This window comes from Asaia sp. As-1742 (genome assembly GCF_011753235.1).
Classification (GTDB): domain Bacteria; phylum Pseudomonadota; class Alphaproteobacteria; order Acetobacterales; family Acetobacteraceae; genus Asaia; species Asaia bogorensis_B.
Map to the genome: position 1 here is coordinate 342,037 of NZ_VWWA01000002.1, position 57,671 is coordinate 399,707.

Sequence of the window (57,671 nt, forward strand, 5' to 3'; positions counted from 1 at the left end):
CCCAGCCCCTTTATGGATGTAAGGAGATTTTTCATAAATAACTGTCGTCAGACGCGATCGGTTTTTTCTGGTTTATTCATGGTCGGCGTCCAATCTCCCGTGTGTTTCCTGAGGTATATTTTTGTATAATGCATCAAATATTTTAGCGTATTGTAAGGCGTCAATTTTTCCAGCCCGAATGCTCCCCGTCCGCGTGGAAGCATGCTCATCATGGGATGTAGGCATTCGTTGGCGGTGTTTCCTTGAGCGGCAGATTGAGGCGGTCCGCGTTCTGATCCTGCGTTAGGCCCGTGGGGCCCTGCGCCACCTGACGAGCGACATTTGGCATGAGGTCAGGTCTGCTCCAGCAGTCCACGCCGTTCCAGCTTTGGGTGCAATATGGCTGCGGCGCAGGTGGTCGCTCGGCTGGAGCGCACCAGTCTTCACCCTGCTGTATGTAACCGGCGTTGCATTCACGACCGGTAAGATGACGTGCGATGTCATCAGCCGCGCACGCAGAAAGCTGAAGACCAGTTATCCCGAGTATGCAGCAACGAAGCATGGGCCTGTAAGAGAAACCGCAGAACCGGAAGCTCATTGCGATCCTTGATCGAGAGGGGAGCATTTCAATCACCGATGGGGAGAGGCCGGCATGCGGAATCGCTTCGTCAGCGTCAACTGCTAGGCTCGGCTGCAATCTTGTCGATAGCATTCATGCCTCGCGTCGTCTCCGTTTGGATGAGCTGAAAAGTGAGATCGTAATCGCGCTGGATCTGCACCAGACGGGTCGTTTCGGCTACCGCATTGACATTGCTTCCCTCTAGCATTGCCTGATGCAACTCGGGAGTGGGCATCTGCCGCGTTGGCGTTGTAGGTTTGAAGAGGAAGCTGCCCTCTGCCATGAGTGTCTGGGGGTTATCGACCGTGACAACGCCTATCGTCCCCAGTGGACCATCTTCGGTCGATATGGTTCCGTCCTTGGCGATCGAGAAATCTCCGCTCTCTTGCCGCAGAACAAGATTGCGACCGTTATTGTCGAGCACAGGATTGCCCGCGCTATCAATGATCGTGCCATCGAGGCGGCGTGTAAATTGTCCGTTGCGGGTCAGTCGTACCCCTTGCGTTGTGCGGACGGTGAAATAGCCGTCACCATTGATCGCAACGTCGGTCGCGTTACCTGTGCTTCTCAAGGGGCCTTGGACCAGATCCCTGAACGTTGCCTTATCCTGGGCATACGCCTGCTCCCGATCCCCTGGAGTCACCCCGGACCCTTTCTGATGGACAAGATATTGCGAAAAGAGCTCCCGGGATCCCTTGAAGCCGTCGGTATTCTCGTTCGCCAGATTATTGGCGGCAACGTCGAGTTCACGCTTGAGCACGTCGATGCGCGACAAGGCAATATAAGCAGTGCTATCCATGGCGCTCGACCAGCCTTTTCATTTTGAATGTTAAATAAATCACGCGCGTAGACTTGCGCGTGACCATGGAAATCCATTCCATTACTTCATCAGGTTGATCGTGCGCGTGAGCATCGAACGCGTCACCTGCAAGGCGTTCAAATTGGCCTCATAGGAGTGTTGTGCTTCGTGGGTATCCATAATTTCGGTCATCGCATCGACATTGGGAAGCTTGACGAGTCCATTTTTGTCTGCGGCCGGTTGGGATGGGTCGTAATGGGTCTCGAAGGCTGTCCGGTCTTCACCTATCTCCTTCACTGAGACAGATGAAACGCCGGTATCGCGATTAAGAATTTCCTTAAATGTAATGGTTTTTCGGCGGTAGGGATCGGAACCCGGTGTAGAGCCAGTCGTTTCAGAGTTTGCCAAGTTCTCGGCTGCGACCTGTAGGCGCTTCGCCTGAGCCTGCATGCCGGACGCGGAAATTCCGATAGTATCTGTGAAGTTCATTTCGACCTCGAAAGACCAGGCTCAGGATGAACCCAGAGCGAGAGAAAACATGGACATATAGGTGCTGTAAGCGCTCGTAGCCATGCGCTGCTGGTCGTCGGTCTGCGCAATCTTGACGAGTTCGCTTTCAAGGTCGACCTTGTTGCCATCGATCGACGTGCTGCTATCGGCTTTGACCGAACCTTTCTGGCTCGTGTTGCTGGCAATATGCCCTGGCTCAGTCTGGGCAAGCTGGACAGACATCTGGTTCTGCAGGGCGCCTTTGAAATCAGGAAGATCACGGGCCACATAATTAGGCGTATTTGCATTTGCGATATTGCCTGCGATGAGCGTCTCGCGCGACTGCAACCACTGCATGCGGCGGTTGGCGAGGTCGAGAATATCTGTCCCTTTATCAGCGCTGACTGAAAGCGGTGACGTTGCTTGGAGCATTAAATTTCGCCCTTCATTCTTCGCCGACAGAAGCGATAAATAGCATTATCAGGATAGTTCCCATTCTAGTATGAAAAAGCGGCCCGGAGAAGCAGAACCGCGATGCGTAACAAAAAATTTCTGCGTCGCCTCTCTGCGGTATGTCATGGATTGCCGGCCGACAGGGTGGGCGGCGGGGCGTGCTGGGTTAAAAGCGAAAATATGCTTGCCCTGGAAGGGCTCATCGCTCTTCCGTCGATGCGCCCTGCAAGCCATTTGAGCGTTGTGTCATCTCCGGCACGTGCGGCGTCGGATGCGAGTCTGAGAGCAAGGTCCTGCGCCACATCCGAGAGAGTACCTTTGGCGGGAAGATTTTCCTGTGCGACAATTTTGAGCTCATGGGTCGCAGCGGCCCAGTCCCCCTGATTTTCAAAGGTGGCCGCTGATACCAGTCTGGCAGACTGGCCCTGTGCGTCCTTGAGGATGTTGAGACCTTTGGCCGTGTTTCCGTCCAGAAGGGCAATTTCGGCTCTTGCGACATTGCGCTGCGCGCGAAGTTCGGGGGATACCGTCTCAGACTCGGTCATGTCGAGCGTTTGAAGCGCGCGGGCCGCGTCTCGTTGCTGTATGGCGAGTTTGGCGAGAGCAAGACCCGCGCTGGCTTTGTCTTCCGGACTCTCCAGAGCCGGCACGGCTGTTTCGAGTGCTTTGGACCCGTCATCGATCAGACCGATAGAAAGAAGAAGCTTTCCATAGGCAGCTTGTAGGCTGGCCTGCTCGGGACCGTTCGGAAGTCCTGCAATATGGGCCCTGAGTAGCGCTGCATTGCGTAGCACCTGTTGGTTGTCCAGACCGGTGGCGGGAATTTCAGCCAGCCCCTTCAGGGCTTTCAGAAGTATCGTGTTACGTTTGCTCATCAAGGCAGAGGGGCGCCCTGGGGGGACGCCCTGATCGATCATCAGAGCAGCGTTTTGCCAATCGCCCAGCTGCAGAAATGCCTCCGCCTGAGTGAGACGAACCGCCATCTCGCGCCCGGCCAGTCGCGCATCGAGGATGATGGCATCAAGGGCACGGATCATCTGCTGGGGAGATAACTTGCCCTGCATATGGTCAAGCACGATCTCGCTTTCCGCCGCCTTTTCGGCGATTACAGGATCGCGATCGGTCCTGAGGTGTTCAAGGCTTCTCCGTGCTGCGTCGGTCCGACCGAGCCGCATATTGGCGAGCGCGCGACTCAACTGAAAGCCAGATGACTGCGGCAGCTTGTTCAAGGCGGGCAGATCAGTGGGCGTAGCGTTGCGCGCAATCGTTTCGGCAGCGAGGGGAAGCAAAATATCCCGCACGTTCGCGGGGTAACTCCTGATCCGATCGAGATCAAGCACGAGGCGATGGGTGCCGCGCGCATCGATCTGATCAGCCTGAGCAAGATAGAGTGCCCGCCATAACTGCGCCGCTCGTTGCTGTTTCTCGGGCCATGGGCCATCCAATCCCGAGGCGTCCTCAAGATCGCCACTCATCAGCGCGGTTGCTTCAGTCAGGAACCTTATTTCCGGACGGCCGATTTCCTCTGGATCGTCTCTGAGCGCAACAGCCAGTATACCTCTCGCCTCGGTAAATGCTCCCATGCTGAAGGCTGCCTGCGCTTCTTTCACGCGAGCCTCGAAGCGCTTGGAGGGGCTGGAGTCTGCTGCTGCGAGAAAAGCGTCATGAAATCTCTGGCGCAGAGCGGTATCGCCAAGATCTTTCAGGGCAAGCCACTCGAGATCGATGTCGTTGGCATAGACCGCCTGTCCATCATCCACCATGCTGTGTCCGTCTCGATTGAGCAGAAGGCCAGAAGGGACGGCGGATAGAGTGATTTCGGCGTCACGTGCAGAGACGACGACGCCCTCATTGGTCGGCCACACATCGTATCCCGGTGTACGTCGCATGGATGTAACGCCCCCATCATCGAGAAGGGAGGTGCCAATCAAAAGGCGTGCGCCCGAGGCCGGGTCAGATACAGATAGAACGCGTCCGCTGCGGCGCATCGGATACAGGACACCCGTTGCGACGACGTGAGGGTTTATAGTGCGTCGATCCTGCTGGGGAATATCGAGCGGCGGTTTGAGCCCCAGCACCCAACCATCGCTCTGTTGTGACAGGAAGAGCGGTCGGCTGTCTGATCTGCGCAGCTGGATGATGGTGGCGTCTGGCAATACATCGACGCTCAGGGACGAAAAAACACCGTCTCCATGTATCGCGGACGTGTCTATCGGAATGGCGTTATCAACGATGATGATAAAGCGATCCCCGCTCTCGAATGCCGCAATGCCAGCCTTGGGCGGGATAGGCAGCAGGATCCGATCCTGGGATGCCTGTGACGTTGCCACGGGCAGATCGGCCCCTGACGGCGCGGTTGCCGTTGTGACAGCGGGCAGGGGTGCAGGGGCGGGTTTGGGCCTGCTGTCTGTCTTTTCCGTAGGTGAGGCTGCAGGAGCATTCAGAAGCGTTGCACGCCACGAAGGGGGGAGGCCTTGCACAAGGTCACTCCCGGAAATCCGATCAGGCAGATGCTCTTTCTGGTCTGGTATTTCTCGCGGCTGGGCAGGCCGCGTATGCGGGTGCAGCTCTTTGTGTCCTGGAAGCGTATGCCGATGATCGGCCCTTGCGGACGCCACAAAGACAAGGCCTGGCAGCAACGCGGCGGGTGCGAGGCGCAGGGCTTTCCCGATTGCCTTGAAATTCAGATGCGACACAGCCGGTCCGCCCAATGAGCGTGGCCGATATCTCCAGTGCAGACGCCCGCGGTAACGGGCGTTCTTTCTATCTGGCAGGACATGGGCGCTATCAGGTCAGGCCAGAAAATCGAGAATCTGGGTGATGGTCGAGCCGCTTCGTGCAGAGGTTGCGGACAAGCCCCCGTCAGCAGAGAATTGTACTGCCCCGGATTTGGCTGTTTCGGCAACAGCTTGAGATGACAGGGTACCGTGGCGGCTTGCAGCATAGGATGCGTGTGCGCTCGTGCTTGTCGCCTGGCGCAGCGCGGCGGAGAGCGAGGAGGCAGCTGAAATATCTGACATTGTTGTTTCCGGTTATAAATCGTCAAACGGGGCACAAAGACCCCGTGAAAATGGCTTGTGGCTTATGCTGCCAAACATTTTGTCACAATTTATGCGCCTTCTTTATTACAATAACGTTAAGGTTTTTGCTTGTTACATGTGAGAACGCCTCACGCCCCATAACTCAGTGTTAGCACGAATTCCGATGGCAGGGCCATGCTTTTGTCGAAACGTTCCGGGTATCCCGAAACTGCGTACCGGAGGGGGTATTGATGGAATTTGACGATGTCGCGGTGACTTTGGGCAACAGGGGAAAAAAATTGTCGCGGTTCAGCCATATTTCGTCACCCACTGGTAGTCTCGTTAATGTCTGCCCTGTATGGTCAGCCTGTGCCCTTTGAGGGATCTCGACCAGTAATGTCGGTCTGTGAACGCAGGTAGGGTAGTCAAGGAAGATTTCCATAATTGACCAACTAAATAACCAGACAAAATTATATAATCATAAGTAAAACTATTGGTGGATCATAAATGCGCGTATTGTGTGTTGCTGAAAGCTCCGGGGCAGGAAGGCCGAGCGACGAGCTCGCGAAAGCGGCGATAGCAGGGTCCCTGTCGATCACGGCCAGCGGCCCTGCCGGGATTGTGGAGACCTTGCGGCGCACGCATTATGATATCGTGGTTCTGCAGCAGGCCGCTTCGGATACCCGCATCATCCGGCAATTACGCAAAGGGAAGATTGCAGTACCTGTCATCGTTGTTCGTAAAATCGGTTCGGCGGAAGGAGAGGTCGAGCTGCTTTCTGCGGGCGCAGATGACTGCGTTGGCGAGGAGACCGATCACAGGGTTCTTCTCGCGCGTTTGCGCGCCGTGGCCAGGCGCGCGGGCGGTCATGACAGCCCAACATTGCAAGTTGGCAGAATGTCGGTCGGTATCGACCGCCGCGAGGTGCACATCGACGGGGCCGTGGTTCCCTTGACCCGAAAGGAATATGATCTTCTCGTCCTTCTCGTCATGCGCAAAAACCAGGTCCTGAGTAAGGAAGTGCTGCTGGATAGCCTTTATAGTGGTGAAGACGAGCCCTTCGGAAAGGTTATCGACGTAATGATTTGCAAGATCAGAAAGAAGATAAGGGCTTTCGGAATAAACGAGCCATTCACAACCCAATGGGGGATAGGTTATCGACTGAATGAGCCTGCGTTTTCACCAGTGACAATTGTTCTGCCTCAGGAAGAATTGCACGTTCGTACCCCGGCAAGAGAAAATTGCCTCCCTGTGACGGGCGGTATCCATATGCTTGGTTCCATGGCATCGCCTGGACGGGCTCAGAGCTGAGCCAAATCAGGGTATCCAAGGCATTGCTTGACTTGTCATGCCTTGGGAAGGTGGCCTGCGAGGTATTGCGTATCGCGCTACCTCGTGGTCCTGTTTAGGCCTCAACGTTATCTGAGCTGTCAGAACTCTGGGTCGTGCTCGAGGCTGTCTTGCCACTGAAGTTGGTGATGTTCGACAATGGGATCGTGGCACCTCCCATCTGAATCTCAAGATCGGAGCTTCCTTTCGTCACACCTGTCACAATACCCGTTACGGTAAAGGGCACGTCGGATGTGGTGCCGGTAGAGTCGATCGTTTTTACCGCGACACTGTAAGCGCCGTCCGCCAGTTTGTTACCCGAATTGTCAGTCCCATCCCATGTCCATTTGTTGGTGCCCGAAACAGCGGACCCTGTATCGGTCTTGACAATTTTTCCAGATGAATCGCTAACGGCGATGGCCACGTTCTGGCCCTGAGTTGCACTGAAACTGAGCGATGCTGCACCGCTCTGAAGGGGCAACGTGGTCGATTTCGCCGTAGCTGTCTGTCCCACCCACTGGCTGCCCGAACCGAGCTGGCTGCTCTCGTTGAGCGAGATAAGGGATGACAGATTGGTGTTGGTTTGCACCTGCTGCTCCACACCGGCGAACTGAACGAGTTCAGAGGTGAACGAGTCAGAACTCATGGGGCTGCTGGGATCCTGATGCTGCAACTGGGTCGTTAGCAACGTCAGAAATGTTGTATAGTTATTCGCAAGGGACGAGAGACCCAAGGCAGCGCTCGAACTCGATGAGGTGCTCGATGACGAAGAGTTGGCCGAAGCTTTTGCGGTGGCCTCAGCGGCCTGAAGCAATGCACTTTCGTTGCTGATCGACGAGGTTGCCAATGTTGTTGCCCTTGTGAAAAAAGTCGAAGCGTTGAATGTCTGTCATCAAGCCGTGATGTTGACGCGGCCATTGGTTGCTAGGGCGGATTCTGAAGCCCGCAATGTAACGCCAGTATCACCTATGTTATCGGGTTCGGACGTCCCGAGTCTACTCTCTTGCTGTCTGTATCCGGGGTTGGAATTCTGACCACCGCCAGCAAAGTTTTGCCCTTGCATCAACAGGTTCATGCCATTCTGAGCATGATGGTCGTGGGTCTGCGCATTGGACCCGCCAGACATGGATGAGACGATGTCGATTCTGATCGAAGTCGTATCAATTCCAGCAGAATGCAGGGAGGCAATAAGATCGTGTCTGGTTTTGCTCAGGCTTTCCGCAGTGGAATCGTCATCGCTCTGAAGGATGATGCGTGTCGCTATCCCATTTTGCCCCTCGAGGCTTAGTTGAATCGGACTCGTATCAGTTGTCTGCAACGTCATAGTCAGTGTCGTCGTCGAGCTGGACGCAGTCTGTGTCTGGTCACCTTGATTCGTCGTGGTGTCCCATGTCGCTCTTTCCACAGGACTTGAGGTTTTTTGCTGCCCGTCCTCTCTTTGGCCGCTGAGCACCATCGATCCAAAATCGTTGTGTAAGCCCCCGATGGCATCAGCAAGTTGCGCGACCAGCAAAGGCGTCGCTGCCTTTGCCTCAGAGTGATCCTCGGGCGGGTTATCTCCTTTCGACGATGCTCTCTCGCCTTCTGTTCTGCCTGTCGCACCGCCTAACGCTACGACGCCGGACCAGTCACTTTCATAGTCCGGTTCATCTGCTGCGCCAGATTGCGGGGGCGTGACGCTTGCGGCAGGTTTGCCTGCGCTGTCGGAAAGAGATCCGAAATGCGCCTGTCTTTCGCTTTGCTGTACGGTCGCTTGATTGATGATCGGAGAAGTGGGCGTGTTGCTTTGGCTATTGTCTGGCAAGGTCGTGACTACCCAGCCTTGAGCGAGGGTACCATCCGTCAGATGTGACGAACCTCCGCCAGTACCAGAGATAACAGCAGCGGACTGTATCGCTGTATGGACATTTATGGAGGATGGCAGGGGCGTATCGGATCGCGCTGGCGAGGTTGTCACGGTCACCTCTGCGAGGTGGCCTTCAGCTGGGGCAATTCCTGCGCCTGACGTGATCTGCCCTGTTTGCATACCCCCCATGGAGGTGCCTGATATCACATTGCTGATCGCAAGACTGGCTTGTCCAGGCAGGTTACCTGGACTTGGCTTGCCACTCTGAGCCACTTCGGAGGCATTATAGGACAGAGTCTCGGCGCGCCTGACCGGGCTGCTCGCTTTGGTTCCGGGCAAGGAGACGATCTCGTCAGCTGTTACGCCACGAGAAAGGAATCCGGGTGCCTGAAACTGCCCAAGGGTTGTCTGATCGCTCGTGATGGAGGTTGGACTAGCGAGGCCAAAGGCAGCCTCAAAGAGAGGTGCTGAACCCTGTGTGGTCGCCGCCGACGTGATCCCACTTGTCTGGGTCATTACTGCTGCCGGATTGAATACGGCGGACGTGTTGATGGTTGGCTGTAATGACAATCTCCCGTCGTCCCGCCCGGTGCTGACAGAAGCGCCTGACGAGGAGGCAGGCGCGACATAGGCCTCAATCGCTGGAGTTGATAATCCTTGCAGGCTAGTCAGGGCGCTGCGGCCAAATGTTGTGTCAGGCGTCATCGGCAGCTGCGTTGCGTCGCCAACGAACGGATTTGGGAGCGGGGGGGCGCCGGCGGAGACTGGTTGAGCAAGGGCCGAGGCAGTATCCGATTGTCCCGACAACGCCGAGCTGTGCCGCTGGAGGGAGATATCGGCATTTTGCAGGATTGCTGACCCACTTGGTGCCTGTACCGAAGAGAAGGGCGCTGCGTGTGAGAGAATATCGAATCCATACGACGACGAGCCGTTGGCGAATGTGCGTATGTCGCTCCGCCCGGACGTTGATGCAGAACCCAGATCAGAGGGGGCGAGGACCTGGCTTGAGGCTAAAAAATAGCCCCCTTGCATCACTGCGACCGATGATTGGCTGCTCACGGCTTCATTGCTGATCGAGCCTTCATCCTCTCTCCCGGAGCTGGTGCGTTGCCCTCTGCTCGAGAGTGTCGGGAGTATGTCGGGTGGGGCATTGGCCAGAGACGTTGAACCGCTCGACCCCGCCTCCACGGCCAGTGAGGCACCGCTGACGACATCTGACCATTTGTCAGTTGGAGGCGTCAGGTCACCCGAAACAGCTTTCTGTGGTTGAGTTGCCGACGAAAGTTGACTGCGAAATGACTGGGGGGACGGCAGGGGGGCACCCGACACTGCGGCGCCCGAAGTGAGTTGTGGGGCGTTGCCGGGCAGGTTTGACCGCGATACCTCATCACTCGCCACAGATCGGCCCTGTCTCTCTCTCACTCTCATATTGACCACTCCGTCATCTCGCAGGTCAGGAGTGTCATGAAGCAACTCCCTGAGACTCGGTCAGAGCGACATCGAGTTCGAAAAAGCTCGGCATGGCAGCCGGTGGAATTTCTTTTCGTCCGATTTCGGCGCTAACCTGCGGGGGATTGCCCTGGAGATGGGCAACCAGGACCGTCTTGATGATGCCTTGATAACGGCCATCCTGCACAATCACCGCCTTGATTCTTGAGGCGAGAGGGGCCACCACCCCGTAGGACAGCAGAACGCCCAGAAATGTCCCGACGAGTGCCCCGGAAATCATCTCGCCCAGAATGGCAGGAGGTTTGCTGATTGAGGCCATGGTTTTAATCACGCCAAGCACAGCGGCGACGATACCCAGCGCAGGCAGGGCATCTGCAATACTCGTCAGACACTCTGAAATATGCAGTTTCTCGGCCTGATTTTTGCGAAGCTCGCGGGCCATGACGTCGTCAAGCTGGTAGGCGTCCTCGAGATTGAGACTCACCAGGCGTAGATAATCGCAAATAAGATCGCGGGTTTCCGTATCGTCACGGACCTTTGGAGAGAGCGCGAAGATACCACTATCTTGCGGATTTTCTACGTGCTCCTCGAGTGCCATTGCCCCTTTGGCTTGAGCGAGACGGGTCAGGCGAAAAAGAACAACGAGAAGATCCACATAGGCGGCCTTGTCATATTGCGGCCCTTTGAGCGCAAGCTTGAAGTTGTGCGGCAGTTCTTTCAGGGCACCTATGGAATTCGACATGACAAAAATGCCAAGCGCCGAACCAAGAATTGTAATCAGTTCAAAGGGCATGGATGCGAGCAGTGGCCCCATCACACCGCCTGAAGCAGCGAACGAGCCGAAAACACACAGAAGGGAAAAGACAAGCCCCCCGATAAAAAGCATTTTTGAATTCCGTTTCTTATTCGAGGCTGAATGTTGAAAGGTATCTGATGTGATGTCGGAGGATGCTAAGGGTTTGGAGAAGAGGCACTGTGCCCAGCCTGTGGCATGATCTTAGGCGAACCGGGACTATTATCCACGGGTTTTTCGTGCTCGCCTGTCAGAGTGCCTGATCCGGCCTCCACCTGATTTATATCGGGATGCAAGCGATGCATGATGATAACGACCCGGCGGTTCGCTGCGGCTGACGGTACTGCCGGGTCGGCAAGTTCCCGATCTGCGCCACCTGATACGTCCAGGATCTTGGGGTCGGGATATCCCGACTTGACGAGAATTTCGCGTGACTGATCGGCTCTCAAGGCGGACAAGGTCCAGTTGGACATTCCTCCTGCAACCTTGCCCTTGAAAGGGGCTGCATCCGTATACCCGACGATTGAGATACGCTCCGGCATCGGCGCGAGCCATTTTGCTATCTCGCCTAGCATGGCGCGTGCGGCTTTGTTTGGTGCAGAGGCTCCAAGCTCGAACATTGGCACATTTTCGGTGTCGTGAAGCTCAATCCTGATTTCATCCCGACCATATGAGATCGCCACATTGTCGAGATGATCGCTGGTATCTTTGCCTGCTTTGAGCGCCTGTTCCAGATTGCGTGTCATATCATGCAGGTTGGCCTGCTCGGCTCTCGATGCCTCGGACCCGACAGGGCCCGGTTTGTCATGACGCGAGCCTGCTTCCGGGCCCCCTATGGGAACGATTGCCGCCTGGGCCGGCAGCGATTCATGCTCGGATTGATGATGGGAGGCCGGAACTGCCTCGATAGGGGACGAAGCGCCATGCCCTTCATAGGGAACGGGCACCGGCCCCGCCGTATCCATATTCTCATTGTCTTCGAGACGATCAAAACTGCTCCCGCCCATCATAGGAGCGGGGGGAGTATCAACGATTTTTTCTGGCGGAATTGCCGATTTTTCATCAGCCAGCGGGTTGAAGTACTGGGCAATCCCCCGGCGCTGCTCGTCGGTCGTTGCATTCAGGAGCCACATGACGAGAAAAAACGCCATCATGGCCGTCATGAAATCCGCGTAGGCGATTTTCCATGCACCACCATGATGGGGCTCGTGTCCATCCTCATCTTGGCGACGGATGATGACGGAGGGGCGATTTTTTCTGGCCATCTGCGCTCAGGGGTCCCGTTATCGTCCTTTCAGATGTAACATGCCCAGGCGGGACGCGGGTGTACCTTCAAACGAGGCGCGTCCAGCATGGTTGAGAGCGATCGACGTATCCAGCCAGACCTCGCCACCCAGATCGCGCCAACGCTTGCAGAATGTGAAATCTTCGCTGAGATAGGTGCCGGTCTCCTGATCGATGCTGCCATCGAACAGGGCGTGACACATGCTTCCGTCTCCTGAACCCGCCGCATCTATGCGCCGGTAGGCGGTCTCCGGATAGTGTTTGATCATCGCTGTAATCACCTTGCGGCTGATCATCATGAATCCGGTGCCCGCGTAATGGGTCCGGAATAACGGCCCCTTGTCCCACGAGGAATGCATCGCATCCGTCTCACCGACGTAGCGTAGCGAGGCTGTTTCAAGCTTTTCACCGCGGTTCAGATTTTCCTGGGTTCCCTTGTCCCAGAAGCGCTCCTTGATAGGGTACATCCCGGCAACGATATCCTTGTCGGCAGCAAGCAGTCGGGCGGGCGCCTCTGCGGGAAACCCGATATCTGCATCTACAAAAAGAAGATGCGTTGCATCCGAGCGTGTATAGAACTGATGAACGAGCGTGTTGCGCGCGCGGCTCACCATGGCATCGTCGCCCAGGAGGGACAAGGTCATGGGAATACGAATGATGCTTGTGCAGGCGATAATCGATTCCATATATTCCTGCGTGACAAGCCCGCCAAAGCAGGGCGTCGCAATGAATATCTTGGCGTTCTGTATCTCTTCCATAACATTCCTGATCGCTATTGGAATATGAGGTCTCCACCTGACTGGCGGAGTGAAATGACGAGGTTTACGAATGTTAAAAAACGCAAACTCCCGGGCGTTCAAAGCGACGTATCAAAGACATTCGCCTATGAATTAGCGCTTACGCAACGATAACTCGTCGAGTACGGCTTGCTCACGGCGTGTGTGAGAATCATTACGCTCTTTTTCCAAACGCCGAAAGACCGTTTCTGTAGCCTTATGTCTGACTGCCGTCTCCAGAGCGAAAAGTCGCGCAGTGTCTGTCGCGGCAGAAGCGTTATGATATTCTTCTCTGGCGTACGCGATTTTTTCAAGGCCAGACGGAAACCAGACGCGAAACGTCTCCATGGTCACGTTTCCCGCCGTTGCAATGCGACGTTCCTCGGCAAGTACGTCTGTCGCATAAGTCAGGCTCGCGGATTTCCCATCCTGCAGCTGCTGCGCAGCAATCAGTTGCGTTTGCGCATCAAGTCTCTCGCGTTCCCGTATTTTGGCCAAAGTGGCGAGGCAGCGCAGGCGATGGGTCATTGTGGTCCGCCATAGGCAGCAACCAGATTATTGAGGGCAAGAAAACTGTCGGACAGGGCTCTGACTTCCATGCGTTCCTGCTGGAGTAGAGAATCGATCTCCGGTGCGAGCCTGATGGCCCGGTCCGACTTGGCATCACTGCCCTCACGATAGGCACCAAGCTGAACGATATCCCTGATATCCTCCCACACTGCCAGTGTCGCGCGTGCCTCACGCGTCAGGGCATTCTCTTCACGGGTGTTGCATCCTGACGCCGTGCGGGAAAGGGAGCGCAGCACGTTTATAGCCGGATAACGTCCGGCCTCCGCTATGCGTCGATCCATTATCACATGCCCGTCCAGAATGCCGCGAACCGCATCTGCAACCGGCTCATTATGGTCGTCTCCTTCGACAAGGACCGAATAGATGGCGGTTATTTGTCCCGCACGCCCATCTGGCGTTGAAAGCCCCGGACCTGCCCGCTCAAGGAGTCTGGGCAATTCGGCGAAAACGCTTGGAGGATAGCCTCGTGTTGCGGGGGGCTCACCGCCAGAGAGGCCAATTTCCCGCAAGGCGTGGCAAAAACGTGTGACGCTGTCCATCAGAAGCAGCACTGATTTTCCCTGATCGCGGAAATACTCGGCGATCGTCGTGGCGGTATAAGCGGCTTCCCGTCTCATTAATGGGGGAGAATCGGACGTGGCAACGACGACTACGGCCTTCGACAACCCTTCTTCGCCCAGATCATCCTCAAGGAATTCTCTTACCTCTCGCCCTCGCTCCCCAACGAGAGCGATTACGGCAATATCGCAAGCGCTGTTGCGCGTAAGCATTCCCATAAGCGTGGACTTGCCTACGCCGGAACCCGCAAAAAGTCCGAGCCGCTGTCCCTGGCGACATGTAGCAAACAGGTCCAATGCTGAAACACCCAGGCTCATCCGGGGGCCGAGGCGTGCGCGAGATGCTGCATCTGGCGGCGACGCCCGCAGGTTGCACGATAGGCCAGTTGGGGAAAGGGGCGCTTTCCCATCGATGGGCTTGCCCATGGGGTCGATCACGCGACCAACAAAATGATCATTGACCACGAGATTTGCGCCGGAACGTTTCTGACGTTCACCCGATGGCAGAAGCGGAAAAAGGGCGCGACAACCGGCCCCAATGCCATCAAGGGCACCGAATGGCATCGCAATGGCCGTCTCGTCACGAAAGCCGACAATCTCGGCATCGATTTCACGTCCATCCAGGGCTGCGAGCGTGACCCGATCACCTACGCCAGTAAAGCCCGTCATACCGGTTAATGCGACGGAAAGGCCCGTAACTGCAGTGACCTTTCCTTCTAGGCATGCAACAGGAAGGTCGTGCAAAGGCGTTCTGACGGCCTGTGCAAGGGCACCAAGCTCTTGTGTGAGCCGGGAAAGTGTCAAGTCTTCATCAAGGCGCATCTGATCGGTCAAAACAGACCAGAATAAATGCTGGATGAAGAAGAACTGTCATCATCGCCGAACAAGGCGAGTATGCCTGATTTCGAGTCGTCACCACCAAACAGATCGAGCATGTCTGCAGGCTTGTCCGCTGGCTGCGGAGTGATCTGGAGAAGGGTCAGATATTGCTCGGCGTATTTCTGGATCTGATCGGGAGTCTTGAGTTTCGAGAAGTCTACCTTTTTCGTAAGCATGCGCACTTGCTGATCGTAGCTCAGCGCACCAAACGTCGAGGGATCGTAGCCTGATACGGTCTCGACCACCTGAAGCAACTTGGTATCGGACATGATCTGGCTGAGCGAGGTGACGCTGGCCATCTTGCGCGTAAAATACAGAGCGTTGCCTACGCCGTTATCCGTGTTGGCGTCGTTCGATTCATATTGCTGTTTCTGATAGTTCGAAACGATCTGATCGATCGACACACCGTCAACCGTACTGGAGACCTTACTGTCGCTCTTGAGCACCGATTGGCTGGCCTCGGAACTCTGTGACAGATTGGGTGGTTGGAGAGCGACGCTGTACTGCACTCCGTTGACCGTTGCCTGCAGCGAGGGGATGTCATGGGTGTACTGCCCATTGACCTGAAGCACGTTGCCGGAGCCATCGAAGCCCACTGACACCACGGTGCTATTGACGGTAGAACCATAAGGATCGACGACGTAGGCACTCCAGGTGCTCGGATCGCTGCTGCTTTGCGCCCATTTGACCGACAGATACGTCCGACCGAGCGTGACATTGTTCGTATCGTCAGACGCCTGGTTCGGATTGAAAGGGGCCGTGATATAGGTCTGTCCGGTGCCGGAAAGCGACCCGATTGTCGCGGAGGGCATTGAGAGCGAGGTGCTGGAAGAGTCGACGTTCTGCAACAGCACCGACTGGGTTGGGCTGGTAGCCTGGTAGCTGTTGCCAGCCATGATCACGCCTGAACTGCCCCCGAGCGTGCCCAGCGAGATTGATATTGCCTGACCCTTTTCATTCGCGTCGTTAAGCGTGATGGGCAGCTCGACCGCCTGTCCGGCTGCACCCGAGGCAATAGTCGCTCCGGTAGTCGTATTGGTCGCGGAAGCAAGCGTACCATCACTGTTAAATGTCACCTGAAACGCATTGCTCGCGACCGATGCATTGCCCTCGGCATCAAAGGCAGAGACACTCCAGCTCAAAGGGTTCGTCTTGCTTTGTGTCCACTGAAGCGCGATCTTGTGAGCCCCGGAAACATCGTCATACGCATCGACGGCGGGCGAAACATATGTCTGGCCAGAGGCCCCTGCAGAGGGGAGGGTTGCGCTCATCGTTATAGAACTGGTCGGCGTATAGGTTGTGCTGAGCGCCGTTGAACCGCTACCAGCGATGAACGCTGTGTCGCTAGAGCTACCCTTGTTCTGCCCCCAGACCTTGAACGCGTCGGCGAAGGCAAGCCATGTCGCGTTTTGAGACGTCTTGGCGAGAGATTTACTGGAGCTGGGGTCCTGGGTCAGCAGGTCCTTAATGAGTGCTGTCGCATTGGCGTAGCTCCCCATCCCAAACGCCCCGAGTACGACCTGAAGAGAGGAATAATCTTTCAGGAGGGCATCAGCAGAGGTTATCGCAGGCGCTTTTTTTTCAAAGGCAGCGACTGCCTGCTTCGTTGCAATATCGCTCTTGGCGTAATTCGATGCGGCCAGGTCCTCGTCCTTGAGGGCTGAAAGGTAGCTGGCAACCGGTGATATGTTTGTTATGGCCATACACGTCTCCCGGGGTTCCTCCGCTCTTGCGCGATCCTAACGGGAGAAAATTACGAAGAGGTTTCCAGATGAGCCTTTCCCGCGATCATTCTCCCCGGGCGCCCTGCCCCTCCCGCCGGGGGAGGGGACGTTCCTTCTGATGCCGAATTGCGCTCGATATCACTGAAGGCAAAGTGTGATACGAGTTCTGCAAGAGAGTCTGCTGTTGACACGAGGCTCTTCACTGCCTCTGCGCTTTCCTCGGCCGCGCCTGCATTCTGCATGGTCGTCTGCTCAAGGTCGCTCATTGCCACATTGAGTTCGCCGATGCTTTGGGACTGTCTCTGCGCAGATGACGCGATGACTGTGACGGCGCTGCTGATTTCCCGAACCTGATCCATCACCTTTTGTAGCGCCAGTCCGGCCTCTCGCACTTTCGTAACGCCGAGACGCACATGGGCATCCGATTGAGCGATCAGCCGTCCTATAGCCTCTGCTGCCTCCCGAGAGCGCTGTGAGAGAGCCCGGACCTCTTCGGCCACCACGGCAAAGCCGCGACCGACATCACCGGCGCGCGCGGCTTCCACGCTCGCATTCAAGGCAAGGAGGTTGGTCTGGAATGCAATCTCGTTCATGATGGTGATGATGCCACCGATCTCCTGTGAGGAAGACTCAATGGCAGTCATCGCGGCAATCGTATCGGTCCTGATGATGTCGGCATGTTCTGCCTCACGCTGGGCCACGAGAACCATCTCTTCGGTTTTGCGCGTCTCGATAGCGGTCTGCTTCACACTGCCGGCTATCTGGCCAAGCGCTGCGGACATCTCCTCCCCAGCCGCGGCCTGTTGTTCGGTACGGCTGGAAAGCTGATCGGCGCCGTGACCGATATCGGTGGCATTTGTTCCAATATGCACGGCCTCGTTGCTGATATGGTGTATCGTCTTCTGGAGCGTGACCGCAGCCTGATTGAAGTGCAGACGAAGAGCGTCCAATCGCTCCGGGACTGCCCCATCTTCAATCCTGAGGGTCAGATCACCATTCGCCAGGGCGCTCAGGGCCTGACCGAGAATCTCAACCGTTGCCTGATCTTCTTGCGCACGCTGCGTCTGCTCCTCCTGTAGGCGGAGACGGGCCTGGTCCATGCCATCGAGGTAAGCCGATATTGTAAGATCGATCTCAATGAGGACAGCCTTGGTCAGACTTTCGATGCGTCCAGCCATGTCATTCACATTGTGTGAAGACAGCTTTTTCAGAATGCCCCGGGGCTGATCATCGCAGATGATTTCGTGCATCAGAGCAACAAGGATCCGGCCATATGCACCGATGTAAAAGCTGGGTTCCAGCCCGATACGGGCATGAGTTGTCCCTATCTTTGTGACATGTGCAACGTAATCCTCGTCAAACCGCGCCTTGGCTATACGTTGCCAGTGGGCGAGTTGCGCCTCTTTAGCACGCTCCATATGGGCGTTATCAGTAAAGAATGCACGTGAGCGCGGTGTTTCACGGATCTTCCGGTAGAGGCCGTCAAGTACTCCCGGAAGTTCCCGTTCTATGAGACTGGCCATCGAGCGCAACGAGGCAAGATCACTCTGTCCCATACCAATGAAATCCTGCCTGCGTGCCAGATCAGAGAGTAGGGTTTCAGTCATGTTGCAGCTTCTCGCTTGTTCGTTGGTACCCGACGGTGCGGTGCGCCCTCTATTGAGCGAACCTTCAAGAGAGCGTGAAGAGAGGATTGTTTGTTGTCATTGTCAATGATCTGGTCGTGCGGGGCCTTTCGGGCTGGCTTATGGGGCGCGAGGCGAGGTCTAGGTAATCGTCTCGATGGTTTTGATACGTGCCCGGGGATAGATCTCTGCCTGGGATAGCACCGGGACCGCAGGGCGTACGCGCTCAACGATTGATCGCATTGAATCGCGTACAGTCGAGGAGACGACGATGACCGGCACCTCGCCACTTGCTGAAACGGCGTTGAAGGCGTCGCGCAGTTTGATCACGAAGCGATTGAGCATGGATGGCGGCATGGCAAGTCGCCGGTCATCGCCTTGTCCGGCTATATGAGCGGCGAAGTCGTTTTCCCATTCCGGAGAGAGGGTAATCATCGGGATATAACCTGCGGGCCCCTCCAGGCCGCTGCAGATTTGTCGGGAGAGGCGGACGCGCACATGAGCGGTGAGGGCCTGGATGCCTCGCAAGCCCAGACCATTACCCTCCTGGATGCTCTCTAGAATTGTGGGCAGGTCGCGTATGGAGACCCGTTCGGCGAGAAGCGACTGCAACACACGCTGCACCGTGCTCAGGGTAACCTGTGACGGAATGAGGTCTCCCACCAGCTTCTGCTGATCCCGGGGCAGTTCATCGAGCAGATTCTGGGTCGCTACGTAAGTCAGCAAATCTGGCAGATTTTGCCTCACAAGTTCGCTGAGATGTGTGACCAGAACACTCGCAGGATCGACGACCGTGCATTTGAGGGCCATGGCTCGCGGCTTGAGGGCCGGTGCAATCCACACGGCGGGAAGACCGAAAGCGGGTTCTGACGTCCTCTCACCCTCAAGATCGGGAGCGCCCCCCGATGGCGTCATGGCCATAAGGCGGCCAGGCCGGACTTCACCACTACCGATGGTGATTTCCTTCAGTTTGATAACGTAGCGATCAGACGGCAGAATGATATTGTCCTGTATGCGGATGGGCGGTGTAATGAAGCCCATCTCGGCTGCGATTGTTCTTCTCAGTGCCTTGATCTGCTCGGTCAGTTGCGCGTTCTCACCATTGGTCATTGGAAGAAGCCCGAACCCGAGCTCAAGACGAAGCAGATCCAGTTTGAGCACATCAGAGATGGGTGACGCAGAAGGGGCCGGGGGCGCTTCGCTGACGTCACTGTCATTTTCATCTGGTGTCGGCACTTTCCAGCGCCACCATGCAGCGGTGCCGGCAAGGGCACCAATGATGAGGAACGGAAACGCAGGCAGCCCAGGCATCAATGCGAAGCAGCCGGAGAGAATCGCGGCCATCGCCATGGGCTTCGGGTTTCCGCCGAGCTGGCGGACAAGCGTGACGTCTGCCGACCCCGCAGTTCCCCCTTTGGTAACCACGATACCGGAGGCTGTCGAAACGAGCAGGGCAGGAATCTGGGAAACAAGTCCGTCACCGACAGTCAGCGTTGTGAACGTACTTGCCGCATCGCCGATAGGCATGCCGTAGCGGAGGACACCGATAGCCAACCCCCCGACAATGTTGATCCCTGTAATGATCAGCGCTGCGATGGCATCACCGCGGACAAATTTTGCAGCACCGTCCATGGCGCCGTAAAACGAGCTTTCGTCTTCGAGCTCCCTGCGCTTGAGGCGTGCTACCCTGTCGTTAATGGCTCCTGACGACAGCTCGGCATCGATGGCCATTTGTTTGCCAGGCATGGAGTCGAGAAAGAAGCGTGCTGCAACCTCTGCGATGCGTCCCGAGCCCTTCGTGATGACCATGAAGTTCACGACGAGAAGAATGCTGAAGACGATTCCCCCGATCACGACATCACCGCCCATCAGGAACCCTCCGAATGCGGCGACAACATGCCCTGCAGCAAAGGTGCCTTCGTTGCCGTGGCTCAGGATAAGGCGTGTTGTCGCGATTTCGAGCGAGAGGCGGAGCAGTGTCGTGAGGAGAAGCAGGGTAGGGAATGAGGTGAATTCAATGGGTCTCTCCAAAAACAGGGAAACCATCAGAACAAGCACGCTCGATGTGATCGACAATGAGAGACCGAGATCGAGAATGAACGTCGGCAGAGGGATGATCAGAATCGACAGCAGCAGCAACACGCCGAGCGCAAGGCCGACATCGGTGCCGGGGATCGCCCGTCGCCAGGAGGTCTTGTAACTGCCATCTCTGACGGATTGAGATGCCTTCGTTACTTGCCCGGTCAAGGAAGAAAAAAGTTTTGAGGCAGCGTTGCCACCCGTGCGCGACTTGCTGGAGGAAGGGGCACGGACCGGAGAGACGTTTGCGCTTTCCAAAATGTCAGCTTTCCTAGCCTGGGTCATGATGCCGACGGCATTGCTGCGCAACGGGCCCCGACCTGTCGTCCTGAAATGAATGATACGCCAATCGTTGCGGCAGGCGCTTGAATCTCGCGCCAAGAGGTATCCCGTCTCGCGTAGATGAGGCAAGATATTAAGCGTTACGCGTTCATGGATCGCTAACCTGCTTTCGAAATGACCTGAACTTGATCGGTGATGGCATGACACAAGACACGGCTAGTCCGGAACCGCGAGATCTGACACATGCTTCATCGCCTGCTGAGCAGTGGTGGAAAATCCCGGGTGCACCGCCGGATGTCGAGAAGTTTGTTGAGGCATGCGAGGCCCTGCTGGGCTCAGGTGACGGGATCAGCGGATTAAAACTTGTACTCGAAACGATGGCAGTCCATCAGGACGAGTGGAAGCTCTCTATGGCGGGAGCGTCGCTCATCCTGCGTTTCACAACGCGTTACGACATCGTTGGGGTCCTGCTGCGCAATGTCATACGCCTGCAACCTGACAATGTGCCCGCCCAGGCTTTCTCCGCCCATTTGCAGATCGTGCGCGGGGACGTAAGCGGCGGCTGCGCAAGCTTTGCACAGATGATGGCAACCTATCCCGGGCAGAAAGCGGAGATCGGGGAATTCATCAGCATGTCCCTGCTTGAGGTCGGGTATCCTGCTGAGGCGCTTGCGGTGCTGAAATCTCTGTTCAACGACGGAGATGAAACAGCGTCACTGCTCAATAATGCCGGTTGTGCGCTCGAGCGGCTCAATCGCTCCGTTGAAGCCCTGCCGTGGTATGAAAAGGCCCTCAGAATCAGCCCTGAACGCAAAGCTATCGCGTTTGGTTATGCCTGCACCCTGATCAAGGCGGGTCTTTTTGAGAGAGGCTGGCCACTCTATTTCGAGCGCGAATTGCAGATAACCCCACAGCAGGGCTGGGTACGCAGCATTCCCCGGCTCCGTCCTGATACCGGCCTCTCAGGGAAGCGTATCCTTGTCTTTCAGGAGCAGGGGTTGGGCGATACGATCCAGTTTATACGTCACCTATCCGCCCTTGCAGCGCGTGGTGCCGAAATCCACGTCTGTGTGCCCGCCTCTCTGGTGCGCCTTGTGCGTCAGTCCTACCCGGCTTTGACGGTGCTGGACCCTGTGAGTGCTGCTACGAACCACGCATATGATTACGCGTGCCCCGTGCCGGATCTGCCCTTTATCAGCGGGGTGCGGACGGTGCACGATATTCCAACCTGCATTCCATACATTACCGATATCCCCGCTGACCGAGAAAAAATGGCGGCCCTGCTGCCTGCGGGTAGACCGCGGATCGGTCTTGTATGGGCAGGCGAGCGTCGTCTCCGCTCAGAATACGCATTGGCTGATATGCGGCGCTCGATTTCCTTCAGCGATCTCGCCGAGGCGCTCCTCCCGGCTGAGGCGACCTTCGTCAATCTGCAATTCGGGACACCAAGGGAAGAGCTGAAGAGCTGGACCGGTCAGACAATTCATGATCCCATGAGCGAGGTACAAGACATGGCGGATACGGCGGCCATCATGCGTAATCTTGATCTGATCATCTCGGTCGATACGTCACCCGCGCATCTCGCCGGAGCGCTTGGTTGTCCCGTATGGTTGATAAGCCGTTGGGATGCGTGCTGGCGCTGGGGGGATTCCGGAACAGGGAGCCCGTGGTACCCTACGATGAGAATTTTCCGTTCGAATGAGCGCTCTTTCCTTCCTGTCCTTCAAGAAGTCGGAAAAGCGCTGCGACTCTGGATCGATATGCGAGGCGTCTGATGCTTTCAGCCTGTTGGGCGTGCCAATTGCGTAGGGCTGCTTCGGTATGATGCGAGGCTGCGTCCTCTCATGCCGCTCATGCCTGAATGATGAGGGGCAGGCTGGGTGAAATGGCTGAAACCCTGGAAAGGATGAAATGCCCTCACAGCAGGCTGTGCTCCCTCACGCGCATCAGCAACGATTGTATCGCCGTAGGGAGACTGGCTTCGTGGCGCCGCCAAATCAATCGCGCCCTTACGCTGAGGCGGGTGTTTAACGTCCCCTGACGGGCCTATCCGTTCGTCATCAGGTATGGCCCAGGTTTCGAGCACCTTCCATTGATACGGGGCTCCGAGCCCTGGGGTCTGGGAATGATAGGCCGCCGCCGCACGCGGCCAACTTCCCATCTTGTCGTGCATCTGGTTAAGAAAGCGCCCGGCATAGAGAGCATTCGAGGTTGGATCGAACGCCTCATCAAGTGAATGGAAAGCATCCGGGTGCTGTTGCAGGTTGACCTGCAAGCACCCGACGTCGATCGACATAATACCCGCATTGCGAAATTCGGTTGCCGCCGCGACGGCGTCCTGTTTGGAATCGTAATAATGGCCAACCCCATTGGCCATTATTGTCCACGGCCAGGATGACAGTCGCCCCTGCGCGTCGGTCTTGCCGCTCTCGACCCGACTGATGGCATATAAGAAACCTTCGGGAATGCGGAGGACTTTTTCAGCCTGGCTGGAGGCTATACGGCAGCGCTCGGCTTCCATCGTCTGAGACAGGGCCGGCACGGGAGCGAGAACAACGCTGAAACCCAACATTGCGAGAGACGCGCTGGCTGATTTCGATAGGCGTGATTTCATGAAAATCATGGGTCCGTTGCGCCTCTCAGCGAAATCCATGGCAGTCTTTCATCGGCGTCTATGTGACAGCGGGATTACGGTTCGCCGTGGTGCGGCATAGATCAATATCAAAGGTCTTCCCGTTACAGGATAAGCAGGCGTTATGACAATCATTATCGCTTTTGCAACAATGCCGGTGTGAAACTGTCTCTCTGTCGGAGGGCGTTAACCTTGTTGTGGTTGTAAGTGACAGGCCTGTGTCGTAGGGTGTCATTGCTGGCGCCTGTCGTACAAGATCGCTATCGATGGTGCAGGCTTATCCATTTGACAAAGACATTTCGATACGCACTCCGCGTCACACCGGGAACTGGGCTGGACGATCATACGATGCATTGTCGTAACAGGAAAAAGACGTTTGGCTGCCTGATAAAGACGCTCCTTTTTTGTATGAGCCTGGGAATCGTGGGTTATGCGCCGGCGTCAAACGCCACCGCAGTACGCGTCAAAGATATTGTCGATTATGAGGGTGTGCGTGACAACCAGTTGGTCGGGTACGGATTGGTTGTCGGTCTGCGAGGAACGGGCGACCGGCTGACAAATACGATCTTCACTCGCGAGACCCTCATCAGCATGCTCAATCGTCTTGGAGTGAATATCCGCGATCGAGAAGTCCAGTTACAGACTCATGATGTTGCTGCAGTCATGGTAACCGCGACTCTGCCTCCTTTCTCTCACGGGGGTGGGCATATCGATGTTACGGTATCGGCAGTGGGCGACGCCCGTGACCTGGCAGGAGGCACGTTGCTGGTGACGCCGCTCCAGGCAGCAGACGGTGAGGTCTACGCTGTGGCGCAGGGCTCCCTCGTCACAAATGCTTTCTCAGTCGGAGGGACGGCGGCCTCGGCTACCCGCAATATTCCAACGACAGGGCATATCGCCAATGGCGCAGTTGTCGAGCGCGAGGTGCCGGTTTCCCTGGGCAGAAGCGGGCTGATCCATCTCTCCTTGCGAAACCCGAATTTCACGACGGCAAACAGAATCGTCAATGCCATTAACCGTTCTCTCGGATATGGCACGGCCAAAATGGATGACCCGCGCACGGTTTCAGTTAACATGGCCGGGCGCGACGCGCCCTCGCTTCTTTATCGGATCGGCGATCTTATGATCGAACCGGATACGATGGCCAAAGTCATTGTGGATGAGGCAAGTGGGACCATCGTGATGGGCGATAATGTGCGCATCAGCACGGTTGCCATTGCGCAAGGCAACCTGACGATCCAGGTGACGGAGACTCCGTTGATCGCCCAGCCTGCCCCTTTTTCCAATGGGACGACGGCGATCGTGCCTCGAACGCAGATCGATGCCAGTACAGACAGTTCTCACCGATTGGGTATTCTTCGTGAAGGTCCCACGCTCGCGAGCCTTGTTGCCGGGCTGAACGCCTTGGGAATGGGGCCGCGCGATATGATCAGTATCTTGCAGGCTATCAAGGCCGATGGCGCTCTCCAAGCAGATCTGGAGGTTCGATGACATGACGGCTTTGACGCCTGCAACACTCTCTTCTCTCTCTGCTGCGCAGAATGAGACATTGGCTAAAGCGCAGGAGGCTGCCCGAACCGCAAAAGCTGACAAGGCACGCGAAACAGCGAGATCTTTTGAGGGCCTTACGCTGGGTGAGTTGCTTCAGCCCATGTTTGACACCGCTGACATCTCAGACAACGAATTTGGTGGAGGCGCGGCTGAAAAGCAGTTCCGTTCCCTGCAAGTGCTGGAGATGGGAAAGCAGATAGCCAATAATGGCGGGATCGGTATTGCCGACAGTGTGTATCGACAAATACTCGCGATGCAGGAACAGGAAGAGACATGATCGGTATGCGCTCAGACCAGACCTCGCCGGTCATAAAAGCGGCATCGCGGCTTATGGCCCTGCTGAAAGTGGAAAATGAACAGCTCCGTCAGGGGAAGCCTGAACAGATCGAGATACTGCTCGCGGATAAAACGAAATTACTGTCAAAAATGGAGCAGGCACTGACTCAATTTGAGGAGCAGGGGGGCGATAGAACAGCTTTGATGCCGACCATGGGGGACCTGATCTCGCTTGTTGCGGAGAACCAGGCTTTGCTCGAGCATATGTCAGTGGTGCAAACCGAATTCCTGAAATTGATATGTGCCGCGCCCGTTGAAGAAATCACGCAGGCATACAGTCCGTCAGGTCACTACGTCACGCCGACGACAGAGAGCGCCGCCTTGACCCTTCACAGTGAAATCTGAGAGTTGAAAGACCGTATGCGCGTTGGACTGATGAGGGCGACAGGTCTGTCTGTAAGCTTGGCGTTGACTGCCTGTCAGTCTCCAGCAAAGCCGTATCTCACCATGGGTAAACGGATAGCGGATGCGGGGTTTATAGCCCATCCCGCAGATACAACCGCACGTTACGCAATGATGAATTCGCTCCCGCCTGGTGTGATGACCTATCGGCCTGCTCCTAGCGGCCCCATCTATCTCTACGCAGATCCGATCGGATGCGGCTGTGTTTACATGGGATCAGACGTGGCTTTCGTTTATCTTCTGAATTCGACCCCTGTCGTTCGAAATCAGCACTTGCCCATCAAGAATGTCCCTTCGATTGCATCGATGGCCGCTGAAAATCGACGCAATACCAGTGTCTGGGACTGGAGCGCCTGGTCCAGTCTTGCAGACCCCGGTGCTACGCAGCCCCGATATGTAACCGGGGCTGCGTGGTAGAAACGGCTCGGTTCTCTATTCGCCGAGAAACTTGCTGCCCATACGTTTGCGAGCATGATGACCTTCTGGCACCGGCTTGCGGGCCTCGGTAACCACGGGCGTGACGGCCGGGCGTTGCTCGTGTCGCTCCGGTTCGGGAATGGGAGCTTTCGTTGGGGTGTGGTTGTCCGGGAGGGGAGCTTCGGTATTTTCCGGGTCGTCTTGCAGGATAGGTGCCTCTGACTGTCGAAGCATATCCAGTTTGACGTCTGACACATCATCCAGAAGCTTTCCCAGGGATTGCTCACTGGATTCCGCTTTTCGTGTCAGAACGCTGAGCTGCTCAGCCTTCGAATCTGCCTTGTCCACAAGCGTATCCAGTTCACCCCCGACGATCTTGGCTTGCTCGATCGTGCGGCTCAGCGGTCGTCCGCTGACTTGACCCGCAACACGCAGCTTTTCAACACCATCATGCGCATTTTTGATACTGGTCTCGAGCTTTTCGATAAGTTTGACGAGACTTGCTCTGTCGCTCTTCAAAGCTGACAGGGTCTTGCTGATGTGAAAATTATAGGCGATGCCTAACAGCAGCAGAACCGAGAGTGCCGCTTCTATGAATACCTGAATTTGGGCGAGCATTCTCTCTCAATCCTCCGTTATTTATCGTCAGCCTCGTTTTGCGGGATGTCAGTCCATAGTCTCGAAGTCAGTGGTGGCCTCACTCGGGTTGTGTATATGCGGGCTATCCTCGGGCACAAGCCGATGATCGATCTTAACGGCTGCTTTCCCTCCTGATTGCCCCAGATGCCCCTCGAAGAGTGTCGTCTGATTACACTGCAGCGTCACAGGGAGGGTGTTTTTAACCTTGTGGGGAAATACGAGCTGCATACCTGGCTTCATGGTGAGCAATGTCGAAAGGCTGACGGTCTGCTCCTCAAGCACAGCCAGGATTTCGGCATTGGTTTCCATAATTTCGGAAATAAGATGGTTTTCCCAAACCGAATCACGGCCAAATCGCTCCCCCATGAACTGCTGGGAGAGCAGATCTCGCACAGGTTCGAGGGTTGCATAAGGGATGACAAGATCCATATTGCCGGTCCGGTCCTCCATATCAATATGCATCTTCGATGTCACGACAGCATTTGAAGCACGAGCGATCGCCGCAAAGCGTGAGCTTACTTCGAGCCGTTCAAAGATAAGGTCGATCTCGCATACTGGGCTGAACGCGACCGACAATTCCCGCAGGGTCAGGTTCATGAGCTTTTCGATCAGAGTACGCTCTATGGCGGTGTGAGGCCGCCCCTCAGTGCCTGAATGACCCTTCCCACGCGGGCCACCCATGAGAATATCGATTATGGAGTAGGCCAGCGCGGAATCGATTACGAGAAGACCGTAATTCTCCCATTGGACAGCCTTGAAGACGCAAAACAGCGAGGATGACGGCACGCTGTTGACGTAGTCGCCGAAACACATGGAGCGCGTGTATTCTGTGGTGATTTCGACATTGTCATTCGTGAAATTCCGAAGGCCCGTTGTGAGGAGGCGGACCAGACGGTCAAGCACGATCTCGAGCATCGGCATGCGCTCGTAAGCGACAAAGCCGGCCCTGATCACACGCTCCATTCCTGTCTCGTGCCGTTCAGGCAGGTCGCTGAATGCGCCGCCAAGGAGATTGTCAATCTCCGACTGGTCGAGCATCTGGTTCAGCGTTTCGTCCGCCTGGAAAGGCTCGGAGGCACTGCCGGAAAAGGGGTCATTCTCGCTCTCGACCTTGGGGTCGGCCCAGGCATCAGGTATGGGCGGGATATGGTGTTCACTAGGCGACATCATGAAACTCTGCCTGCATCGAAAGGACCGATGTTTATCTCAACCGGTCTCACTGTATGAGGAATTCGGTAATATAAAAATTGGTGATCTTGAGGGGCGCTATCTCAATTCTAAGCCGCCTCAGAAGAGTTTCACGCAACCTGTACACCCCGTTTCCCCTTATCTCCTGAGGGCGCGTCTCGTGCAGATAGGTCTGAAATATATCCTGGATCTGGGGAATATACCGCCTCAGCGAGGCCTCATTCTGAGTTCCTGCAATCTCCACACGCGTTGTCATCTTCACATAGACGGGTCGATTTTCACCATTATCGAGGCTCGAGATGATGGATGGTACCGCCAGAATGGTGCTTTGGGCAGTGGACGGGTCAGCTGCCTCTGCTGTCTGCTTCGTTGACGAAAACCACCCCTTATGGACTGCAAGATATCCTGTGCCGGCGATTAAAGTGAGCAGGATCAGTGATGCTGCCACGAGAATGAGGCGTTTCTTTCTGGGTTGAGCCTTCATCCCAAGCCGATCGTCATCGACAACGTTGATGTCGAGATCGTCGTTCAGGCGGGATTCACTCATTTATCTTTCGCTCACGTTCTTCTGGCAGTGATTTTAGTTTGATTAATGCGCCATTCATGCGCGGACGGAAGTTTCCGGGGCGCCATAGGAGGAGCATCCTCCTGCGAGGTCGCCTTGTTTCGACGGGCAGCATCAGACTGCTGCCCGGGAAAATCGTCCTTTTATATTATTGCTTCATGGCAATGGTAGCCTGCAGCAGAGTGTCCGCAGTGGTGATGACCTTGGTATTGGCTGAATACGCTTCCTGAGCAACGATCAGGGCAGAAAGGTCGCTTGTGAGATTTGTGGTTGAAGACTCTGTGTAACCTACGGAGAGTGTTCCGGTCCCGTTGGCGCCAACAGTGCCGACAGCGGGGTTACCAGACGCTGCGGTAGCGGTGTACGCTTGCCCGTCTACCGCGTTCAATCCGTTGACATTGGCGAAATTGGCAAGCGCAATCTTGCCTGCAAGTTGGGATGCCCCGTTGCTGAACTGCGCCATGACCGATCCGTCGCTCTGTATCTGAACGCCCTGATATGTGCCAGCGGCTACAGCGTCGGATGTGAGAGCTGTCGTGTCCTGTCCAAGCGAGCTCGAAGTCGAGAGCAGGGGGCTCGTTGTGCTGGTCATGTCTGGCAGCTTCACCGTATAGGCCTGCCCGTTGATCGTGGCGGCAAGAGTCGTCGGGGGTGAGTTTGCCGTGCCGTTCGCATTGAAGGTGATCGAACTCGTCGAGCTCAGCGCAGCGCCGGTAGAGGAGTTGATGGCCGACACGTTCCAGGTTGGCGGCGAGGCAGATGTCTGAGCCCACCGAAGCGATACGGGCGTACCCCCGACATCAACAGGCGACGTCATATAGCTCTGGTTCGAGCCGGTGGCCGTACCGATTTGAGAGCTGTCCTCAGTGAGTGTCGAAGTATTCTGATCAAGCGTCAGGCTCGAGACTGCGCTTTTGCTCGCAGTGCCCGTCGATTGTGCCATGATCGTTCCGCTGGTGCCACCAATGGTGCCCAGTGACAGGCTAATCGACTGAGAGGTATTCGTTCCATAGGACGCTGTGATGGGGAGCGTTACAGCCGCGCCAGTGGTGGTCGAGCCAACTGTAGCTCCCGTCGAATCCGTTACGCTGGCCAGAGTGCCGTTACTGTTGAAGGTGACGTTATAGGTGTTATCCGCCTGATTGATGGCGCCCGTTCCATCTGCGTCATAAGCGCTGGCAGTCCAGACGAGAGGATTTGTGGTGCTTTGAGACCAGTTGAGCGCCACATGATGCTGTGTTGCGTTCGCGTCATACACTGTCACGGGTGCAGTCGTGTATGTCTGGGCATCACTGGCGGTATAATTCGCCGAATTTGCAGGCATTGTGCCCACAGTAGCTGTCAGCGTGAGCTTGCTCGTCTGTGGCTGACGATAAGTGATATTGCCAACATTGATCTGCGTCACACTTGTGCCAAGCTGTCCGGACGACGGATCGACCATATATCCGTCGAGGTAATAACCGCTGGTATTGACAAGATAACCTTGGTTGTTTTGCGAGAACTCACCGTTGCGCGTATAATAGCTCTGATCTGAAAACTGTGTTGTGCTCGCATTGCCAGCGCCGTTCGCCTTGGAGACAACGAATAACCCATTCCCAGAAATGGCCGAGGCAAGACTGTTACTGCTGCTGGTCGGTGTACCCTGATTATCGACATGCTGCACCGTGATAGCGGATACGGAATCCGAGACATCGGCCGAGGCCGTGCTGCCAATCATCGAGCCAGCAACGAAGTTCTGGAACGAAGTCGTATCGGCTTTGTAACCTACGGTCTGACTGTTTGCGATATTATTACTGAGATTTGTAAATGCCGTTGACTGCGCGTTTATTCCGCTGACGGCCGTCGTGAGCGCGTTAAATACTGACATCAGAGTGTCCCCGACCTTATATGCCACGAGCTGCTTCGCTTGCCGCATGGGCATGGTATACGAAGAGTCCGAATGTTGAATGAACGAGACGACATAAAATTGCGCGATGCCTTGACCGGATCGAAATTTGTCTCTCACCGCGCCTGCGGCAATCAAGAGTATCCCGAAACGAGGTGAATCCCAGCTTGGCTATGGGTAGCATGTGTTGGTGGAAACGCAAGCTTTGTTACGATGTTTATCCGGATGCTAGCCCACGATACCGAAACGCGGTAAGACGTTTTCCGCGGTGCGATGATGGCAAACTGAATGCCGGATGACAAAATTGAGACAAAAGCCGCAGGCGTCGGATAAAAACGTTTCGTTAACTATTTTCACGATTAGATGAATGGCCGGCATTGATCCGGCACAAGATAGGGGTGGTTCTGACAATCAGCGCCCGTGGCGCGGCTTTGGTATAGTCCGGCTTTGTGAGTGTCTATCTGCCCTCGTCTCCAGTACTCTTCAGGCAATCTCCGGAGTAAAAAATCGATGTTTAAGTCGTGGCCTGGTGGCTGGGCAGATGCCAAAGCCAAGATGAATGCGCTTGATCGTGCGCTGGCGTTCATCGAGTTCGATGTGAGCGGCATGATCCTCGAGGCCAATCAGAATTTCTGCGATGCAATGGGTTATCGGCTTGATGAGATCGTAGGGCGTCATCATCGCCTGTTCATTGACGATACCTATGCCGCAAGTGCGGAATATGCAGGATTTTGGCGCGGGTTATCTGAGGGAAAATCCTGTACGCAGGAATGCATAAGGCTGGCAAAGAGCGGTTCCGAGGTTTTGCTGCAGGCGAGCTATAATCCGGTCAGGGACGTTACAGGTCGGGTCTATAAAATCGTCAAGGTTGCAGCTGTAGTGACAGAGGCTGCGGCCCTCAGGGCTGATACAGCGGGCAAGCTCGACGCGATCTCTCGTGCTCAGGCTGTTATCGAATTTGCGCCCGACGGCACCATCTTGCATGCAAATCCCAATTTTCTCGCAGCTATGGGCTATTCACTGCCAGATCTTGTCGGGCGTAACCATTCGATCTTCGTCGGGGCGGATATGGCTGCCACCCCGGAATACAAGGCGTTCTGGAACAAGCTGCGAAAAGGGGAATATGTACCGCTCGAATGCAAGCGTCTCGATAGCCGTGGGGAGCCGGTGTGGCTGCAGGCTTCCTATAACCCGATTTTTGATATCAAAGGCGAGGTGGTCAAGGTCGTCAAATTCGCGACGGTCATCACGGGGCGGGTAAAGGCCATTGATGACGTTGGTAAGGGCCTGGCGCGACTGGCCGATAACATCCTCGGTTTTCGCCTCAATGGCGAGATCGATCCCACATACGAGAAGCTCCGCGAAGATTTCAACAGGGCAATCTCGAAGCTGGACATGACGCTCGGCGGTGTTGCGGCCTCGGTCGGCACGGTCGCGAACGGAGCCAATGAGATCGTCGTTGCCTCCAATGATCTCGCCCGCAGGACAGAGATGCAGGCGGGCAATCTCGAGCGCACCGCCGTTACGCTCAATCAGATTACTGCGCGCGTATCAAAAGGGGCGGAAAGCGCCAAGGCGGCGGCCTGTTCAGCTTCATCAATGAGAGTCGATGCACTGGCGGCGACCCAGATCGTCGATGGAGCGATCGATGCCATGGAGCGTATGCGTGAGGCGTCGAAGGCAATCTCGCAGATCACCGGGATGATCGAACAGATCGCCTTTCAGACCAATTTGCTTGCCTTGAACGCTGCCGTCGAGGCCGCCCGCGCGGGTGAGGCGGGTCGTGGATTTTCCGTGGTGGCTACAGAAGTGCGCGCGTTGGCGGAGCGTTCTGCGAAGGCATCTCAGGAGATACGTCTCCTCATTTCAGAGAGTACGACGCACGTTGACCGTGGCGCAAAGCTGATCACGGACGCCGGATCTGCACTGGGTGGGATTGTCGAACGCATATCCGGAATTGACGGCCTTCTGTCGGAAATCGCTTTGGGATCCGAAGACCAGGCGGAGGGGCTGGGGCAGGTCAACCAGGCTGTGGGTCAACTGGATCGTGTGACCCAGCAGAATGCGGCAATGGTCGAAGAGGCAACTGCGGCGGCCAATAGTCTCGGTGTCGAGGCGGGGCGTCTCAAGGGGCTTGTTGATGAGTTCACGTTGAGCGAGGTTGTCTAGGGTATCGGGCTTGTCACGGCTATTTGGCTAGGTATTCATTCCACGTCGTTTTTTCACGATGCGTGGCCCGGTCTGCACGATAGACGTGGATTGAGTGCACCACCCTGCATCGGCTTGCCTGATGCGGGGGGCGGGTGCGGTTTCCGAAGGCCGCGCTCTTGCCTGGCTACAGCCTTTTTTATCCCGGATGTGCCAGCTTCTCATGGCGCCAAATTTCCAGAGCCAGAGCCGCCGTATCGGCGGAAAGTATATATCCTTTCGCGCTATTTCCCACCTGCCATCAGAGGTGGTTGGAAACTTTTACGAAACTATTTGTCTCTAGGTCTGTCCGTGCTGGTTTCCCCTTTTTTATCGGGGTGGCGTGTTGAAGCCCGTCGTGGGTGACTGCGGCATTCTCTTGCTGAACGGAATTGCATGAACCTCCTGGCCTCTCTTTCGATCGCCACGGGTAGCCTCAGTGTTATCGAGGCCCAGTATGCTGTGACGGCAAACAATGTCGCGAACGCAAATACCACCGGCTACGTGAAAGAGACGGCTGCGACGTTGTCTTCGGTGGCTGCGGGGTATGGTACAGGGGTCAGGCTTGGCAATACCCAGCTTGCGATCAATCAAGCGCTTCAATCATCGCTTTATCAGCAGAATGCCCAGGCCTCGTCCTACACAGTGATGAGCGATTCGCTGGCTGCCGTCTCCTCCGTGCAAGGATCTACCTCTCAGGACTCCGGAAGTACGTCTAGCCTTTCGGACCAACTCGGCAATTTGCAAAGTGCCCTGATTTCCCTGACGTCCACTCCTACCCAGAGCGTCTCCCAGAGTGCAGTCGTCAGCAAGGCCTCTGCCTTGGTGACAACCGTGCAGACTCTTGCCTCGACCTATGCTTCACAGCGACAGGCGGCGGCTGATGGTGCGGTTTCCGATGTGTCCTCCATCAACTCCGACCTGACACAGATTGGTGCCCTGTCGAAGCAGATCATGAAATTTAAAAGTCTGGGGCAGGGTACCGCTGATCTGGAAAACCAGCGTTTGGGCGTGATGTCGGACCTGTCTTCCAATCTGAGCGTGTCCTTCACCACCAGTGCGAACGGCGATATGACGGTGCGCACCGCAGACGGAACACAGTTGCCAACCAGACCCGATCAGATGGGTCTGGATGATAGCACCCAGACACTACCCAGCAGCACGTGGCCTCTCTCGACTTCGAGTGTTACACTGTCGAGCAGTTCATACTACAGTGCGCAGAACACGAACTCTTCCATTCCGGCAATTACTCTTGCTGGCCAGGATATTACAACGAGTCTGACAGGGGGGAGCCTTGGCGGCAACCTGACCCTGCGCGATAGCACTTACCCTCAGATGCAGGCGCAGCTCGATTCATTCTCCTACACGGTAATGAATCGTTTTGGCAGCGCAGGATTACCTCTGTTCGTTACCGGCTCTGACGCCAATGCGACGAGTTCGATTCAGGGCAGTGACCTCAGTAAGCCGGTGCCTCAGGGAATTGTTGGGCTGTCTGCCAGCCTGAGTGTCAACAGTACCTATACCAAGACGCCGTCGGCGCTCACCACCACCACAAATAGTGATGGGAGCACCAATACAGGTGTCACAACCACCATCAGCAATGTCCTTTCCACCACCTTTGGCTCGGACGCCGAAGACGTAAGCGGGAGTCTTTCTGCGCCGTCCAGCAATCTCGGTCCAGGTGGGTCGATCTCGACGGGATATGCCGGTAATCAGGGACTACTCGCGTTATCGACCGCCCTTACTTCCAATCAGGGCGCTACCATCGCTTCCATGAGCGCGGGTGTCACGTCTAGCAGCGCCGTTCTCACGCTCCTGCAGACCAAAGTAGCAGACGTTTCGGGCGTTAACGTCAATGACGAAATGGCCAAGACCGTTGCGCTGCAAAATGCTTACACGGCGAACGCGAAGATCATTTCCACGGTGCAGACCATGTTCAATGCGCTGTTATCGGCAATCCAGTAAGCGGTCCGGAGATTGGTCATGAGCAATGCGGTAGGTCAGTACGGTGGATCGGCTCTCTCGCTCATTCTTGAGGCGAGCGTAAAGACTCTGACTGCGCAGCAGGAGACCGCAACGTGGCAGAGCAGCACCGGTATCATCGGGTCGACTTACGCCGATCTGGGGACCTCCCGTTCCGCGGCGCTCAGCCTCACTCCCAAAATCACTCAGGTGCAGGCGTGGCAATCCAATATCACCAACGCTCAGAACACGTTGTCCGTCACGGCCACCGGTCTCAATCAACTTGTTTCAATGGCGCAGACGCTTTCCACTAATCTGCTCGGTATTTCCGGCACGGCAACATCCAGTCAGGTTGCTGCCGCCGCCTCATCGGCAATGAGTGCTCTTGGTGATCTCAAGACAGTGCTCAATACGAGCGATGGTGCAAATTACGTATTTGCGGGCACTGACAGCAACACAGCCCCCATAAAAGGGAGCGCTCCCCTGTCATCGAGCAGCCTGGCTCAGCAGATTGCGGCGAGCGTTCAGTCTCTCAACGCATCCAATGCGGGGTCTGTTCTTGCCAGTGCGACCTCTCTGGCGGGGTCAACCGATCAGGCGGTATCCGTATTTTCGTCGACACTTTCCGTATCTCCGGCTCAGGCTGCCGACAATCAACGCAGCGTGATGAGTGGGACCAATACCACAACAAGTTTCGGTATCGTTGCTACTCAGTCATCCATGACCTCCTCGTCGAGCAATACGTCCACCGGATCGCCGATCAGGGATCTGATGCGAGACCTTATGGCGGTATCGGCAATGAACGGGATGTCGTCCAACACACCAGGATTTTCCGATCTCGCAAAGCAGATCTATACGTCGCTCGGCACGACGATTAGCCAGCTGACCGAAGAGGAAGGCGCTGTGGGCGCAACGCAAAACAGCCTGACCTCGCAATCGACAATGCTGACTGGGCTTTCCACAATGCTCGAAACCCAGCTGGGCGATTCGCGAAATGCTGATATGGCGACAGTCGCAACCAATGCAGCGAATATCAAAACCAGCCTGAGTGCCTCGTATATCCTTATTTCAAACATGAAGGGCATGACACTGGCGGATTATCTCTGATGACCCATCCGGAAGGCAGCGCAGAAGCGCTTCAGCTGGCTGGTGATTATGCGTCAGCGGCGAAAGCATATGAAATCCGCCTTCAGGCATCTCCCGACAACGCGCGCACCCTGAGCAATTACGGTGGCCTGCTCAACTTGCAAAACCGGTTTTCGGATGCCCTCGCATTATTGGGTCGTTCCGTTGCGCTTGATCCTGGTCTTCCCGACGCGTGGTCCAATATAGGGAACAGCTTTCTACATCTGAGCCAGTACGAAAATGCGATCGCCTGCTATCGCAACAGTCTCCGCCTCGAACCTTCGCATGCTCTGGCGCTCAGTAACATGGGCGTAGCTCTTGATCATCGCGGAGATCATGCACTGGCGCGCGGTTTTCATGATGCCGCTGTCCAGATGAACCAGGAGAACGTATACAGCCGGACCAACCGCGCAGTTTCGCTGCTTCAAAGTGGCGATTATGCTGAAGGCTTTCGTGAGTATGAGCATCGCTGGACAGCGCTGCGTGCTTCTGGCGGGCAAAGTAGTGTGCCTCGCTGGGGTGGTGAGCTGGCGCCTGACAAAACTCTGATGGTTTTCACCGAAGGCGGATTTGGAGACGTCTTGCAGTTTTCCCGATTGGCTCCGCTTGCGGCGCAAAAGGTCGGACAGGTCATTCTGCGTGTGAGGCCGGAGCTCGTCTCGCTTCTGGAGCGTAGTTTCCCTGAAATCACTGTCCTGTCGGAAGACGATATCCTCCCCGAGCACGATCTCGAATGTCCGGTTCTCAGCCTGCCTCACGTGCTCGGGATAACGCTCGAGACGATCCCTGTTCCTGGCAGATATCTGCGGCCTGACCCGATAAAGACCGCCCTGTGGCGCGAACGGCTTCGGGCTGGGGACGCTGATAACTGGCACGATACCTTTCGTGTGGGGCTTGTATGGGCGGGCGCACCGCATCCCGAAGTTCAGGCAGCATTTCTTGCTGACCATCGCCGCTCCATGAATCTGCAGGATCTGGCACCGCTAGGACAGGTCGCCAGACGCTTTGAAACGCTCAGGTTCTATAGCCTGCAGATAGGAGAACGCGCAGCGCAGGCGGCAAATCCGCCTGAAGGGATGCGTCTTTCAGATCACACGAGCCACATCGCCAGTTTTGATGATACGGCTGCGCTGATTGACACGTTGGATCTCGTTATCGCCGTCGACACATCGACTGCGCATGTATCGGCTGGGCTGGGGAAGCCCACATGGCTTCTTTCACGCTATGATCAATGCTGGCGTTGGCTCTCGGGGCGACGTGATTCACCGTGGTATGAGTCGATACGGCTTTATCAGCAAAAGCAGCCCCTCGATTGGGGAGGGCCTGTTGCCATGCTCACAGACGATCTCACGGCTCTCCTTGAGACGAAATATGCTCATACGCCTGTCTCAGCCCGATGAGACAGGCGTGTCCCAAAAGACGCGCTGACGCAGGCATTCGAGAATTTTGAAAAGTTTCATATTCCCGGTCTCGTATTGTGCAACAAAGCATTGTAGGCTGTAACCATCATATATCGGCATGGGGGCATCGAGCTGCCTCTATGTCGCATGCCAGATAATTCGAAGATTGCCTGATATTGAAGTCCTGTGCGCAATTGAAATGATATTTCATTGCGATAAGAAAATATAATGTCGATTCAAGAGGCTCTTCGAAGTGCTCTTGGTAGGGGTGTCCTGAAATGATGAGATCGCTTGATATCGCGAATACGGGCATGCAGGCCCAGACCACAAATGTCGAGACGATTTCCAACAATATCGCCAACATGACAACCACCGGATACAAGCGTCGTCGTGCTGAGTTTCAGGATCTGATCTATCAGGATCTGCGTCGTGCCGGGACGATGAGTTCTGATACCGGGGACCTTGTTCCTGCGGGTGCGCAGGTTGGTCTTGGTGTTCGCACGGCCGGCATATACCGCATCAATGAGCAGGGTACGCTGGAACAGACCGGAAATTCGCTGGATCTTGCCATTGAGGGGCGTGGATATTTCCGAGTAACCCTTCCGTCGGGAGAATATGCCTATACTCGTGACGGAACATTCTCGCTCTCGGAAGACGGTACGATTGTTACTGCGGACGGCTATCCCCTGTCTCCCAATATCTCCGTTCCCAACAATGCGGAGAATATCACGATCGATCAGTCTGGACAGGTACAGTACACGCTGTCTGGTCAGACTACAGCCCAGGTGGCTGGTCAGTTGCAGCTCGCGACATTCCAGAATGAGAATGGTCTTACGGCGATGGGGCAGAACCTGTTCACCGAAACAACCTCATCTGGCACAGCCAACCTCAGTACACCGCAGAGCGAGGGATATGGTTCGGTCCGTCAGGGTTTTGTTGAGGAATCCTCAGTTAATGTCGTGACCGAAATCACTGCGCTCATTACGGCGCAGCGAGCCTACGAGATGAACAGTAAAGTTATCACTGCCTCGAATGAAATGCTGCAAACCCTGACCAATCTGCGGTGATACCAATATGCGCGCGCTCACGATCTCTCTGATAGGGCTATCTTTGATAGGCTATTCCGTATCGGGAGATGCAGCGACCCTGCGCAATACGTCCATCGTTTCGTCCGGGATGGTTCGTCTTTCTGACATTTTTTCTGGTCTTGAGCCCGGGCAGGATCGGGTTCTGGGTCCTGGACCGGCACCTGGATCGAGTATTCATGTAAGCGGGCAACAACTGATTGCGATCGCCGATCAATACGGTGTCGAGTGGGAAGACCAGTCCTCCTCTTCGTTCATGACGATTACCAGAGCGGGAAGAATTCTTGACGAGAATTATTTCGTTTCCCTCGTCAGGAAAAACCTGCCCGACTTGGGCGAAGGCCCCGTTTCAATTACGTTTCACGACTTTCATCCTATGACAGTCTCTGCGGATGAGGCCGAGCCGGTTGTTCTGTCTGATGTGAAATGGGATCAGCGGAGCGGGTGGTTTTCATCCACTGTTTATCGTGCCCACCCTACAGGAGATCTGGCAACCGACTCGTTCATGCTGACGGGTGTTGTCCATGCCACCCAGCGCGTGATCGTGTACACCCACTCGCTGGGGGCAGGAAGCGTTGTTAGTGCCGCAGATGTCAGGGTGGACGAGGCATATTCTGGTCATCTGCCGTCGCGTGCTGTCACCGATCCGGCTGAGGTAGAGGGGCAGACCATCAGCCGTGGTGTCGTGGCGGGCTCCGCGGTCATTGCGCAGGACCTGCAGCGCACTGTGATCATGCATAAGGGAGATCCCGTCATGATCACCTACGTAGCTCCAGGGCTCAGATTGTCGATTGCTGGAAGGGTTCTTGAGGATGCCGGTGCCAAACAGCAGGTCCGCGCATTGAATGAGTCGAGCGGGATGATTGTCAGCGGGAAAGTCACTGATGGGTCAAACGTGGAAGTGGCGTTGACGAGTCATCCAGTCCCGTCCGATCCGAACACAATGCGCCGGCTTTCGGCGTCTATGCGCAATCCTGCGCCTTGACGTTTCCTGGCGATAGGTGGCTCTGAATACGATGACGCGTTTTTTCTCCCGTGGCTCATTGACCGTGCTGCTGCTACTGGGCGGCTGCACGTCTCTCTCTGATCTGACGGAACTCGGTCACCCACCGAGAATGACCCACACTTCTGATCCGACACAGTCGCCGGACTATCGTCCGGTGACAATGCCGATGCCACCTCTCCAACCTCCGCCGACCGAGGTCGGGAGCCTGTGGCGCTCAGGAAGCCGGGCTTTTTTCAAAGACCAGCGTGCCTCTCAGGTTGGCGATCTGATAACGATCAACGTCAACATCTCGGACAATGCGGCACTCAACGACAATACCACCGTCGCAGGAAGCGGCTCGCAGACATTCGGGATCCCGAGTTTCTTCGGAGCCCAGGGTAAGGTGCTATCAAGTAGCAGTGCGCTGGACACAAGTAGTGCGACTGCAAATACGGGCGCAGGTGTCATTCGCCGCAATGAGACTGTCACCCTTGCCCTGGCGGGGACGGTGACTCAGGTACTGCCCAATGGTAACTTCGTTGTCGTTGCCCGGCAGGAAGTCCGCATCAATGGTGAACTGCGTCAACTCATGGTTAGCGGCGTTGTTCGACCCCAGGATATAACGGAAGACAACATCGTCACACATGACCGTATTGCAGAGGCACGGATTTCGTATGGAGGTCGTGGACAGCTGACCACTGTCCAGAATGCGCGCTGGGGACAGCAGATTATGAATGGTGTCCTGCCATTCTGACCAGGCAACATGCTTGTTGGCAGGCCTTGGTTTATCGGCTTCTTAATCTTGCGAAATGTGGTGTCTTTCGCGTAGCGCAGCGCCCTGCCACAACGAAGCTGTTTCGAGCAACGCTCCGTCTTGCCCACGTTTCCTCCGGCTTTTCGCCATAGGGCTCGTGGGAACTGCGTCAAAAAAAGTAACGATGACCGGAAGGAACGGGTAAGAGAGGGGCCATTATTTATATGCTTACCCCCTCACTCATCACGGTCGATATTCTCGTGTTGGCGTTTTTCCGGCCCTCTGCATAGAGGCAGGAAATACATGGCCGCACCATGGCTGAACGCATTGATGAAAGCCCTCCATAGACCCCGAAAATTCTCTTGATCGAGAATGCAAGGCGAGCGCCGTCAAGGCGGATTGAGCGTGTTAAATCCCATCTTCTGTTAACGATTGGCTCCTAGAACTCGACGTTCTCGTCAAAAACCGAGGACAGGGGCCGTTACATGATTCTGAAGCTGATCATACTTCTCATAGGTTTAGGCGTTGTAGAAACCATATTGGTGAAGGTTTTCTCCTTCATCGGCGATCGTCTGGTGTATCTGGGGCTGTTCGATGGTTCCTTGGAACGACTCGCATCGATCTGCGAGACAGCAGCCCTGATATGTTTTTCGTGTGCCGCCGGCTTCTTTTTCCTTCGCTTGATAAGCCGCCTCCGCGCCACGGACACTCGGGAAGGGCGTGACGCGGGGTCTGGCTGATGATTACAGCGACCTACTTGAAGCAGGTCTGATCAGCCTAGATTCTTGTCAATCCCTATCTGCAAAGCAAAATCTGAAACGAAGCCGCCCACAGGTTATATGAAGGGGCATCGAGAGGATTTATTAATAATTCCGATGGACCAATGAAAGGGTACGCGGAAAAAAGGCTCGTCCCTCTCATGTTCAGTGTCTTTCGGTTCAAGGCCAAGATTGCACTTGTTGCAATAACATTGACGTTGGTTACATTTATCGGTTCAGGTTTTTTAGTCAATAACCAGTTAAAATCCGGCGAGCGCTATCGCTCATTCATCAATTCAGATGACCGGGGCACAATCATGCTTGCGCGCATCAGCGACAAGCTCAATGCACTCCTTTACGCCTCTCATCTCCTCATCGATCAGGCGAACAGCCCATTCGTCGGTGAGGTTGTAACGCGGTTCCAGAAAGATATGCGAGGAACCCGTGATATCTTTGCTGAGGCCGCGAGGGTGGATCCTCGTCTCGTCTCCACGCTGGATCCACTATTGGGACGTTATGGCACTTTCGAGCAGCAGTTAAACAGTCTGCTGGTTGCGCTTGATAAAGGCGACATTGCCAAAATGCGCCAGATCGCCCAGGCATCTGATCAGGATGGGGTTCACCTGGCGATCGATATCGGGGCGATCACAGGCCGCCGTATTACGCATGTTGAGAGTGCATCAAACCAGCTCGCTCATGATGTGAATGTTTCTGTCCGTAATTGCGTCATTAGTCTGGTGCTCATCCAGATTCTTATTCTTTTCGCGACCCTGCTTATGAGCCAGAAAACGATCGTATCACCGCTTCTGATGGTGAGGGATCGTATGCTCGGTATTGCTGAAGGACGGCTGGACGAGAGCATTCCCTGTCTTGAGCGGGGAGATGAAGTTGGAGATATGGCCAAGGCGCTCAGCACGATCCAGGGTGGTTTGCAACGAGCAAAGGTTCTGGCTGCCGAGCAGGCTGTCGAGCGGGAAGCTGTTGCCAAGGAGAGGGCCGAAAACGCGGAGCGTGTTGCGAGAGAGCTTGAAGAGGAATCCCGCGCAGTCGAGGCTATTCGCAAAGGGCTATCGGCGGCTGCCGAGGGTGATCTCGTTTACCGTATTGATGTTGCACTGCCGCAGCGCCTTCAGGTCATGAAGACGGATTTCAATGACGCGTTTGAGCGTTTGAATCAGACATTCTCGGTGATCCAGCAAAGCGTTATGGCCATTGGCTCTGGCACAGGCGAAATCTCTGTCGCTTCGAATGACATGTCACGGCGCACCGAGCAGCAGGCGGCAAGTATAGAGCAGTCCTCAGCCGCGATCGAGCGCGTTGTGAGCATGCTGCGTGACTCTGCAGACAGTGCGAAGAAAGCCGCTTCAGTGACTGATGACACGCGACTGGGTGCTGAAAAGTCTGGCGCGATGGTTCATAACGCAGTGAACGCGATGAGCCAGATCGAGAGTAGCTTCGCCCAGATCAGTCAGGTGATCGGACTTATCGACGAAATTGCTTTCCAGACAAATCTCCTTGCACTGAATGCAGGGATAGAGGCCGCCCGAGCCGGGGATGCAGGACGTGGTTTTGCTGTCGTCGCGACAGAAGTGCGCACTCTGGCTCAGCGGTCGACTGAAGGCGCTCGCCGCGTGAAGGAGATGGTCTCAAGTTCGAGCGATTTTGTTTCCGATGGCGTAAGGCTGGTGCGCGAAGCCGGCGGCGCTCTAGGTATTATCCTGAGTCAGGTTGGGGAGATCGACAAGCTCGTCGCGGAAATCGCTTATTCCTCGACTGGTCAATTCTCGGCGATACAGGAGATCAACCTGGCGGTTGGAGAGATGACGAAATCTACTCAGCAAAACGCAGCCATGGTAGAAGAAAATACTGCAGCTATTTCGTCCTTGGACAAAGCCGCGAGCGTACTTCGTGATCGGGTCGCATTCTTCCGGTTGGAACAATGAGGCACGTTCTGAAGAGCATGAGCTAGAACGGACTGACCGCACGGTAGCCATTTCCATCGTGGCTACCGACTCTCTCAAATATGAAAAAATGAAGAAATTTGCGAGTACTACCTCGCGAGGCGAGTATATTGTGTAATATGGCCGCATGGTAAAGCTTTGAAAACCAATGCTAGAGCCATGACGTGACGTCATATATTTATCATATAAACGGTCTGTATTCATGTCGGATATGTTTTCTGGTTCGTTGATATCCTCGGAATTCACCGGGATAACCAGTACTCCGCCGCGTATCATGGCAGATATTGTGGAAACTGTTCCGGTATTGGGGGGTGATGATATCGGAGCTACGGTAAACCAGCTTTTCACAGATGACGACAATCTTTCAATGATCGCTGTTTTACATGAAGACGGGCGACCGGTCGGGATTATCGATAGACAGTTTTTCTTCGCGGTTATGTCAGGACGTTTCGGACGTTCACTCTACACCCGACGGAAGGTGGGCTTACTCCTCAGAGGGCCAACCAAAGTTGTCGAATACGATGTGGCCATAGCAAATTTCACTCGTTCACTCCTTGGTGCGGACGCACACGATCTCTATCGCGGTTTCCTCATAGTGCGAGAAGGGCGGTACCTTGGAGTTGGTTCGACCCTCTCTCTGGTTCGAGCTGCCAATCTGCAGAATGAAGCGTCTGCCATACGTTCAGCAGAAACGGCTGAAGACCTCCGTCAGGTCATCGCGGCTATCTCCACGAGTGTTGAAGCGGTCTGCAGGGCATCGTCGTCTATTCGTGAGGGAAGCCTCACATTATCTGGGCATACCCAGAAACAAACCCAGGATCTCACGATTGCCGCCGCAAGTGTGAGAGAGATGAATGATGCAGTGCAGGTAAATGCAGAAGACGTGGCTTCAGCCAGGCGGCTCGTTTCAGATATCAATGAACAAGCGGGCTCGTTCAAGGATATTGTTGGTGAGACAGTTTCGGCCATATCCGGTATTGCCCAACGCTACTTCAATATGGTCGAGAGCCTCCGACTGATAGAGGATATCAGCCTGCAAACGCGATTACTCTCGTTCAACGCTGCGGTGGAAGCCGCTCATGCTGGAGAGGAAGGTAAGGGTTTCGGCGTTGTTGCGGATGAAATCCGATCACTCGCGCATCGCTCGGCGGAAGCCGCGCAGGTTATCGCTGAGCTCGTGACCCAGTCCCAGGAGACCATGAAGACAGGCGTCGCACTTACTGAGAAAGTTGCAAGTGGCATGGAAAGCATAACATGTCAGGTTGCGAGCGTGAACAATTTCATTCGTAGTATTGAAGATACAACCAAAAACCAAGCCAGTAGTATTGGCGAAATCAATAAAAACATAAGATCGATCGAGGACGTTGCCGGCAATAATATGTGCATGACCGAAGATGTTAATAGAAATTGCCTAGACCTGGACCATCAAGTCGCCTCGTTGAACGACTTTCTCAAGCGGTATGCCTGTTAGGATCAAGTTCAGGATCAATGCGTTTACTTGACATGATCTGGGTCGGATTCCACGAGGAGACTACAATCGAGAGATCGACTCTGGATGGCGGATAAGCCGACGGAGCGTCTGCGGTCCATCGCGCGGCAGGATGAGGTCTGAGTATGCGGTATGAGTAACGCAATTCCGACCTGCTGCAGAACGTCAACAACACCGCCTCTCAGGGTATCGACCAGATTGACAGCTGCCGCATAAGTCTCTGGCCGATCCTTCCTGGCGATTGTCCGCATTATGGTGAACCGTTCCGTATTCTTGGTTGGATACGAACCAATTATGCACAGCAAATTTTTGTGTAAATTGCTGAATTCCAATGACCGCAATTTCAGCTTTGTCATTTCCCGCGCATGTTCGGGTTCGAGCAGACGCATCTTGATAACGTGAGCAGACACGGTGTCGCGCCCAAGGCTCTCATAAAAAGTGATGATCTCGTCCAGTGTGGACGGTAGGTTTTGGGAGTCTTTTAGGTTTGTCTATAGCATGCACTCTGTAAAAGAACTGTCCGGCCCGGTTTTATACCTGTGCCGCCCGCCTGCGAGCCTCGAGTTCAACCGCAGTATCAAGCGAAAGGGAGATCTCTGACTGCCTCAAGAGAGGCTGGATATCTTTCGGGACAGCCCAGCGAAAACGGTAGCGGGACCTTGTCAGACGCAGCATCAGCCTGTCCCATTACGGAGAAATTTTCGGGGAATCTAGGTTCGACGCCTAGAAAGCCAAAAACCTATTAGTTTCAATATATAATGTGGCGCGCGCTACGGAGGCTGAAACAATACAGGTTCGAAGCGCACTATGACGGCCCCTTATAGGCGATGCGGGGCACCGAAGCCTTCTATGGTGCGATAAACTGTAGAAACTATACTTGGAACCGCGAGGATAAGGACACACGCAATGGAGACTTTGATACTCTCTCACGATGAGATGGCTTCGTTACGAAGCTTTCTGATAGCAACTGTCTTTGAATTTTTTGACGCTATAGAAATGGAAACTATCGGGCGTTACGAAGCCAACGCAATATTGGACATGGCAAAAAAAGTATATTCACGCATCGAGTTCGGCAAGAAAGAGTATGTCAACCCATTCAGTCGGGAAGAGCTGGATATAATAGGAAATTGTATACTCCATGGAGATATGGGCTTGGGCTTATACAAGCCCTACAAGAGATTTATAGATTATGAATCCTGTGTGTTCGAGGAGGCGATGGCTAGGATAGATCGCTACATCAGGTCTAACGATCTGGAGTGAGCGTATTGGCATCGCCGGACTAGACAGCTTGATGTGACGATAGCCAATACCAAACGCCTTTTAACGCTTTGGCTTCGTGCATCATTCTCTGGATGGTTCGCAATCCAACGCCGTATTCTTTGGCCGCAGCGGTACTGGTCTCTTCGTCGCGGCGCCTGCGGATAGCTCGCTGGACTTGTCTGCTGAGCTTGGGTTTCCTGCCCATAGTAAATCATTGATGTCCTGAAAGAGCCCCTGCGTTACGCGATGCACTCCTGAAAACAGCCTGTCCGTGGCCAGAAAGATTGAACAGACCCGGCTTTTCGCAAGCGATTTGTCGTTCGCGTCGAGCGAAACCCAAAGCTCACGTCGTCTCATCTGTTCACGCAGATGTGTCGGAATGACAAGTCTGAAAGCATATCCGGCAGGGCGTCGAACCAGCATTGCAAGGCCATGATGGGGCACCCGGATGGTGCAAAACACCAGGTTCAGGTTGTGGGAACATGAAAAACACAATCATTCCAATGCCTTGTGTGGTGCGAACTATGGGACTCGAACCTCAATACTCTGGGTAGTCCGCATCACTATTTCCAATGATTTGAGGTGTCTCGCTGTCTACGCGCTTCTTCCTGTTTCTTTCCATTCCCATTCTTGGACAAACGATCTGGGAAGGCAAGAGCTGCTATCAATAAGGGCTGCGTGATCGAACGCGGCACAAGAGGAGAAAGAGTTCGCGCAGTGTCTTAAGGGGCAGGAGTCCTATTGGCAGTGGCAGCTTATAGACCGCTTCCGCGCGTGTCGGTGCCGGATCCGCGCCCCGGCGATATCGTCGATATGGACAACGTGGGTTCAAATGGAAGACTTGGTGCGCAGGCGGCGATCGACGCGACCGGAGACAAAATCAAGGCCACTCTCACCGCGCAGCTCAACGCACCAGAGACGAGTGCTGGGACCGCATCGACAGCATCTTCGGTCGGGTCCCGCCTATGGAAGCTGTTAAGTTTTTCTCAGTTGCAGGATATGGCTCGGGTTAAGGAGAAAATGCTAGGCGCCTTGCCACGGGCGATGACAAGTGTTTGACTGTCGTTTCTCCTCTCATTCATATCGCTGCAACCATCTCGTCGCGGCTTTCAATCCCCCGTTCAAAAATCGATCGAGGTACTTACGTAGTACATCCCTCCGAAATACCCGAATGGTGAGGAGGTGGGATAACGATAGAGATTGAAGTTCGAGGCAGCAGCTGCCGTCTTTACCCTTGTCGGGTATTTATTCCCTAGATTGTCTGCGCCAACCGAAAGTTTCCAGCCGGGTCTGACGCGATATCCGACTGCTAGATTCGTAATGAACGCAGGTCTGATTTTCGTCCAGAGGCTGGTTGGTAGACTTGGGGCGGCAATAAACACGCTGGAGCCGTATCGCATTTCCTCCACGGACACGGTCCAGGGACCTTTGCTCCAGTTGACGCTGAGGGTCTCGCGATTTTTAGGGCTTGAATGCAGGAGTTCTGCAGCTGCATAGGCATTGAAACTGGTCAGGTTATGCGCAGCGAGCACTGCTGGGGTGCGGTTGTAGCTGCGTATTTCATTATCCGAGAAATTTACCGCAAAGGCGAACCTGAAGTCGCCGTATTGATGGGCGTGGAGTGTATAATCTGTCGTGAGATCACCACCCCATGTGTTCGTATTGACCGGATTGGTATAATAGGCCGCGTATGTTGCATTCCCCATGTTCAGTGATTGGAGTGTCTGCGCCACAAAGCTGCCACCGAGGGTTGTAGTGCTGGCCAGGCGATCATTGATGGCAATGTAGTAAAGATTTCCTGTGACGTGCCAGTCTTTCAGCGGGGTTGCATCGACGCCAACTGTATAGCTCCGGGAGTATTCCCCCTTCAGATGACCTGCACCGAGTGCCTGAGCCGCAGGACTGTTATTGGGAAGTGACAGGGTCGAGTAGGTCGCGAGTGGTGAGTTGTAGTAATAATACGTTTGTCCAAGCGTTGGGGGGCGATAGCCGGTGTTGATGTTTGCACGTATCGCCCAACGCTTGTTGAAGTTGTAACGCGTACCAATCGAGCCTGTCGTGACGACAGGATAGTTATGATAGGCAACAGTCCTGCCTCCGAGTGTCCACTCCCACTTCGGTGTCAGATAAAAGTCGACATTGACATGGCCGTCATAAACATCGCGTGTATATTTTCCAGCGACATAAGCCGGATTGCCAGCATGGGTTGCCGCCCCTGGCGTAGCTGTCTTTCCTGCGTCGGGTCCATCGAGGATGGGCACTCCACCAGAGGCATAGGAAGCGTATTCGCCAGCGCCAAGGGTGAAGGTGTCACGGCGATACTCAGCTCCGAATTCAACCGAGATGGGGCGCGGCAGAAGCAATGTCGCAAAATTACGTGACGCCTTGAACCCGGCGGTTAGCTGGCTTGTATTGGCGCTGCCTGTGTGAAAGCGGGTCGGGCTGTTCACGCCATATGAGGCATTGTCAGTATCTTTCAGGCTGTAGGACTGCATATCCTCGCCGTAATTGACGTAAGCATCCCAAGCAAAGCCGTGAGTGAAGCCTTTGAAGCCATTATCGACCTCAAAATCGTTCTGCTCCATCAGGTAATAGGGTTGCATGCCGTTTGGCCACAGGGCGGTCACAGTCAGATCGTCAGCTGCCGAGCGATAGGCCTGACCGACGGCGACCTTGCGATGCCCATAAGTATCTGTGGAATAGAGGTTGATCGTGTCGGTGAGTGGCAGGCTCATATTGGCCGACAAGGTCTCTATTGTTTTCTTCGGAAGGCCATTAGAGCGCTGTACATTGCGATCACGGTTCGATCGTGGGTCAGTACTACCGTTCGGAAGCGCATAATACAGATCGTTTGGATAACGGCTGGCATTCAGATAATTGCCATTCCTGAAGGCTGGCAACTGATGCACGATCTGGGCAGCGAGATCGAGATACCCTCCCTGATGACCCAGGGCGAAGCCCGCATCGGCTGTCCCGTCAAGCGCCTGGCCATCGCCCGCATAGAAACCACTATTTTTGAAGTTTATCGATCCCCCATGGGTCTTTTCCTTCAGAACAATATTGACTGCTCCGGCCAATGCGTCCTGTCCATAAAGCGCTGAAGCGCCTTCTGTGATAACCTCGACATGGTCGATTGCGGAGATGGGGATAAGACCAATATCAGCGGGCTCCGTGCCCCAGTTCGGCCCTGCATTGGCGTTGAAATTGGCGCCGATATGACGTCGGTGACCGTTGATCAGGATCAGGGTCTGGTCAGCGGAAAGGCCGCGTAGCTGCATGGTTTGCGTAAAGGCATTTCCGCCGATACCGGGTACAGCAGGAGAGGTGATGGCAGGCGAAAGCTGCGCCAGGGCCTGCATGACGTTGCTCTGACCGGTGCGCGCAAGTTCGGCACCGCTGACGACCGTGACAGGTGTTGTGCTATGGATGGGCGTTGACGGGGAGATCGCCGATTTGGCGGTCAGCCGGGAGGCTGCAATCGTCATTTCCTCCTGATCATGACTGTACAGGGCATGAGAGGTGCGCGGTCTTGCTGGCGTCTTTGTAGCAGGCACGCCTTTCTTGTTAAGGACGGCACGGTGTTCGGCAGAAGATTTCTTATCGTTCTCGGCGGCTCTGACAGGGGTAGTCATGAGGAAAACGGAGGCGAGAATGGTCGAACTGATCAACAGCTTTTTTTTGCGTGAACAAGGCGCACTTCGCATCGGTTTTTCTCTCCATAGACGACGACATGCTCAAGAGCTTCTGTGATTTCTCGCCGCATCGGGACGATCATTTCGAGACGAAGTGATCATAATCCCTACGGGCATTGCTCTCAGAAAAATCGTTACGATCGAAGATAGAGATAATTATATCGTTATCAAAACAATATTTTTTACGTCAGAGCAACAATATAAATCTTGCTGACATGCTCGTTGTCTGGCGATCGGGTTGCCACCAATGATCGCGCTGGGGCGCTTTAATACAGATCAGGGCGATACATGAGACGCTTCGAACGCTACACGTATCGCCCTGATCGTCTGTCTGAGGGCCGCTTATCTTACCGGCACTTATTTTGCAAAAAGGCTTTCGAGGCTCGCAAAAGCCTTGATTTCAATGGCGTTTCCGAATGGGTCGTACAGAAACATGGTGGCCTGCTCGCCCACTTGCCCTTTGAACCGGACATAGGGTTGGATGACAAATTTTGTTGCGGCGTCTCTGAGGCGTTGCGCGAGCGCTTCCCATTGCATCATGTTCAGGACGACGCCAAAATGTGGAACTGGAACAGCGTGGTCATCCACCTCGTTATGATGAACGCGGTTTTGCGAGCAATCTGCCATATGGGCTACAATCTGATGCCCGTAGAAGTTGAAATCGACCCATTCATCTGAGCTGCGTCCCTCAGGACAGCCGAATAATTCTCCATAAAAATTCCGGGCAATGGTGAGGTCATCAACGGGAAAGGCAAGATGAAATGGAGGAACCGTATTTGTCATTTCAGGATACTTTCGGCAGTGAAGTCTATCCTATATTCCACACTCCTTTTTTTGCTAAACGCTGTTTTTTTGATCTAAGAACGAAAATAATCGCTGCTCTGTCGCCGCGTCACTCTCGCTTTTGTGGGAAAGCTTGCTGCGGCAGCCAGCAAGGAAATGACTGCCGCACTGACAAGGCACAGTTTCCCACCCTGTATCGGAATTAAGCGGAAGATCCATGCGACAGCCATTGCTCCCAGTGTTTGCCCTGAGAGACGGGAAAAGGACGCTATGGCGCTCGCTCCGCCTTCGCGGCCGGGTCGGGACATAAGCATGATCATCCGATTGTTCGGGGGCTGGAAGATGCCAGAGCCCATGCCAGCCAGAAAGATACACAGCATGATCACCCCGAGATTATCGACGGGCAGAACCAGCCATAATCCCAAGAAGCTGCTTCCCATCAGCAAAAGCCCGATAGTGACCAGCACGGCTCCGGGAAACCTGTTCGCGTTCCGTCCTGAAGCGGCGGATGTGGTGATAACTCCCATAGGCCATGCGTTGATGGCGATACCCGATACAAGTGCCGTCCGGTGAAGAACTCCTTGCAGAGTGAATGCGATTGAAATCAGGAACAGGTTTGACGCTATGAACGCAGCGATGGTGACAAGAGACAGTCTGGCCATGAGCGGATGCCTGTAAAGATCCGCAGGGAAAACAGGATGTGACGACGAAAGCTGATCTCTGAAAAGGAGCACTCCTGAGAGCACACCTGCAAAAAGCGCTGCAGTGGCCCAGAGCCGTTGCACATCATGGATCGCCATATCCAAACCACCAACAACAAGGCTAAGCGATCCGATCAGAACAATCAGTCGTGGTATGGCTACTGGACCATAAGCGCCCTCAGTCCGCGGCAGCTTCGTCCATGTGTAGAATAGGGCAAGACTGCTTAACGGTACATTGATCCAAAAAAGCATGTGCCAGTCTGACCAAGCAACGATCAAAGCACCCAGGCTAGGTCCCATAGCCACGGCAAGACCGATAACCGTACTGTTCATGCCAATACGGCGCCCCAGATTCTCGGGCGAACTTACAATCCTGATGAGGGCAAGATTGGCACCCATAATACAGGCGCCTCCCAGTCCCTGGACCACGCGTCCGAGCGTCAGAAAAACTAGGGATTGAGCCTGGGCACACCAGATTGATGCGACGCCGAGCAGAACAAGTCCGGTCATGCACAGCGCCTTGTAGCCAATCTTTCGCCCGATGGCGACGAGAGGAAACAAGGTTACCAGAGAGGAAAACTGATAGGCATTCAGGATCCACAGCGAGCTTTCGTCCCCGACATGCAGATCCCGCGCCATAACAGGAAGTGCCATGTTCGTCGCTGTGTAGTCGAATATGGAGAGGAAAATCGACAGACAGATTGCGCCCATCGCCCAGTTCTGCGTGCTGCCAGGAAGATCGACATGCGCACTTCGCAGGAGAGTGTCATGCGCGCCCTCAGGCAAGGCGGTGCTCCGGTGCGGATCCGTCGAGCGCGTCCCGAACCTGCATTGCGCATTTGAGGGCCATTCGCTGCAATGCTTCCTCTGTCGTGCCACCGAGATGGGGTGTCAGGGTGACGGCGCGGGCGTTGAGCAGGGGATCATCCGCAGGAGGGGGCTCGCTAGCCAGAACGTCGAGTGCCGCACCGGCAATCTTTCCGCATTCAAGCGCAGCAAGCAGAGCATTCTGATCGATAACGGAGCCCCGGGCGACATTGACGAGAAACGCACCCGGACGCATCGCTCCCAGCATCTGCGCATCAAGCAGGGGCGTATTATGATTTGTCCCGGCGCGATGGATGGAGATGACATCGCTTGTCGCAAGCAGGCTCTCAAGGGTCGAATGGCAAACTACCTGATGTTCCAGCATGAGCGCGGGCGGAACACTGGGTGACCAGGAGGATACATTCATACCCAGACCAAGGCGGGCAATGGAGCTGACCTTGCGTGCGATCGCCCCAAAGCCAATCAGGCCCAGTGTCTTGCCATGAAGCTCCATGCCATTGCACCGATAGCGATAGGCCCAGTCACCCTCTCTGACTGCACTATCGGCTGCAACAATCTGGCGTGCGCTCGCAAGGATCAGCCCTATGGTCAGTTCAGCGACAGACTGACTGTTGGTGCCGGGTGTATTGGTCACGATGATACCGCGTTCGCGCGCCGCAGCCATGTCGATACGGTTCGTCCCTGCGCCATGACAGGCGATGATCCTCAGCTGTGGTGCGGCGTCTATTGCTGCGCGGTGGAGCCCGAAATCCCGTGTGATCACCGCATCTGCGTCGCCGATCTCCTTCTCGACAGTTTCGGCGTCCAGTCGGGTTGCAAAGCGGGTGCTGATTCCGTGGTCTTTCAGATAAGTTAGGGCCACGGGGTGGACCGGCTGCGTCAGGAAACATTCCACGTTCGAGGTTCTCTCTGTTGGCGTCGTCATGGCATATCCGAACGGCTTGTGCGCTGACGCAAGGACGGTCAGATTTTTCCGACGTTGCGGCTCAGTGTTCGGGGGTGACGAAGAGTAGCAGCTGGTGAAAGCCTACCACGTCTCCGGGATTGGCCTGGCATTGCGATACTATTCCGGCAATTGGTGACCGGATCATGAGGCGTAGTGGCCCGGAGGCGATAAACCCGAGTATCGTGTCGCAAGAGACCTTGTCTCCATCGGATACACGAAGCTCCGAGAGAATGCCCATTTCAGGGCTCAGGACGTTGACTGGCGTATCGTCGCCACGTCGTTGACTGATCTGCGTGTCGGCTGATGGGATTGCCCTGCGTGGGAGCGAATTGCCTTTCAGCACGAGCGTGAGATTTCCGGTACCGATAGGTAAGGTGCATTCATCAATTCCCTCCTCACGCATCATCGCGCTCAGCGTAGGAAGGTGTTGGAGGATGTTTTGGAAGAGGCTCAAGGCGTCTGCTCCCGGTCAAGAGAGTGTACTGTCATCCTGGCTTCGGTGAAGCGCGGGTCTTTGATCAGGCGACCGAGCAATGGGATGGTCGTCTCGATGCCGCCGATGCGCATCTCATCCAGCGCAGCTCTCATTTTTTGCAGAGCGTCGGCGCGATCGCATCCATGGGCGATCAACTTGGCAATCAACGAGTCATAAAATGGCGGGACAACGTAATTTGGGTAGATATGCGTATCGAGCCGGACACCCGGGCCACCTGCTGCACGCCAGGCTGTGATTTCTCCCGGGCTCGGCGCAAAGGTAAGGGGGTTTTCGGCATTTATCCGACACTCAACGGCATGGCCATGACAGGCAATGTCCTCTTGGGTCAGAAGCAAGGGTTCTCCAAGGGCGATACGGATCTGCTCGCGGACGAGATCGATGCCTGTGGTCATCTCCGTTATCGGATGCTCAACCTGGAGGCGTGTATTCATCTCGATGAAGTTGAAACATCCATCCTCATAGAGAAATTCGAAAGTGCCAACGCCCTCATACCCGATATGGCCACATGCCGTCGCGCACTGGGCACCCAGAGTGGCGATTACATCGTCGGCAATACCATAGGGCGGTGCCTCCTCAATCAGCTTCTGATGGCGCCTTTGCGTTGTGCAATCCCTTGCCCCGAGCCATAAAGCGGTACCATAATGATCCGCTATGACCTGTATTTCGATATGTCGTGGTGCAACAAGAAAACGCTCAGCGTAAACCGCATCGCTCCCGAAGGCGAGGGCGCTTTCTCTACGAGCCTCGGTTACGGCACCATGCAGATCCTCCCTCTGGCGCACGATGCGCATTCCCCGGCCACCGCCACCCGCTGATGCCTTGACGATCAGTGGATAGCCAATCGCATCTCCTACGGCTTGTGCCGCATCGAGGTCGATTGGCAGCGCGCCTTCCGAACCGGGGAGGCATGGGACATTGGCTGCCTGCATTGCACGCTTTGCGCTGATCTTGTCCCCCATCAGGCGCATGACCTCGGCGGAGGGACCGATGAACACCATACCTGCCTGTTTGACCCGTTCTGCGAAAACGGGATTTTCAGACAGGAAGCCGTAGCCGGGATGTATATGGGTCGCCTCGCATAAGCGGGCGGCTTGAAGCACCCGCTCCATATCAAGGTAGCTTTGCTGCGCGCTCCCAGGACCGATGCAGATACGCTGGTCGACAAGTTCGAGGTGGGCAAGCGTGGCGTCGGCCTCGGAGAAGATGCCGATCGAGCCAATACCGAGGACTTTGCAAGCTCTCGCTATGCGGAGGGCGATCTCTCCACGGTTGGCGATCAGAACGCGAGGGGTGTCAGTCATCCAACCTCTCAATGGTAAACAATGGGGTGCCGGGTGATACGATGGTGCCGTCTTCGACGAGTATCGCGCAGATCCTGCATGAATACTCAGCCTCCAGGCGGGTGAGTGTCTTCATGGCCTCCAGAATGCCAAGAGGTGTTCCTTCGGTGACCAGACTGCCTACGGTGACGAAAGGCTGAGCACCCGGCTCACCGGCCAGATAGAAAGCACCGTGCATGGGGGCGCAAATTCTGGATTCCTGCGGCAGAGAGGGGGGGGCTGTGGCAGGAGATGAAAGCAGATCATCTGTCTGTATGTCCGCTTCGGGGAAGCTATGCAGGGCAAGGCGTGCACCATCGGCCCCGTCATAGGAAAGGTGTTCGATACCCAGCGTCCGCATAGCGGCCATCAACGCCCGCAGCGACCCGTCGTCGAGAGTATCTGGCGGAACAGGTGCACTCATGCGAAGGACCGCACGACAATACCTGCCTCATTCAGCCGATTTTTCACCGTTTTGGCAACGAGCACAGATTCCGCATTGTCACCATGCACGCAGATTGTATCCATCTTCGCAGGCAGGTAAGAGCCGCGCGCCGTCTCTATCGCGCCCTTTCTGATCATGCGAATGACGCGCTCTGCGATCATTTCGGCATCGTGAAGCACAGCGCCCGGTTCCTTGCGTGATACAAGCAATCCCTCCTCCGTGTATGCGCGATCGGCAAATATTTCCGAATGAACAGTCATTCCACGGGCGCGCGCAAGTTCACCGAGGGCGCCGAAGGCTCCTGAGACGAGGCCAAGCGAGGGATCGACCTTCTGAATGGCGTTCAGCACGGCATTCGCTGTATCTATGTCCTGCTCGCTGAAGTTTCCGAGCGCACCGTGAGTTTTTACATAAGTGATCCGATGGCCAGCGTAGCGTGCCATGGCTTGAGCTGCGCCGATCTGATACGCGACGAGGCGTTCGGTTTCCTCAGCCGAGAATGGAATGAGGCGCCGCCCGAATCCCCAGAGATCGGGGTAGCCCGGATGAGCCCCGACCGATACGCCGTTCTTCAAAGCCAGCGCAAAGGTTTTGGCCATGACATCAGGGTCGCCGCCGTGAAACCCGCATGCGACATTGGCGGAAGTCACGATATCGAGCAGGCCGTCATCATCCCCGATCGTGTAGTGACCGAAGCTTTCACCGAGATCCGCATTCATATCGATAGATGATGTGCTCATGAAGCTGTATCCTGTGCTTGATTCAAGGAGGGGTGGGGCAAGACTGGCAATCAGACGAGCAGATGCGTGCGAGCCGTACCGAGCTGTTTTTTCAAAGTGGTGAACCCGGAGCGCCTGGCACGCAGGCGCTCGAGGGCTTCCGGGCGCGAGATCAGGGAGAAGCGAAGCGAAGTGCCGGGCGACATCTGCGAAAGGCGGTCGAGGTCATCCTCGATGACGATCCCGATTTTGGGATAGCCTCCACAACTATTCGCATCGGCCATCTGCACAATGGGCTGCCCCGATGGGGGAACCTGCACTGTGCCCGGCAGGAGTCCATGCGACAGCAGATTCAGCGCGCGTGTTGTACTGAGAGGTTGTGCCCCCTCAAGACGGTATCCTACGCGGTTGGCGCTGGGTGTGATCGACCATTCCTGATCGGCAAGGAGTTGATGGGCGTGATCGGTGAAGGCGTCGTATTCTGCTGCCGGAATGAGAGACAGGGTTTCTGTACCGCCCATTGGCAGAGACAGAGAGGTGGAGAGGCCGTGGCCGTCGCGTGGAACGGCGGGCATGACTATGCTCTCGCTGAGCGGAAGTCTGTCGTTTTTCTGCAGCCCCCTGCCAAGATAGCCACCGAAACCACTCCTGATATCCGTCCCACGCCCGCCAAGAAGAACGGGCAGATCGATCCCACCGGAGACGCAGAGATAGGCTCTCACTCCCCTGTCAGGCGCAGCAAGCGTCAGTATGTCTCCCGGTGAGGCGGCATGGCACCAGTTGTCTGGCAGAATCTTGCCGCTCAGTATGGTTGGGCTTCTGGCCCCGGTGACTGCGAACAGGCAGGCCGCGTGAAAGCGTACTTTGAACGGGAAATAGGCAATCTCTATTCCCGCAGCGTCACAAACATTTCCGCACAGGATGTTACCATGCATGAAAGCCTGGCGGTCCATGACACCACCACCGGATGCGCCAATGGACATGGCTCCGGGCCGTCCAAGATCCTGCACTGTATTCAGGGGGCCGTTCGTCAGGATTTCGAGCATTATACCCTCTCGAAGCGCACGATGTCGCCTGCCTTGAGAAGGCAGGGAGAGGGTGCATTGGGATCAAAGAAAGGGGCGCAATGCGCAGTGCCGATGATATGCCATCCTGATGGCGCAGTGCTCGGTATGATGCATGTAAATCCGCCTCCAATGCAGACCGAGTGCCGTGCCACGTTCAGGCGCGGCGTATCGCGTCGCATCAGATTCAGAGAGGAATGCAGGCCGGTCAGATAGCCAAATCCCGGCGAATAGCCGAGCATGGCGACCCTATAGGTGCCTGATTGGTGGCGCGCCGCGATATTCTCGACGCTCATCCTGGTCTTGGAGGCGATGAAATCCAGATCTTCCCCGTCATAAGTCACCGGAATGATATGCTCTCGCGGCGCAGGAGCATCCCCATCGACACTCTCCCATTCCTGACGGAGCGTCAGACAAAGCGCGTCGGGGTCTTCCAGATCGGGATCATGAACCACGAGGAGGTTGTTGGCACCGGGCAAGGCCATTGTGACGGAAGACAAATCCGACACACGCTTGGCATAAGCCCAGATCCGGCTTTGAATTTCGTCTTCAAAGGGACCATTCGACATATCGAGCAAAAGGGCACAGGAACCCGCATTGGATATCCGCATGGGGTTAGCTTTCAGCACCATTAGAGACGGCAATCACGCGACGTGGCAACAGCATGGCAGCGATGGCGCCCGCAACCAGAACACAGGCAACCATGAAGAAAACATCCTGGAAGCTTCCTGTGATCTGGCGGATGTATCCCGTCATGATCGGGGCAAGGATACCGACCCCGTTACTAAAGGTCAGAACTAGTCCATTGGCGGCCCCAAGGCTTTCATGCTGAATGAGCAGATCTGCCAGCAGAGCCATATTGGCCCCGCTTCCGGCCGTGACGAAGCCCATACTCACGATAAGGCAAATCATTGAGGCGGGAACTGACTGCAGAAACGGAAGTAGGCCAACCGACGCAACCATCACAAGGCAAAAAGCTACCATATAACGCCTTGCACCGCTCTGGAGGCCGTATCCGCTGAGGAAGCGTTCTCCGGCTTTGCCAGCGGCGAGTGAAACGATCACAGCACCTGCGTAGCAGCAGGCTGTGTACCAGCTCGCATCAAAGAGCGAGAGATGCATTTTCTGGCCTAGAATCACAGGCAGCCAGGACATCATGAGGAAATTGGCGTAATTGACGCAGCACTGCGCGACGACAACCCCCCAGAATGACGGGGATGCGAAAAAGGGCCTGATTGAGAAGTTACGTCGTTTGGCATGGTCTTGCTGGACTGGCTGTGGCGACCTGGCAGGATAAATGGCGAGCCATGAGGTGCACCAGACAAAGCCAATGACACCTAGGAGTATGAAAGCCGGGCGCCAGCCAAAACGACTGACGAGGTAGCCGGAGGCGAGAGCGCCAAGGCCTAGGCCGATAGAGATGCCGCTTGTGAAGGCGGTCATGGCAAGGCCTGACTGAGCGGGGGGCGCCCACTTGCGCATGACCGTTGCGCCTAGCGCAAATGTGGGTGACTCGCCAACGCCGAGCACGATGCGAGAGAGAAT

General features: G+C 55.4%; 51 protein-coding genes and 1 pseudogene (2 of these 52 only partly in view). 17 read left to right on the top strand and 35 right to left on the bottom strand.

Features of this window, described 5'->3' with window-relative positions:
• The 6 genes from fliF to F3J08_RS04255 form a co-directional block, all read right to left on the bottom strand.
• A protein-coding gene (gene fliF, locus F3J08_RS04225; RefSeq protein ID WP_122040243.1) for a flagellar basal-body MS-ring/collar protein FliF crosses the window boundary here: on the bottom strand, positions 1–35 show its start. 1,630 nt of this gene lie to the left of the window's left edge; 35 of the gene's 1,665 nt are visible here — the first part of the coding sequence; its start codon is at positions 33–35; its stop codon lies beyond the left edge, outside the window.
• Between the two features lie 618 nt (positions 36–653).
• Positions 654–1,397 (bottom strand): flagellar basal-body rod protein FlgF, encoded by a 744-nt coding sequence (gene flgF, locus F3J08_RS04235; RefSeq protein WP_035444297.1) that lies wholly within the window; start codon positions 1,395–1,397, stop codon positions 654–656.
• An 81-nt stretch (positions 1,398–1,478) separates the two neighbouring features.
• A complete protein-coding gene (flgC, locus tag F3J08_RS04240; RefSeq protein WP_023980049.1) occupies positions 1,479–1,886 on the bottom strand; it encodes a flagellar basal body rod protein FlgC in 408 nt (135 codons plus the stop codon).
• A gap of 21 nt (positions 1,887–1,907) precedes the next feature.
• A complete protein-coding gene (gene flgB, locus F3J08_RS04245; RefSeq protein WP_122040242.1) occupies positions 1,908–2,318 on the bottom strand; it encodes a flagellar basal body rod protein FlgB in 411 nt (136 codons plus the stop codon).
• A 143-nt stretch (positions 2,319–2,461) separates the two neighbouring features.
• Positions 2,462–5,035, bottom strand: coding sequence for a hypothetical protein (locus tag F3J08_RS04250; protein ID WP_166928550.1), 2,574 nt, complete (start codon positions 5,033–5,035; stop codon positions 2,462–2,464).
• A gap of 96 nt (positions 5,036–5,131) precedes the next feature.
• Positions 5,132–5,359: a hypothetical protein gene (locus tag F3J08_RS04255; RefSeq protein ID WP_122040239.1), complete on the bottom strand. Its 228-nt coding sequence runs from the start codon at positions 5,357–5,359 to the stop codon at positions 5,132–5,134.
• A gap of 621 nt (positions 5,360–5,980) precedes the next feature.
• Between F3J08_RS04255 and F3J08_RS04260 the strand changes: the two genes are divergently transcribed.
• Positions 5,981–6,670 (top strand): winged-helix domain-containing protein, encoded by a 690-nt coding sequence (locus F3J08_RS04260; RefSeq protein ID WP_370458669.1) that lies wholly within the window; start codon positions 5,981–5,983, stop codon positions 6,668–6,670.
• 94 nt (positions 6,671–6,764) lie between these two features.
• Here the strand turns inward: F3J08_RS04260 and F3J08_RS04265 are convergent, their stop codons facing one another.
• From F3J08_RS04265 to flhA, 10 genes are all read right to left on the bottom strand, one after another.
• Positions 6,765–7,535, bottom strand: a complete 771-nt coding sequence (locus F3J08_RS04265) for a flagellar hook capping FlgD N-terminal domain-containing protein (RefSeq protein ID WP_166928552.1) — start codon at positions 7,533–7,535, stop codon at positions 6,765–6,767.
• A gap of 45 nt (positions 7,536–7,580) precedes the next feature.
• On the bottom strand, positions 7,581–9,239 hold the full coding sequence (locus tag F3J08_RS04270) for a hypothetical protein (protein ID WP_166928553.1): 1,659 nt from the start codon (positions 9,237–9,239) through the stop codon (positions 7,581–7,583).
• Positions 9,240–9,996: 757 nt separating this feature from the next.
• Positions 9,997–10,869: a flagellar motor stator protein MotA gene (gene motA, locus F3J08_RS04275; protein WP_023980041.1), complete on the bottom strand. Its 873-nt coding sequence runs from the start codon at positions 10,867–10,869 to the stop codon at positions 9,997–9,999.
• A 65-nt stretch (positions 10,870–10,934) separates the two neighbouring features.
• Complete coding sequence (locus tag F3J08_RS04280; protein WP_166928554.1) at positions 10,935–12,041, bottom strand: flagellar motor protein MotB; 1,107 nt, start codon at positions 12,039–12,041, stop codon at positions 10,935–10,937.
• An 18-nt stretch (positions 12,042–12,059) separates the two neighbouring features.
• A complete protein-coding gene (locus F3J08_RS04285; RefSeq protein WP_062165219.1) occupies positions 12,060–12,818 on the bottom strand; it encodes a hypothetical protein in 759 nt (252 codons plus the stop codon).
• A 132-nt stretch (positions 12,819–12,950) separates the two neighbouring features.
• Complete coding sequence (locus tag F3J08_RS04290; RefSeq protein WP_166928555.1) at positions 12,951–13,364, bottom strand: hypothetical protein; 414 nt, start codon at positions 13,362–13,364, stop codon at positions 12,951–12,953.
• Entirely contained in the window at positions 13,361–14,785 is a 1,425-nt protein-coding gene (fliI, locus tag F3J08_RS04295) for a flagellar protein export ATPase FliI (RefSeq protein ID WP_166928556.1), read from the bottom strand. Before fliI ends, F3J08_RS04290 begins: the two co-directional genes overlap by 4 nt.
• 8 nt (positions 14,786–14,793) lie before the next feature.
• Complete coding sequence (locus F3J08_RS04300) at positions 14,794–16,545, bottom strand: DUF1217 domain-containing protein (RefSeq protein WP_166928557.1); 1,752 nt, start codon at positions 16,543–16,545, stop codon at positions 14,794–14,796.
• Positions 16,546–16,595: 50 nt separating this feature from the next.
• Complete coding sequence (locus tag F3J08_RS04305) at positions 16,596–18,173, bottom strand: globin-coupled sensor protein (protein ID WP_166928558.1); 1,578 nt, start codon at positions 18,171–18,173, stop codon at positions 16,596–16,598.
• A 159-nt stretch (positions 18,174–18,332) separates the two neighbouring features.
• Positions 18,333–20,651, bottom strand: a complete 2,319-nt coding sequence (flhA, locus tag F3J08_RS04310; RefSeq protein ID WP_240149123.1) for a flagellar biosynthesis protein FlhA — start codon at positions 20,649–20,651, stop codon at positions 18,333–18,335.
• A gap of 101 nt (positions 20,652–20,752) precedes the next feature.
• On the opposite strand from flhA, the gene F3J08_RS04315 reads away from it, so the two are divergent.
• On the top strand, positions 20,753–22,327 hold the full coding sequence (locus F3J08_RS04315) for a tetratricopeptide repeat-containing glycosyltransferase family protein (RefSeq protein ID WP_240149124.1): 1,575 nt from the start codon (positions 20,753–20,755) through the stop codon (positions 22,325–22,327).
• A gap of 5 nt (positions 22,328–22,332) precedes the next feature.
• On the opposite strand, the gene F3J08_RS04320 is transcribed toward F3J08_RS04315, so the two are convergent.
• On the bottom strand, positions 22,333–23,166 hold the full coding sequence (locus F3J08_RS04320) for a transglycosylase SLT domain-containing protein (RefSeq protein ID WP_166928559.1): 834 nt from the start codon (positions 23,164–23,166) through the stop codon (positions 22,333–22,335).
• Positions 23,167–23,592: 426 nt separating this feature from the next.
• On the opposite strand from F3J08_RS04320, the gene F3J08_RS04325 reads away from it, so the two are divergent.
• The 3 genes from F3J08_RS04325 to F3J08_RS04335 are packed head-to-tail and all read left to right on the top strand — an operon-like array spanning position 23,593 to position 25,416.
• Positions 23,593–24,675, top strand: coding sequence for a flagellar basal body P-ring protein FlgI (locus tag F3J08_RS04325; RefSeq protein WP_051395980.1), 1,083 nt, complete (start codon positions 23,593–23,595; stop codon positions 24,673–24,675).
• A 1-nt stretch (position 24,676) separates the two neighbouring features.
• Positions 24,677–25,012, top strand: coding sequence for a rod-binding protein (locus F3J08_RS04330; protein ID WP_062165937.1), 336 nt, complete (start codon positions 24,677–24,679; stop codon positions 25,010–25,012).
• Positions 25,009–25,416, top strand: coding sequence for a hypothetical protein (locus F3J08_RS04335; RefSeq protein ID WP_166928560.1), 408 nt, complete (start codon positions 25,009–25,011; stop codon positions 25,414–25,416). The genes F3J08_RS04330 and F3J08_RS04335 overlap by 4 nt, the downstream gene beginning before the upstream one ends.
• Positions 25,417–25,905: 489 nt before the next feature.
• On the opposite strand, the gene F3J08_RS04340 is transcribed toward F3J08_RS04335, so the two are convergent.
• The 4 genes from F3J08_RS04340 to F3J08_RS04355 form a co-directional block, all read right to left on the bottom strand.
• On the bottom strand, positions 25,906–26,508 hold the full coding sequence (locus F3J08_RS04340; RefSeq protein ID WP_166928561.1) for a DUF6468 domain-containing protein: 603 nt from the start codon (positions 26,506–26,508) through the stop codon (positions 25,906–25,908).
• Between the two features lie 48 nt (positions 26,509–26,556).
• The gene (fliM, locus tag F3J08_RS04345; RefSeq protein ID WP_166928562.1) at positions 26,557–27,699 is read right to left on the bottom strand and encodes a flagellar motor switch protein FliM; all 1,143 of its coding nucleotides are present in this window, start codon (positions 27,697–27,699) and stop codon (positions 26,557–26,559) included.
• A gap of 46 nt (positions 27,700–27,745) precedes the next feature.
• Positions 27,746–28,264 (bottom strand): flagellar basal body-associated protein FliL, encoded by a 519-nt coding sequence (gene fliL, locus F3J08_RS04350; protein ID WP_062165211.1) that lies wholly within the window; start codon positions 28,262–28,264, stop codon positions 27,746–27,748.
• 166 nt (positions 28,265–28,430) lie between these two features.
• Positions 28,431–30,149, bottom strand: a complete 1,719-nt coding sequence (locus F3J08_RS04355; protein ID WP_166928563.1) for a flagellar hook-basal body complex protein — start codon at positions 30,147–30,149, stop codon at positions 28,431–28,433.
• 528 nt (positions 30,150–30,677) lie between these two features.
• Between F3J08_RS04355 and F3J08_RS04360 the strand changes: the two genes are divergently transcribed.
• The 10 genes from F3J08_RS04360 to F3J08_RS04405 all read left to right on the top strand — a co-directional run bounded on the left by F3J08_RS04360 (position 30,678) and on the right by F3J08_RS04405 (position 43,855).
• On the top strand, positions 30,678–32,336 hold the full coding sequence (locus F3J08_RS04360; protein ID WP_205206702.1) for a PAS domain-containing methyl-accepting chemotaxis protein: 1,659 nt from the start codon (positions 30,678–30,680) through the stop codon (positions 32,334–32,336).
• Positions 32,337–32,750: 414 nt separating this feature from the next.
• Positions 32,751–34,319, top strand: a complete 1,569-nt coding sequence (flgK, locus tag F3J08_RS04365) for a flagellar hook-associated protein FlgK (protein ID WP_166928564.1) — start codon at positions 32,751–32,753, stop codon at positions 34,317–34,319.
• A gap of 18 nt (positions 34,320–34,337) precedes the next feature.
• Positions 34,338–35,423 carry a flagellin gene (locus F3J08_RS04370; protein ID WP_166928565.1) on the top strand — a complete coding sequence of 362 codons (1,086 nt, stop codon included), beginning with the start codon at positions 34,338–34,340 and terminating at the stop codon, positions 35,421–35,423.
• Entirely contained in the window at positions 35,423–36,841 is a 1,419-nt protein-coding gene (locus F3J08_RS04375) for a tetratricopeptide repeat protein (protein WP_166928566.1), read from the top strand. Before F3J08_RS04370 ends, F3J08_RS04375 begins: the two co-directional genes overlap by 1 nt.
• A 281-nt stretch (positions 36,842–37,122) precedes the next feature.
• Positions 37,123–37,908 carry a flagellar basal-body rod protein FlgG gene (flgG, locus tag F3J08_RS04380; protein ID WP_023980023.1) on the top strand — a complete coding sequence of 262 codons (786 nt, stop codon included), beginning with the start codon at positions 37,123–37,125 and terminating at the stop codon, positions 37,906–37,908.
• 7 nt (positions 37,909–37,915) lie between these two features.
• Positions 37,916–38,911, top strand: coding sequence for a flagellar basal body P-ring formation chaperone FlgA (gene flgA / locus F3J08_RS04385; protein ID WP_166928567.1), 996 nt, complete (start codon positions 37,916–37,918; stop codon positions 38,909–38,911).
• Positions 38,912–38,942: 31 nt separating this feature from the next.
• Positions 38,943–39,665 carry a flagellar basal body L-ring protein FlgH gene (flgH, locus tag F3J08_RS04390; RefSeq protein ID WP_062165206.1) on the top strand — a complete coding sequence of 241 codons (723 nt, stop codon included), beginning with the start codon at positions 38,943–38,945 and terminating at the stop codon, positions 39,663–39,665.
• Positions 39,666–40,150: 485 nt separating this feature from the next.
• Complete coding sequence (locus F3J08_RS04395) at positions 40,151–40,405, top strand: hypothetical protein (protein WP_166928568.1); 255 nt, start codon at positions 40,151–40,153, stop codon at positions 40,403–40,405.
• Positions 40,406–40,584: 179 nt separating this feature from the next.
• Positions 40,585–42,366 (top strand): methyl-accepting chemotaxis protein, encoded by a 1,782-nt coding sequence (locus tag F3J08_RS04400; RefSeq protein WP_166928569.1) that lies wholly within the window; start codon positions 40,585–40,587, stop codon positions 42,364–42,366.
• Positions 42,367–42,586: 220 nt separating this feature from the next.
• Complete coding sequence (locus F3J08_RS04405; protein ID WP_166928570.1) at positions 42,587–43,855, top strand: methyl-accepting chemotaxis protein; 1,269 nt, start codon at positions 42,587–42,589, stop codon at positions 43,853–43,855.
• Positions 43,856–44,404: 549 nt separating this feature from the next.
• On the opposite strand, the gene F3J08_RS17495 is transcribed toward F3J08_RS04405, so the two are convergent.
• Entirely contained in the window at positions 44,405–44,548 is a 144-nt protein-coding gene (locus F3J08_RS17495; RefSeq protein WP_370458662.1) for a DUF6538 domain-containing protein, read from the bottom strand.
• A 231-nt stretch (positions 44,549–44,779) separates the two neighbouring features.
• Between F3J08_RS17495 and F3J08_RS04410 the strand changes: the two genes are divergently transcribed.
• The gene (locus F3J08_RS04410; RefSeq protein WP_166928571.1) at positions 44,780–45,133 is read left to right on the top strand and encodes a hypothetical protein; all 354 of its coding nucleotides are present in this window, start codon (positions 44,780–44,782) and stop codon (positions 45,131–45,133) included.
• 19 nt (positions 45,134–45,152) lie between these two features.
• Here F3J08_RS04410 and F3J08_RS17500 read toward each other — a convergent pair whose 3' ends face one another.
• Together F3J08_RS17500 and F3J08_RS17505 are read right to left on the bottom strand one after the other, a co-directional pair.
• Positions 45,153–45,338, bottom strand: coding sequence for a helix-turn-helix domain-containing protein (locus tag F3J08_RS17500; RefSeq protein ID WP_370458663.1), 186 nt, complete (start codon positions 45,336–45,338; stop codon positions 45,153–45,155).
• Between the two features lie 59 nt (positions 45,339–45,397).
• A pseudogene (locus tag F3J08_RS17505) lies at positions 45,398–45,556 on the bottom strand (DUF6538 domain-containing protein); the annotation flags it as partial.
• 318 nt (positions 45,557–45,874) lie between these two features.
• On the opposite strand from F3J08_RS17505, the gene F3J08_RS04415 reads away from it, so the two are divergent.
• Positions 45,875–46,192, top strand: coding sequence for a hypothetical protein (locus F3J08_RS04415; protein ID WP_166928572.1), 318 nt, complete (start codon positions 45,875–45,877; stop codon positions 46,190–46,192).
• Between the two features lie 62 nt (positions 46,193–46,254).
• Here F3J08_RS04415 and F3J08_RS04420 read toward each other — a convergent pair whose 3' ends face one another.
• The 11 genes from F3J08_RS04420 to F3J08_RS04470 form a co-directional block, all read right to left on the bottom strand.
• Positions 46,255–48,618 (bottom strand): TonB-dependent siderophore receptor, encoded by a 2,364-nt coding sequence (locus tag F3J08_RS04420; RefSeq protein WP_240149125.1) that lies wholly within the window; start codon positions 48,616–48,618, stop codon positions 46,255–46,257.
• Positions 48,619–49,182: 564 nt separating this feature from the next.
• The gene (locus F3J08_RS04425) at positions 49,183–49,608 is read right to left on the bottom strand and encodes a VOC family protein (RefSeq protein WP_166928573.1); all 426 of its coding nucleotides are present in this window, start codon (positions 49,606–49,608) and stop codon (positions 49,183–49,185) included.
• Positions 49,609–49,682: 74 nt separating this feature from the next.
• Positions 49,683–51,095, bottom strand: a complete 1,413-nt coding sequence (locus F3J08_RS04430; protein ID WP_166928574.1) for an MFS transporter — start codon at positions 51,093–51,095, stop codon at positions 49,683–49,685.
• On the bottom strand, positions 51,088–52,062 hold the full coding sequence (locus tag F3J08_RS04435; RefSeq protein ID WP_166928575.1) for a hydroxyacid dehydrogenase: 975 nt from the start codon (positions 52,060–52,062) through the stop codon (positions 51,088–51,090). The genes F3J08_RS04430 and F3J08_RS04435 overlap by 8 nt, the downstream gene beginning before the upstream one ends.
• Positions 52,063–52,123: 61 nt before the next feature.
• Positions 52,124–52,537, bottom strand: coding sequence for a hypothetical protein (locus F3J08_RS04440; RefSeq protein ID WP_166928576.1), 414 nt, complete (start codon positions 52,535–52,537; stop codon positions 52,124–52,126).
• Positions 52,534–53,880 carry an acetyl/propionyl/methylcrotonyl-CoA carboxylase subunit alpha gene (locus F3J08_RS04445; RefSeq protein WP_166928577.1) on the bottom strand — a complete coding sequence of 449 codons (1,347 nt, stop codon included), beginning with the start codon at positions 53,878–53,880 and terminating at the stop codon, positions 52,534–52,536. The genes F3J08_RS04440 and F3J08_RS04445 overlap by 4 nt, the downstream gene beginning before the upstream one ends.
• Complete coding sequence (locus F3J08_RS04450) at positions 53,873–54,322, bottom strand: biotin/lipoyl-containing protein (protein ID WP_240149126.1); 450 nt, start codon at positions 54,320–54,322, stop codon at positions 53,873–53,875. Before F3J08_RS04450 ends, F3J08_RS04445 begins: the two co-directional genes overlap by 8 nt.
• Entirely contained in the window at positions 54,319–55,083 is a 765-nt protein-coding gene (locus F3J08_RS04455; RefSeq protein WP_166928578.1) for a LamB/YcsF family protein, read from the bottom strand. The genes F3J08_RS04450 and F3J08_RS04455 overlap by 4 nt, the downstream gene beginning before the upstream one ends.
• Before the next feature lie 50 nt (positions 55,084–55,133).
• Positions 55,134–56,108, bottom strand: coding sequence for a biotin-dependent carboxyltransferase family protein (locus tag F3J08_RS04460; protein ID WP_166928579.1), 975 nt, complete (start codon positions 56,106–56,108; stop codon positions 55,134–55,136).
• Positions 56,108–56,737: an allophanate hydrolase subunit 1 gene (locus tag F3J08_RS04465; RefSeq protein WP_166928580.1), complete on the bottom strand. Its 630-nt coding sequence runs from the start codon at positions 56,735–56,737 to the stop codon at positions 56,108–56,110. Before F3J08_RS04465 ends, F3J08_RS04460 begins: the two co-directional genes overlap by 1 nt.
• A 4-nt stretch (positions 56,738–56,741) precedes the next feature.
• Positions 56,742–57,671, bottom strand: the 3' portion of a protein-coding gene (locus F3J08_RS04470; protein WP_240149127.1) for an MFS transporter. It continues 252 nt past the right edge of the window; only the last 930 of its 1,182 coding nucleotides appear in the window; the start codon falls outside the window, past its right edge; it ends in the stop codon at positions 56,742–56,744.

Excerpts from the sequence above, each read along its gene's own strand:
- F3J08_RS04465 (WP_166928580.1), bottom strand. The coding sequence starts at position 56,737 with ATGCGGATATCCAATGCGGGTTCCTGTGCCCTTTTGCTCGATATGTCG.
- F3J08_RS04370 (WP_166928565.1), top strand. The coding sequence starts at position 34,338 with ATGAGCAATGCGGTAGGTCAGTACGGTGGATCGGCTCTCTCGCTCATT.
- F3J08_RS04460 (WP_166928579.1), bottom strand. The coding sequence starts at position 56,108 with ATGCTCGAAATCCTGACGAACGGCCCCCTGAATACAGTGCAGGATCTT.
- F3J08_RS04400 (WP_166928569.1), top strand. The coding sequence starts at position 40,585 with ATGTTCAGTGTCTTTCGGTTCAAGGCCAAGATTGCACTTGTTGCAATA.
- F3J08_RS04450 (WP_240149126.1), bottom strand. The coding sequence starts at position 54,322 with ATGAGTGCACCTGTTCCGCCAGATACTCTCGACGACGGGTCGCTGCGG.
- fliL (WP_062165211.1), bottom strand. The coding sequence starts at position 28,264 with ATGAGTGAATCCCGCCTGAACGACGATCTCGACATCAACGTTGTCGAT.
- F3J08_RS04300 (WP_166928557.1), bottom strand. The coding sequence starts at position 16,545 with ATGGCCATAACAAACATATCACCGGTTGCCAGCTACCTTTCAGCCCTC.
- flgF (WP_035444297.1), bottom strand. The coding sequence starts at position 1,397 with ATGGATAGCACTGCTTATATTGCCTTGTCGCGCATCGACGTGCTCAAG.
- F3J08_RS04395 (WP_166928568.1), top strand. The coding sequence starts at position 40,151 with ATGATTCTGAAGCTGATCATACTTCTCATAGGTTTAGGCGTTGTAGAA.
- F3J08_RS04375 (WP_166928566.1), top strand. The coding sequence starts at position 35,423 with ATGACCCATCCGGAAGGCAGCGCAGAAGCGCTTCAGCTGGCTGGTGAT.
- flgC (WP_023980049.1), bottom strand. The coding sequence starts at position 1,886 with ATGAACTTCACAGATACTATCGGAATTTCCGCGTCCGGCATGCAGGCT.
- flgG (WP_023980023.1), top strand. The coding sequence starts at position 37,123 with ATGAGATCGCTTGATATCGCGAATACGGGCATGCAGGCCCAGACCACA.
- motA (WP_023980041.1), bottom strand. The coding sequence starts at position 10,869 with ATGCTTTTTATCGGGGGGCTTGTCTTTTCCCTTCTGTGTGTTTTCGGC.
- F3J08_RS04340 (WP_166928561.1), bottom strand. The coding sequence starts at position 26,508 with ATGCTCGCCCAAATTCAGGTATTCATAGAAGCGGCACTCTCGGTTCTG.
- fliM (WP_166928562.1), bottom strand. The coding sequence starts at position 27,699 with ATGATGTCGCCTAGTGAACACCATATCCCGCCCATACCTGATGCCTGG.
- flgA (WP_166928567.1), top strand. The coding sequence starts at position 37,916 with ATGCGCGCGCTCACGATCTCTCTGATAGGGCTATCTTTGATAGGCTAT.
- F3J08_RS04445 (WP_166928577.1), bottom strand. The coding sequence starts at position 53,880 with ATGACTGACACCCCTCGCGTTCTGATCGCCAACCGTGGAGAGATCGCC.
- F3J08_RS04435 (WP_166928575.1), bottom strand. The coding sequence starts at position 52,062 with ATGACGACGCCAACAGAGAGAACCTCGAACGTGGAATGTTTCCTGACG.
- fliI (WP_166928556.1), bottom strand. The coding sequence starts at position 14,785 with ATGCGCCTTGATGAAGACTTGACACTTTCCCGGCTCACACAAGAGCTT.
- F3J08_RS04330 (WP_062165937.1), top strand. The coding sequence starts at position 24,677 with ATGACGGCTTTGACGCCTGCAACACTCTCTTCTCTCTCTGCTGCGCAG.
- F3J08_RS04420 (WP_240149125.1), bottom strand. The coding sequence starts at position 48,618 with ATGACGATTGCAGCCTCCCGGCTGACCGCCAAATCGGCGATCTCCCCG.
- F3J08_RS04315 (WP_240149124.1), top strand. The coding sequence starts at position 20,753 with ATGACACAAGACACGGCTAGTCCGGAACCGCGAGATCTGACACATGCT.
- F3J08_RS04255 (WP_122040239.1), bottom strand. The coding sequence starts at position 5,359 with ATGTCAGATATTTCAGCTGCCTCCTCGCTCTCCGCCGCGCTGCGCCAG.
- F3J08_RS04270 (WP_166928553.1), bottom strand. The coding sequence starts at position 9,239 with ATGACGCCTGACACAACATTTGGCCGCAGCGCCCTGACTAGCCTGCAA.
- F3J08_RS04280 (WP_166928554.1), bottom strand. The coding sequence starts at position 12,041 with ATGGCCAGAAAAAATCGCCCCTCCGTCATCATCCGTCGCCAAGATGAG.
- F3J08_RS04355 (WP_166928563.1), bottom strand. The coding sequence starts at position 30,149 with ATGTCAGTATTTAACGCGCTCACGACGGCCGTCAGCGGAATAAACGCG.
- F3J08_RS04325 (WP_051395980.1), top strand. The coding sequence starts at position 23,593 with ATGAGCCTGGGAATCGTGGGTTATGCGCCGGCGTCAAACGCCACCGCA.
- F3J08_RS04405 (WP_166928570.1), top strand. The coding sequence starts at position 42,587 with ATGTCGGATATGTTTTCTGGTTCGTTGATATCCTCGGAATTCACCGGG.
- F3J08_RS04410 (WP_166928571.1), top strand. The coding sequence starts at position 44,780 with ATGGAGACTTTGATACTCTCTCACGATGAGATGGCTTCGTTACGAAGC.
- F3J08_RS04285 (WP_062165219.1), bottom strand. The coding sequence starts at position 12,818 with ATGGAAGAGATACAGAACGCCAAGATATTCATTGCGACGCCCTGCTTT.
- F3J08_RS04455 (WP_166928578.1), bottom strand. The coding sequence starts at position 55,083 with ATGAGCACATCATCTATCGATATGAATGCGGATCTCGGTGAAAGCTTC.
- flgH (WP_062165206.1), top strand. The coding sequence starts at position 38,943 with ATGACGCGTTTTTTCTCCCGTGGCTCATTGACCGTGCTGCTGCTACTG.
- flgK (WP_166928564.1), top strand. The coding sequence starts at position 32,751 with ATGAACCTCCTGGCCTCTCTTTCGATCGCCACGGGTAGCCTCAGTGTT.
- F3J08_RS04335 (WP_166928560.1), top strand. The coding sequence starts at position 25,009 with ATGATCGGTATGCGCTCAGACCAGACCTCGCCGGTCATAAAAGCGGCA.
- F3J08_RS04290 (WP_166928555.1), bottom strand. The coding sequence starts at position 13,364 with ATGACCCATCGCCTGCGCTGCCTCGCCACTTTGGCCAAAATACGGGAA.
- flgB (WP_122040242.1), bottom strand. The coding sequence starts at position 2,318 with ATGCTCCAAGCAACGTCACCGCTTTCAGTCAGCGCTGATAAAGGGACA.
- F3J08_RS17500 (WP_370458663.1), bottom strand. The coding sequence starts at position 45,338 with ATGGGCAGGAAACCCAAGCTCAGCAGACAAGTCCAGCGAGCTATCCGC.
- F3J08_RS04320 (WP_166928559.1), bottom strand. The coding sequence starts at position 23,166 with ATGAAATCACGCCTATCGAAATCAGCCAGCGCGTCTCTCGCAATGTTG.
- F3J08_RS04425 (WP_166928573.1), bottom strand. The coding sequence starts at position 49,608 with ATGACAAATACGGTTCCTCCATTTCATCTTGCCTTTCCCGTTGATGAC.
- F3J08_RS04360 (WP_205206702.1), top strand. The coding sequence starts at position 30,678 with ATGTTTAAGTCGTGGCCTGGTGGCTGGGCAGATGCCAAAGCCAAGATG.
- F3J08_RS04305 (WP_166928558.1), bottom strand. The coding sequence starts at position 18,173 with ATGACTGAAACCCTACTCTCTGATCTGGCACGCAGGCAGGATTTCATT.
- F3J08_RS17495 (WP_370458662.1), bottom strand. The coding sequence starts at position 44,548 with ATGCTGCGTCTGACAAGGTCCCGCTACCGTTTTCGCTGGGCTGTCCCG.